Origin of the sequence: Nocardia sp. NPDC127526 (assembly GCF_042672265.1) — a bacterium.
Lineage (GTDB): Bacteria > Actinomycetota > Actinomycetes > Mycobacteriales > Mycobacteriaceae > Nocardia.
The window spans coordinates 112,772-169,032 of record NZ_JBHXVO010000005.1 but is presented as its reverse complement, the minus strand read 5'-3'; the positions used below and the strand labels follow the sequence as shown (position 1 = coordinate 169,032).

Genomic DNA, 56,261 nt, shown 5'->3' with positions numbered 1-56,261 from the left:
CCAGCGATCCGGCCGCGCAGGTGTGGGAATCCGAACCCGCCAGGGTCGCGCCGGGAATTCCGAAGCGCTGCATATGAGTCGGATGCGACACCCCATTGCCGGCCTTGGAGAACCAGATGCCGTAGCGGCGGCAGGCGGTGCGCAGGTACTCGTGGTCCTCGGCATTGCGCTCATCGGCTTGCAGCAGATTGTGGTCCACGTACTGCACGCTCACCGGGACCTGCGTCCGTTGCAGACCCAGCGCCTCCACCTCCTGCATGACCAGGGTTCCGGTGGCGTCCTGGGTGAGCGTCTGGTCGATCCGCAGCCCGATCTCCTCCCCGGCGACCATCCGGCCGGTCACGAGGTGATCACTGATCAGTTTCTGGGCGACGTTGTACCCCATGAGCGTGACTTAGCCGCGTAAAGCCAGTTCAAACACCCGGCGTCCGGGACCGCCAGGTTTCCAGCTTCGAATGCGCCTCGCGCAGCTGGCGGTAGGAATCCCGGTACACCTCGAACAATGGGTCCAGCAGCGCGGTAGTGCCGGTGTCGGGGCCGAAGACGCGGTCGATCGTCGTGGTCCCGGCGGTCGCGGTGGCGAGATCGGCATGGATTCCGGCGCCGATACTGCCCAGCAGCGCCGCGCCGAGCACGGCGCTGTAGTCGCGCGTCGCCAGCCGCTGCACGGGTCGCCCCAGCACGTCGGCGAAGATCTGCGCCCACAGTTCGCTCTTGGAGCCGCCGCCGGAAAAGGTGATCGATTCCAAGGGTTTTCCGCACGCCGACTCGACGGCCTCCAGCACCTGCCTGCCGGACATGGCGACACCCTCCAGCACGGCCCTGCCCAGATCGGCGCCGGTGGTGGCCGTACTGAGCCCGAGAAAACTCCCGCGCACCGCCGAATCCCACAGCGGCGCACGCTCACCCATGAGATGCGGCGTGAACACCACACCGGAGGCGCCCGGCGCCGCGGCTGCGGCATCGGCGAGCACCCGCGCAACCCTCGATCCGGAAGCCCGGCTCCACCACCGCAAGGCGTCACCGCCCGCTTGCGTCGGCCCGGCGTGGATGATCACACCCGCCGACGGCGGAAACGTCACGATGCCCGCCGTCGGCACCGACACCTCGGCCGCACCGGCGACGACAAGCGAAGTGCCACAAGAGATCATCCCCCGCCCCGGAACGGTGAGACCGCACGCGTACATCTCACTCAGCGCATCCATGGTGCCGACGACCGCGACGGCCGCACCGAGCCGGCTCGATGCGGAATCGGTGACCGGACCCAGCGGATCGGTGGCGTGACGCAGCGGCGGCAGTCGCTCGCCCAGTCCGTCGACGAGCTCGACCGCACCCTGGAGATAACGCTCGCCGCTCGCGTCCACGAGCCCGATCGAGGACATGCCATCGCTGGCGACCACCCCGGTGAGCAGCGCATTGATGTAGTCCTTCGGACTCAGCACCCACCGCGTCTCCCGCCAGACCTCCGGCGCGTTCCGCGCCACCCACACCACCCGCGGAATCAACCCCGAAGCATCGAAATCGTAAGAACGCCCCCAGATCTCGGCCCTGTGCTCGGCCGCGACCTCACGATTCAACTCCCGGGCGATCTCCGCACACCGCTGGTCCTGCCACGTGATCGCCGGCAGCAACGGCCGCAACCGCGCGTCGACGAACACATGCGTATTGACCTGACTGGTGACCCCGACCGCCCGCACCGTCCCCACCGCGCCATCCGCCGAGATCTCCTCGATCCCCCGCAGGCAGCCCGCCCACCACTCCCGCGGATCCTGTTCGGCCCAGCTCGGGTGCCGCCGCGTCATCTCGTGCCCGGTGGCGACGGTGCGAACCGGCTGCCCGTCCGCGCCGAACAGCGCCACCTTGACCGCTGTCGTCCCGACGTCGATACCGAGAATCGACCAGCCCGCACCACTCATCGCACCTCCCGTGAACCGGCACCGCCACGGCGAAACACCCGGAATGCCGCCGACCTTCAGCAATCCGGAACCTATCGCACCCCGGCGCCCCCGGTCGGCGGGAGTACCGGGTGTGGCGGGTGGACCGGCCGGACGCCGACGCGCGCCATCCGATCATCCGGCCGGGCAGCGCGGGTCAGATGGACAGCGCGACTGCGACTTCGACCGCATTCCGACGCGTCGCCCGCGCGCCTGCTCGTATCCTGCGGTCGTGAATTCTGCGGCGCAATGGACGATGACACTGCGGGGTGCGGTGGTGGGTGGTACGGAGTGCGGGGATTGGGAAGGGCATCCGGTGCTGGCTTTTCACGGCGCTCCGGGCTCGCATGTCGAGGCTGCCGCCTTCGCCGAGGCCGCGGCGGTGGCGGCGGGTGTGCGGCTCATCGCCATCGATCGGCCCGGTATCGGGCTGTCGGGCATGGCAACGCGCCGGCGGGTCATCGACTGGGCCGACACCGTGGCCGAGGTGGCCGATGGGTTCGGGCTGGATCGTTTCGCGGTGCTGGGCGCTTCCGGCGGCGGCCCCTATGCGATGGCTTGCGCCCGGCGCATCCCCGACCGCGTCAGCAGTGCTGTCCTGGTGAGTTCGCCCGCCCCGTTCGATGAGCGCAGCGGCGATGCGAATGTCGATGGCAGCAAACCCGCGGGCGGCCTGATGATATTGCGGCGCTTCCCATTCCTGGCCCGGCCGGTGTCGGCCCGTATGGCCGCGGTGACCCGGAAGCCGCGCGGCCTCATGGCGCTCATCGCGCGAATGTCGCCGACCGATCGCGCCCGAATCGCCGACGATGAAGAACTGCTCGGCAAGATCGCCGACAATGTCCACATGGCCTTCGCTCAGGGCAGCCGGGGCGTGGCAGCGGACATGCAGGCCCTCTTCGGCCGCCCCTGGGGCTTCGATCCCGCCGACATCACTGTGCCGGTTCACATCTGGCACGGCGACGACGACGCGAACGTTCCGGTGGCCGATGCCCGCCGGCTCGCCGACGCCCTGCCGAACCGCCGGCTCGACATCATCCCGGGCACGGGTCATCTCCTGTTCGTCGACCACGCGGCGGCGATTCTGGACTCGATTGCCGACGGCGGCCCGGAATCGGCCTCGCGCTGATCAGGTCGCGTCCAGCACGCTGGCGGGGACGCCGTAGGGGAGGAAGCGGACGCGGCGGCGTTCGTCGGTGTTGTCGCGGTGGGCGCGCAGGGCTTCGAGTTCGGTGGGGAAGACCTGGTCGACGCGGGCGGCGCCGGTGTCGTCGAGGGTGTAGATGGCCCAGACGCCGCTGCCGGTTTCGCCGGTGGTCTCGCCTTCGGATTTCGGGGGGCGGGTGCGTTCGGGCTGGATGAATTGGGAGAACAGGGAGCCGAGGGGGTTGGCGCTGGTGCGGTCGATGTATTCGCCGGCCTTGGCGATCAGGTCGCGGACCTCGATGCCCGCCTCGCGCAGGGCTCGTTCGAATTCTTCCGGATCGATCCCGAACGGGCCGTTGGTTGCCATCGCATCTGCTCCTGGGGACGAAGTCGGCGCTACTTTTTTCAGTGTCCTCGCGGAACGCCGACTTCGCCAATGGCTCCGGGCAAGGGTTCAGGACACCAGGGGTTGCTTCGCCGATTCGGTCAGCCGCACTGTGCACAGGCCGCTGCGCTCGGCCTTGACGTCCGTGACCTCGAGTTGGGTGCCCGGCAGGAGGATGAATTCCTCTTCACCGGTGAAGGCCGAGAAATTGCGGATGCTCACGGCCCGCGCCGGGTGCACTTCGAAAAGCGTTCGCTTGCCGCGGCTTCCGAGGAACGAGCGCGCCACCGCGGGTTCGGAGGTGCAGGAGGACACGCCCCACCAGGTCACGGTGCGGCCCTTCGGGTATTGACGGCGCAGGTCCAGGGAGACGCCGCGCCACAAGGGTTCACTGCGGGCGGGCAGGCCCGAGACGGCCGAGAACAGCAGCCGGAGATAGGGGAGGTACGGGGTGAGGCGCGCCCGGTCGGCCGAGCGCAGCACGGCATTGATCTCCCGGTAGAACGCGGACTCGCAGGTGTAGAGGTAGAGGGCGGCGATGGCGTCGGCGGTCAGGCTCTCCGACGCCTGATCGGCGCGGCGCTTGCCGAAGTCGTGGGACAGCGCGGCATAGCGGTCGAGACCCGACAGCAGTCTGGCGACGGGGGCGATGGCGTCGCGGAAATCCATGAGCGGTGTGTCGAAGACGCCGGTGATCTCGGGCAGGACGAGACCCTCGTCCTTGACGCTCGCGAGCCGGTCGAGATAGAGCTGGTGCAATTCCATGGTGGAGGCGATGAACGCGCCCATGCGCTCGGCGTGATCGTCGGCGGCCGCGGCGGCGGTGTTCCATCCGGTGCTCGGCAGCCAGTCGATCTCGTCGAGACCCTGGGCCGCCAGTGCCGCGTTCACGGTGCCGAAATGATCACCGTTGCAGAAGATGTCGCCCTGCGCCGCGGGATTGGCGTGATCCACGTGCCGGACGTCGACGCCGGGATACTTCTTCTGCAGTTTCAGGACAACGTTTTTCAGGTTGCGCGCGTGCGCGCCCCACCACGCGAAGACGACGCCGCGGTCGGCCTCGTCGGCATTCTGCTTGGCGCGCAGGATCTCTTCGATGATCCGCTCGGCGACCGGCCGCCAGAACGCGGTGTGCTGATCGGTGGCCAGCGCGCCGTCACCGCTGGCGGTGAGCGAGGCGTTGAGCAGCAGCACGCCCTGGGTGAGCATGGCCTGGAACCATTCCGGCGGCTGCACGGCGTCCTGCTCGCGCAGGAGTTTGCGGATATCGGCGATCGGGGTCTTCTTCGGGATGCCGTACTTCCACATCGCCGCCGCTTTGATAATGCAGCGAATGCTGATGACCCGCCCGAACTGACTGTCCTTCCAATCGTGGAAGGTGTTGTCGAACATGGCGATTCCGGTGGCGCTCTCCGGCCGCGGATACGGATTCTGGCCGAAGACGACCACCTTCCACTTGTGCGGCGGATTCGGTTTGAGCGCCTGGAAGGTCAACTCCCGGACCGGGACGACCTGCGGGCCCCGATTCGGGCCGATGAACATGGGCGCGTTCGGTTGCGCCTCGATCACCGGTTTCAGCAATGGCAGCCAGGGTTCGCCGCCGCCGTCGAACAATTCGGCCAGGGCCAGCGGGTCGTTCGTGCTCACGGCTCGGCACTATAGGGCATCGGTCTGACACGGAATCCGCTCTGCCAGAGGACATGTCGGTGGGTCGCGCTAGCGTCGGGAACGGTTGCAGGACCACATGTCGAATGGAGTTGACCATGACCGTGAACACGCCGCTGCGAGTGGTGTTGACCGATATCAACCCGAAGGTTGTCGAGGCGTGGCGGGCGGCGTTCGCCGACCATCCCGAGATCGAGATCCGCAAGGGTTCGATTCTCGACGAACAGGTCGACGCCTGGGTCACGCCGACCAACTCCCGGGGGCGCATGGACGGCGGCGTCGACGCGGTCATCAAGCGGCATCTGGGCGCGGGCATCCAGTTGCGCGTGCAGCGGGCGATCCGCGACGAGTTCGCGGGCCGGCTTCCCATCGGCAGCGCGGTGTGCGTGTCGTCGGGGGCGATCAACCCGAAGTTCCTGATCTCGACGCCCACCATGGAAGCCTCCGTCGAGAACGTCAGCGCCACCTTGAATGTGGCCTTGGCGTGCGCCGCCGGATTCCAGGCCATCCACCGGCAGAACAGGGACAAGCCCGGCAGCATTACCTCGGTGGCGCTGGTCGGCATGGGCGCGCAGACCGGCAGCGTGCCCGCCCGTGTATGCGCGAACCTGATGTGGACGGGCTACACGCTGTTCAACGACTACTCGTTCGACGACTACGACGAGCTGCGCGCCACCATCATCGCGCAACTCGACGATATCGAGAACGCGCCGGCCGACAAGCGCGTCCGCATCGCACGCCCGGCGCGGAAGCGCTGATCGCAGCCGTTTCGCGGCCGTCACCGCCGTCGCTGTCCGAATATGTCCGTGCCCGATGCGAGACTCTGGAACATGCGATGGGCGGTGGCGGAAACGGGCGACGGGGGTGCGCGGCTGTGCCCGCTCGATCAGGACGGCCGCCCCGCGGGTCCGGTGGTCCGCGAACCGTCGCTCGCCGATGCGGTGCGTGCGCGTCCCGAGGTGGAGCGCTGGGTCTGGCGCTCCACCACCGAGATCCACCGTCGCCTGCTGGCCGCCGGCGTGCGGGTCGAGCGCTGCTACGACATCGAGGCCGCGGAGGCGCTGCTGATCGGCCATGAGGAAGGCCAGTCCGGGCAGGCCCGCTCCCTGCCGGCGGCCTGGGCGCGGCTGCACAACCTGCCCGTCCCGCCCGACGCGCCCGCCCGCGCCGCCGACACCCAGCCCTCACTGTTCGAATCGGGCCCGGTGCCGCTGCCGTCCGGCACCGACGAATTCACCGCGCTGCTCGAGGTCTACGCCGATCAGGTGGCCCGCACGGCGAAAACCGAGCACCCCGAGCGCATGCGGCTGCTGCTCGCCGCCGAATCGGCGGGCATGCTGGTCGCCACGGAAATGCAGCGCGCCGGAATCCCGTGGCGCGCGGACGTGCACCGGGAGCTGCTGGACGGAATGCTGGGTGAGCGCATCGCGGGCGGGGAACCGCGCCGGATGGTGGAGCTGGCCGACGAAGTGTCACGCGCCTTCGGCGGCGGCGTGCGCGTGCGCCCGGATCTCCCCAATGACATTGTCAAAGCCTTCGCCCGCGTGGGTATCTCATTGTCATCGACGCGGAAGTGGGAACTTCAGGAGATCGACCACCCCGCGATAGCGCCCCTGCTGGCCTACAAATCCCTCTACCGCCTCTACACCGCCCACGGCTGGTCCTGGCTCGAACAGTGGGTCCACGACGGCCGCTTCCGCCCCGAATACCTACCCGGCGGGACGGTCACCGGCCGCTGGACCACCAATGGCGGTGGCGCACTGCAGATTCCGAAGGTGGTCCGCCAGGCCATCCGCGCCGATCCCGGCTGGCGGCTGGTGGTCGCCGACGCCGACCAGATGGAACCCCGCATCCTCGCGGCGATCTCGCGCGATCCGGGACTGATGGAGGTGGCCGGGCGCGGCGAGGACCTCTACGCCGACCTCGCCGCCCGCGCCTTCGGCGGCGACCGCGCCCAAGCCAAAATCGCCATGCTGGGCGCCATTTACGGCCAGACCTCCGGCGACGCCCTCACCCACATGGCCGAACTCCGCCGCCGCTACCCGGCCGCCATGGCCTACGTGGACGACGCCGCCCGCGCCGGGGAGGAAGGCCGCCTGGTCCGAACCTGGCTGGGCCGCACCTGCCCTCCGCTCTCCGCCACCGCCGACCAGTCGGACGACGACGAAAACGCCGGCGCCTACAGCAGCACCCCCAGAGCGCGCGCCCGCGGCCGCTTCACCCGCAACTTCGTCGTCCAGGGCAGCGCCGCCGACTGGGCCCTCCTGGTCCTGGCGGGCCTGCGCCACACCATGTCCCGCGCCGGCCTGCGCGGCGAACTGGTCTTCTTCCAGCACGACGAGGTCATCGTGCACTGCCCGGAGGACGAGGCCGACACCGTCGCCGCGGCGATCGCCACCGCCGCCGACAACGCGGGCCGTATCGCGTTCGGCCCCACCCCGGTGCGCTTCCCCTTCACCACGGCCGTGGTGGAGTGCTACGGAGACGCCAAGTGAGAGTGCGGACTTCAGGCCACTCGCAGTAGCCCGAGCTCGGATGTGGCGTTCGCCCGCGTCAACAGCCGGACAATGGCCTGCGCGACGTGCACCGGCTGTTCGAGGATCACCGAGTGACCGGCCCCTTCCAGCAGAACGAGATCCGAGTAGTCGATGCCCGCCGCCGTCGCGACGGAATGCGAGGGCGGGGTCATCAGATCCGCGGAACCGCACAGGACCAGCGTCGGAATCCTGGACAGGACCGGGAGCGCATCGGTGCGGTCGAAGTCGATGAGGGCGCTGAGGAAGGTCGCCATCGTCAGGATCGGTGTCGCATTGTGCATGGCGTTGAACAGGGCGACGATGCGGGGACTGACCTGGCGGTCGCCGAATTCGGCGATCCGGATGATGGGCGAGAAGACCTTGCAGGCCAGCAGTTTCGCGTGCCGCATGAGGTTGGGGGCGCGGCGGACGGCGGCCTGGAACAGCGAGACCAGCGGGTGGCGCAGCAGCCGGCCGAAGCCCGCGTCGGCGAGCCCGCTCGCGGCGGTGGCGATGAGCGCGGCGCCGACAATACGGGCGCCGATCTCGTGCGGATTCTGCTGGGCGTAGGTCAGCACGGTCATGCCGCCCATCGAATGGCCGACGAGGACGACCGGTCCGATGGGAGCCACGGCATCGAGCACCTCACGCAGGTCCTGGCCGAGCCGCTCGATGGTGTAGGTCTGCGGCGCGGCGGTGGTGGAGTCGCCGTGGCCGCGATGGTCGTAGCAGACGATCCGGGCGCCGGAATACTGCCGCAGCAGCGCGTCGCGCACATCGGACCAGGATTCGGTGCGCATGCAGTGGCCGTGCACCAGCACGACCGTGAGGTCGGCCTCGCGCGGCCCGTAGCTGCGAACGGCAAGCGCCACACCATCCTTCGTCATGACCGTGGCTCGGCGCTCGGTCGCGGTGGCGATCGTGCGGATGGTCGGCATGGCGGGCTCCGGGTTCGGTGGGCTGTGACTTCCCACTGTCCGCCGGAACGTTCGCCGATATCAGGACCCCGAGTGCTGCGATCGCTCCCTCGAGGGTGAACGAATCACCACCTGGGTGGGGGTCCCCGATCCGCACCCGCGGTCAGACCGTCTCCCAGGCGAAACCGTCCAGATCGGTGAAGGAGCCGCCGCGACCGCCGAGGACGATCCGATGCGATCCGCTGCCCTCCGGCGCGACCCCGGCATCCTTGGCCGCCGCGCGGTGCCCGTACAGCGCCAGCTTGACCGCCGAGGACGGCGCGGCGAACTCGACGTACTTACTGCCGAAGCTCTTCGCCACGGTCAGCCCGTGGTCGATATAGAACTGCTTGGTCGCCTTCACATTGCCGACGCCGAGCAGCACCACGAAATCGTCGATCTCGCGGGTGGCCGGGCCGGTGTCCTTCTTCGCCGAGGTCGCGATCTTCCAGATCGCCCCATCCGGCGCCTGGATGACGCCGCCGTAACCCCAGAAGCTCTTCTTGGCGGGCTTGAGCGTGGTCGCGCCCGCATCGAGGGCGGTGCCGATGAGGCTGTCGACGGTGCTCGGCTGGGATACGACCAGGGAGAGGATGTAGCCGCGGAAACCGGACGTGGGGGAGTCGGTGGCGCGGAAGCGCAACTTGTCGCCGAGACCGAATGCGGCGTGGTAGAAGGCCGCGGCGGCCGCGGGATCGGTCACCTCCAGGGTGACGGCGTCGATGGTGTTCTGATCAGCGGTGATGTTCATGGCAGTAACGCTATGTGCCGCCCCGCGCCTGGCGCTTCTCGATTCCTGACGGGTGATTACCGCCACGCACAATTAGATTGTGCACAACTGAATTGCTGTCTACAGTCTTGGTATGGCCGATCCGATGGCGCTCGAGCAGCAGGTGTGCTTCCCGCTCTATGAGGCGATGCGGGCCATGACCGCCGCCTATCGCCCGAAGCTGGAGGCGCTCGGCCTGACCTATCCGCAGTATCTGGTGATGCTGACGCTGTGGGAACGCGATGAGCGCACTGTCGGTGACCTGAGCACGGCGCTGGCGCTGGACTCCGGCACGCTGTCGCCGCTGCTGAAACGGCTGGCGGCGGCGGGCCTGGTCGAGCGCAGGCGCTCGGCCGCCGACGAGCGGCGGGTCGAGATCCGGCTGACCGAGCGCGGTCGCGACATGCGCGATCGGGCCTGCGATATTCCCGCGCAGATGGCCGAGGCCACCGGGCTGTCGGTGGACGAACTGGTCGCCCTGCGCGACACCCTGCGCCGCATCACGCGGGCGCTGAACCATTCCGAGGAGAGCTGAATGAAGGTCCTGTACACCGCCGAGGCGCTGGCCACCGGTGACGGCCGCAACGGCCGCACCCGCACCACCGACGGCAAGATCGACGCGCACCTGTCGACGCCGAAGGAATTGGGCGGCAATGGCGAAGGCACCAATCCCGAGCAGCTGTTCGCCGCCGGGTACGCGGCGTGCTTCCATTCCGCGCTGCGCCTGGTCGGCACCAAGGCCAAGGCCGATATGACCGATTCCGCCGTCGGCGCGAAGGTCGGCATCGGCCCCAATGACAAGGGCGGCTTTCAGCTGGCGGTGACCCTCGAGGTCTCGCTGCCGCACCTGCCGCTCGATCAGGTGCGGGCGCTGGCCGACGCGGCGCACCAGGTGTGCCCGTATTCCAATGCGGTGCACGGCAATATCGACGTCCAGGTCCTGGTCGCCGAAGACTGAGCGGAAGGAGCGGAGAATGCGTGCGGTAACCATCGAACAGTTCGGCGAGCCCAAGGACGTGCTGGTCGCGACCGAGCGGCCGATGCCCGAGCCCGGCCCGAACGAGGTGCGGATCGAGCTGATCCTCGCGCCGATCCACAATCATGATCTGGCCATTATTCGTGGCGTATACGGCTATCGCCCGCCGCTGCCCGCCATCCCCGGCACCGAGGCCGTCGGCCGCATCCACGCCGTGGGTTCGGACGTCACGGGGCTGGAAGTCGGTCAGCGCGTGACGGTTTCGGGCATTCAAGGCGCGTGGGCGGAATACTTCCTGGCCCCCGCCGCCGCGGTCATCCCGGTGCCCGACACGGTGTCCGACGCCACCGCGAGCCAGTTGCTGGCCATGCCGCTGAGTGCGCTCATGCTGCTGGAAGATCTGAATGTCGCTGCCGGCGAATGGATCACGGTCAATGCCGCCAATGGCGCGGTCGGCCGGCTGCTCAACGTGCTCGCCCGCCAGCGCGGCATCAACGTGCTCAACCTGGTCCGCAGCCCCGAGTCCCAGAAAACGTTGCAGGACTTGAGATTCACCCCGGTCTTCGACACCGAGTCCGCCGACTGGCTCGAGCAGGCCACCGCCGCCACCGCGGGCGCTCCCATCGCACGCGCCGTGGACCAGGTCGGCGGCCGCGCCGTCAATGACCTGCTCGCCCTGCTGGGCCCCCGGGGCGAACTGATCTCCTTCGGCGCCCTCTCCGGCCAGCCGCTGGTGATCGACCCGGGCAAGATGATCTTCAAACAGGCTGTGGTCAAAGGTTTCTGGGGCTCCAAGCGCGCCGAGGAGATCGGCGCCGCCGACCGTCGCCGCCTGATCACCGAACTCGTGGAGCTGGCCGCCCGCGGCGCTCTGCAACTCGAGGTCGAGACGGCCTTCCCGCTGCAAGCCGCCGCCGAAGCCGCCGCCGCCAGCGAACGTCCCGGCCGCAATGCCAAGATCGCACTGTCGGCGGCCGATCGCTGAGAGGGAACGGGCAGGGCGGCTGAGCGCCTGGTCGGAGAGTTCTCCTCGTCATTCGGGCGCGTCTCCTCGTCATTCCGGCGCGCTTTTGGCCGGAATCCACCCCGTCGTCAGAGATCCCGGCCAAAAGCACGCCGGGATGACAGGGGGGGGTGACCTCGGCCTACATGCTCAGCGCGCCAGCTGGGCGATGTCGGCGTCCTCAGCGCGCGAGCTGCGCAATGTCGGCGTCGCTGAGTACCACCATCGAGACCACGTCCCGATCCCGCACCAACTGCATGGCCCGGTACAGCGGCCGCTCCTCCGCCGCCGCGTCGCGGGCCTCGGCGCGCAGTTGCTGCACCAGTACTCCCGACACCGACAGTGCCGCCGCCAGTGGGCAGGCCGCCAGCGCGTCGGCGAGCTTGCGCAGCCCCAGAATGTGCAGTTCCCGCCCGCTCCCGGAATCGGTGTACATGGCCAGCGGCACGATGCGCGTATCCGGCCCCGCGGTCACCCGCAGCACCACCCGGCTCAACCGCGCCGGATACACCAGGATCTCCACCCCGGTCGCCGCCGCCAGATCCAGCCGCGCCTCCCCCAGCCAGGTCCGTGCTCGAATCACGGTGCCGGACAACCAGATCCGCCGCCGCTGCACCCCGATCGCATACAGCGCGGTCGGTGCGCCCAGCACAATGCCCGCCGCGAGGGCCCACGGCCAGCTCACCACCAGCGCGAGCAGCAGCCCCACACCGACCCCGACCCCGAGCGCGGCCAGGGCCAGCCGCCGCAGCGCCGGCGCGTACATCTCGGGCGCAATGAGATCGAGCCCGACCTCATCGGCGGGTTCGGGAGCATCGTGTTCAGCCACCGGAGAAACCTAGCGCGTATGCCCCGATCTCGTGGAACTAGGCGAGACAACGGTCGAACCCGACCCACCGGAATCCGCTGCGGGTGCTCAATACCGCCACACGAAATCCGGGACGAGCCCGATCACGTCGTGCAGGAAGTCGGCATAGAACTTCACTTCTTCCGGCCGCAGGACGCCCTCGCGCACCGTGATCGCCCACTGTCCTTCGAAGCGGAATCCGACGGTGTTGGCGCGGATGTCGGCCAGTAGCCATTCCATGGTGCGCGGGTTGAGCACGTCGTAGGCGAAACGCTCACTGCCGGTGTCGATTCGGAAGCGGTCGTTGAACTCCTGGCTCTCCAGTTGCAGTCCCTTGCGGCGGCGGGAGAACAACCCGCCGCCGGTCGCCCGGCTGACGCTCAGCCAGGGGCGGGGCGCGGGTAGCGCCAGGGCGACGAACTGCCAGACGTGGACAGTGGTCGAGTCGTCGTGGTTGGTGGTGTAGCGGTACTCCCCGAAGACCAGCGCCCGCCCCCGGTGGTCGCCGCGGAATACGTCGTGTCCGATCCGATGGCTGCCGGTGCCGAAGGGTGGTCGGGCCGAAAGCGCTTCGATACTGCGGTCGTCGGGCGTGTAGTGCAGGCCGTTGCGCTGTGCCCACTCGTGGCGGCGCGCTATGTCGAGCTGCCGGGCGTTGTCCCGCTGCGTGGCATTCGCCACGGCGACGGCAATCACCGCGAGGCATATGAGCGGGCAGAGCAGCCACGCGGAGAACAGATCCATGACCGTCGTCAGTGCGCGGGCGGGATGGGCTGCTGTGGATACCGGTGCGGGGCTTGCTGTGGCGCCTGGGGCGGATACGGCGGCCGGCCCTGGTGCCACACTCCCCCGATCTGCGGCACCTGGCGGGCCTGCCCGTCGGCAAGCTCGAAGTACTCGGCCGGAGCGAACGAGAACATCTCGGCGGTGAACCTCGATGGCATGGTCTGCAATCGCGTATTGTATTGCCGCACATTGCCGTTGAAGAACCGCCGCCCCGCCGCGATCCGATCCTCGGTCTCGGCGAGCTGCTGCTGCAAATGCAGGAAGTTCCGGTTCGACCGCAGCTGCGGATAGCCCTCCGCCAACCCGAACACTCCCCGCAACGCGCCGCTCAGCGCGGATTCCAGCTGCGCCTGATGCCCGCGACCGACCTCCGGCGCTTCCCGCCCCCGCATGGCCGCCGCCCGCGCATCCACCACGGCCAGCAGCGCCTGCTGCTCGAATTGCGCCGCAATGCGCACGGTTTCGACGAGATTGGGAATCAGATCATGCCGCCGCTGCAACTCCACATCGACCTGCCGCCACGACTCCTCGATCGTATGCCGCTGCCGGACAAAGGTGTTGTACGAGGAGAACACCGCGAAAAGCACGAACCCAACGACGACCAGACCGAGAACAAGCGCAACTCCCATGCCTCAGCTTGACATCGCCCGGCCAGGTCACCAACACGATTTCCGGCTAACGCCGACTGCACACCCCTTCTGGCTACTGCACACCCCGTATATGGGGTGTGCAGTAGTCATACGGAGTGTGCTGTCACGCTGATCGCGGTAGTCGGGACCGGTTGGCCCGCCGCGGGTGCTCAGTCCTGTTCGCCCGCAAGGGCGGCCGACACCTGGGCGACGGCCTCGCCGAGGGGGACCTGGCGCTGTTCGCCGGTGCGCAGGTCCTTCAACCCGATCTCGCCTTCGGCCACCTCGCGATCGCCGAGCACCAGGGCGATGCGCGCCCCGGACTTGTCGGCGGCCTTCATGGCGCCCTTCACTCCGCGGCCGCCGTAGGCGAGGTCGGTGCGGATGCCGGCGGCGCGCAGCTGTGCGGCCAGCACCACCAGGCGCTGTTTGGCGATATCGCCGAGCGGGACGCCGAAGACGTCGACGCGGGTGCCGTCGGTGGCGGACTTGCCCTCGGCTTCCAGGGCCAGCACGGTGCGGTCCACGCCGAGGCCGAAGCCGATGCCGGACAGCGGCTGGCCGCCGAGTTCGGCCATGAGCCCGTCGTAGCGGCCGCCGCCGCCGATGCCGGACTGCGCGCCCAGGCCGTCGTGCACGAATTCGAAGGTGGTCTTCGTGTAGTAGTCCAGGCCGCGGACCATGCGCGGGTTCACCACGTACGGCACGCCGAGCGCGTCGAGCAGGCCGAGCACCTGGTCGAAGTGCGCCTTGGCGGATTCGGACAGGTGGTCGATCATGAGCGGTGCGTCCGCGGTCATCTCCTTGACCTCGGGGCGCTTGTCGTCGAGCACGCGCAGCGGGTTGATCTGCGCCCGGCGGCGGGTCTCCTCGTCGAGCGGCAGCCCGAGCAGGAATTCCTGCAGCAGTTCCCGGTACTGCGGGCGGCAGGTCTCGTCGCCGAGGGAGGTGAGCTCCAGCCGGAAGTCGGTCAACCCCAGCGAACGGAATCCGGCGTCGGCGATGGCGATGACCTCGGCGTCGAGGGCCGGGTCGTCCACGCCGATGGCTTCCACGCCGACCTGCTGCAGCTGCCGGTAGCGCCCCTTCTGCGGGCGTTCGTAGCGGAAGAACGGGCCGGAGTAGTACACCTTCACCGGCAGTGAGCCGCGGTCGAGATTGTGTTCGATGACCGCGCGCATGACGCCGGCGGTGCCCTCGGGCCGCAGCGTGAAGCTCTCGCCATTGCGGTCGGCGAAGGTCCACATCTCCTTGGACACGACATCGGTGGACTCGCCCACGCCGCGGGCGAACAGGGCGGTCTCCTCGAAGACCGGCAGCTCCATCAGCCCGTATCCGGCCAGATGCGCGGAGCGAATCAGCGCGTCGCGCACGGCGACGAACTCCGCGGATGTGGGCGGCAGATAGTCGGGGACCCCCCTCGGGGCACTGAAGCTGCTGGTCTTGGTCACGCCGATAAGTTTTCCCCACGGCCGCCTCGCAAGTCCAACCGGTTATCCATGGGCCCGCGCGCGAGGCGCGTGACGGTTATATAGGAGCTGCTCAGGAAGGGATGGCACACTCTTAAGCCGGAAGCAACCGATACGGAGGGACTGGCTAGTGCCGAGCAATGAACAGCGACGCGCTGCGGCGAAACGGAAGCTGGAGCGTCAACTGGAGAACCGCGCCCAGCGCGCACGCAAGCGCAAGCAGATGACGATCGCCGCGTCGGCTCTCGGCGTCGTGGTGGTCGTCGCGGCCGGGGCCACCCTTTACTTCCTGACGCGAGGGGATGACAACGCCTCCACCTCCGCCACGGACACCAGCACTCCGGAAGCCTCGCTGTCCTCGGCCCCGCCGCCGGCCGCCAAGGCCAAGCCCGCCTCGGTCACCTGCGACTACCGCGATTCGCAGCGGCCGTCGGACAAGCAGGTCAGCAAGCCGGGCGCGGAGATGTCGACCGCCACGAACGCCAAGGCCACCATGGTGACCAGCGCCGGCGAGATCGGCCTGAACCTCAATGCCGGTGAGTCGCCGTGCACGGTGAACTCCTTCGAGTCGCTGGCCAAGCAGAATTTCTTCGACGGCACCAGCTGCCACCGCATGACCACCGGCAAGGGCCTGCAGGTGCTGCAGTGCGGTGATCCCAGCGGTACCGGCATGGGCGGCCCGGGATACGAGTTCGACAACGAATACCCGACCGATCAGTACGCGGCCGATGATCAGGCCTCGCAGTTCCCCGTCGACTACAAGCGCGGCGTGCTGGCCATGGCCAATGCCGGGCCGGGCACCAATGGCAGCCAGTTCTTCCTGGTCTACGGCGATTCGCAGCTGCCGCCGCAGTACACCATCTTCGGCACCGTCGACGAGGCCGGTCTGGCCACCCTCGACAAGATCGCCCAGGCGGGCGTGACCGGTGGCGCCTCGGACGGCAAACCGGCCACCGATGTGACCATCCAATCGGTCCAAATCAACTGACCAGCACGGTCTTTCGGGCCCGACGTCGCGATGTGGCATCCGCCGTGTCACGGTGAGGTCGGGCCCGTTCATTTTTCGGCCGGTCACCCGTCCAGGAGCCGCCGAACGTTCGGTGTAAGGCTTTCCTAACCAAAGAAAATCCGAACTTTTCCGTTCAGTGCCGGAATTGTGAGAGTTATGCTGGATCGCGACGCTCGCGTACGGCAGTTTCCGAGTTTTCGCTGGTAACCTCGTAGAACGGAGTACGAAGTGGCGTAGTACGGCCCACCGGGTGACCCCCAACGGACCCTCCCACGCCCCCACATACTCCCGGTGTCCACGTTGCAGGCGGGACATGGCTACCCGAATTACCGTTCGTGTGGCGATGTTCATGACGAAGCACCACAATCATCCATAGTGATCACTGCAGCATCGGGGAGCAGGCAATGGCCGAGGAACTCGACGACATCGGCCGCGAAACAGCGGCGATGATGAGGCAAATGTTGCAGCTCGCGACACTTGTCGCGTTGCGCACCCGGGAACGTGGCCAGAAAGAGGCGGAAGGCCGCGCGAAGGCCACCGAAGCCCGGCAGAAGCAGGCCCGGGAGCTCCAGCTCCGCGAGGCCGCGGACGCCAAGGCCAAGGACCCGCGCAATCTCGAACTCGCCAAGATGATCGAGAGGCCGCCCCTGGACAAGGGCGTATCCCTGGAGAAGGACCGGTTCGCCGCTCAGGCCGAGGCCACGCGTATGGCCGCCACCCAGGCCGCAGTGAACAAATCCCTGGTCCGATACGACTCGGTGGAGCGCCGAACCGCTCTGGCACAGCATCTTTCCCGCATGGGGATCGCGCCCGAACTGGCCGCGGTACGAATGCTGCTGGAGGTCGGGCAGGCCCAGTCGGCCGCCGAGGCCGTGCGCGCCCGGGAGCAGGAAGCCGCGGTCGCTCAGCGCCGCGCCCGCGAGGTGGAAGCCCGCGGACTGCAGCGCGTCCGTTCCTGAATCGAACGTCCTGAATCGAACGGCTTTATCGTGCGGCTCCGGGGAGCCGCACGACATCGGCTCGGTCAGCTCGGGTAATCGCCCATCGGCGCGGCCGGATTGCTGAACAGCCCCTGTTGCGGGGACTTCAACGGCAGCGGTGTGAGCATGTCCTTGTGCCCGTTGCGCACACTGCAGTACTTGAACGGCCCCTTGGGGTCGAACAGTTTGGCCATGTGCGGATCGGCGTGGTCGAGGAACCACACGCTCAGCCCGGTCTTGCCGTCCAGCCGGTAGTGCTCCCACGCCCGCCACATGGCATCCAGCCGGGCCACCGCCTCCGCGTGCTTCCACCATTCCGGGCACCACACGGTATCGCTGATGTCGGTCACCTGCCGCCGGTACACCAGGCTCAGATAGTTCTCCACGAACTCGACGACGCTCGCGTAGACCATTGGTTTCTGCTGCTGGTCACTCATGGGCGCGCCTCGCTGACGCTCGGCGCACCCACGAGTGAAGCACGCTGTGTTAATGGTTCGCTCGCACGCTCGCTCACAGCGGCTTGACCTCCTCGATTTGCCCGGCGTCGGTCGCCGGCTCCGCTTTGATCAGCGACGGCGCGCCGATCAGATCCTTGATCTCGGTCTTGCGACGCGGTGACGGATCATGGTGTGCGATGGACCTTTTCACGTCCTCCGCGTAGTCACCCTCCCACCACGGCACGGTGCGCACGAGCACGGCCGGGGTGCCGGAGGAGAACACGATGGCACGCCCGCGCGGCAGGGTGGCGAGGGCGTGCACATTGAACGTCTTGGACGAGCCCAGCGAGCGCGAATAGCTCTTGCCGCCCTTGGATTCCGAGACCGAGGAGGACACGCTGTCGTATTCGCCGATGGCCTCGGAGCGCTCCTGCAGGAACTTGGTGTCGTCCACGCCGCTGCCGAGGACCTTGATATTGGCCGCGGCCCAGAGAGCTTCCATGCCGTCGACGCCCCAGCAGCGCGCGCCCTGGGCCCAGGACTGCAGCACCGTCATGACGACGATGCCGCGCGAGCCGAAGTGGCTGTACTGCTTGGGCAGATCCTTCCAGCGCACCACATTGGCGGCCTCGTCGAGCACCGCCAGCAGCGGGATCTCCAGGCGGCCGCCGTGCGAGCGGGAGGCTTCCCGCATGGCGACGTCGATGACGGCCTCGGTGAGGGCGCTGACCAGCGGCGCGGCCGAACCGCGGCCTTCCAGCGAGAGGCAGTACAGGGTGCCGTTGTCGCGGATGAAGGCGAGTTCGTCGAACTGCTCGCCGCCGAATTCGCGGGTGATCCAGCGGTGCACATTGGACAGCTTGAGGCAGCGCACCATCTTCTTGGCGGTGCCGAAGACGCCGGAGCGGGTGCGCTCGTCCACGTTGTACTGCTGGGCCAGGCCCGAGGCCATGAAGTGGAATCGGCCGGTGCGGCGCAGCAATTCGATGGGTTCGGTGTCCTGCGGGTTGGTGACCCACTCCCAGACCTGGGTGATGGGGCGATCGTCCACCGCGGCCGCCAGGAACAGGCCGGATAGGAGGTCTTCGGCTTCCTGGTCGAAGTAGGTGTCGGTGGAGGTGGAGACGGTGCCGCCGCCGTCGTCGCCGTCGGCGAAGTGGCCGGCCAGGCGGGCGGCGCGCATCTCGCAGCCGCTGCTGCGGGCGTCCACCCAGGCGAGGGGATCCCAGAACCAGTTGCGCGCCTTGTCATCCGGGTTCTTCGGGTCGTAGGCGATGTCCTGCGGGTCGAAGATGAAGATGGGGCTGCCCTTGTGGTCGCGCACATCGCGGGTGGCGTCCACGACGTCGCGCTTGTTGGAGGTGACCAGCACCGGGCCGATGGCGGACAGGATGGCGGGGACCACGCGGGAGGTGGTCTTGCCCTGGCGCGGGCCCCAGATGTCGACGTGCAGATCCTCGTAGGAGCCGTAGAGCATGACGCGATCGGAGACCGACATGCCGATGGGCACGCCGGGCATGTCCTCGCGGCCCAGGCGCATGCCGAGCTGCTCGGCCTTGGCCCGCACGCCGGCTTCGGTGAGCGCCGCGATGGCGCCGCCATTGCCCATGTAGTCGGCCTTGTCGTCCACCGCGAGCCGGCCCACCTGGGCGCGCGCCTTCATCCGGCGGCGCAGCCAGATCCAGGCCACACCGGCGAGGATGATGGCCACCACGATGACGGTGGCGGCGGTGGGCCAGGTCAGATTGCCCTTGGCCAGATCCACGCCGATGGCAATGGGGTTGATCGGGACATCCTGCTTGGGCGAGGACAGCAGATTGCCCAGATGCAAGGCGAGCCACAGGGTTCCGAAGATCACGAAGCACGCGTAGATGATGTACAGGGTGGTATCGGGACCGGGATCGGCCGGGTCCTTCACCGGTTTCTTCGCCATCTTCAGCCTCCTGGGATGACCTGTGTGTCGTTGCCGCTCAACGGAATTCGTCCAGCAGCCAGGTGCCGCCGGCGGTGCTGCGCACGACGGTGGCGACAACCGTGGCCGGCGGTAGTGGTTCGCGCCGTCCGTCCGGATAGACGACCGTCTGCTCGATACCGATCTTGTACTGCTGCCGGTTCGGATCCGTGCCGTTGGGCGCTTTCTCCCCGGACGCGAACGTGAACGCCTCGACGTGCGCGCCGGCCTTCCCCCAATCGGCCCACTGCAGTGACGGCTTCGGCGTTTCGACGCCGGTGGGTGGTGTATCCAGTGTACGGATCAGGGTGGGACCCAGCCATTTCCGAGCCCGCTCCAGGGCCGCGCCCGGGGTCTCGGTGGCCGGATTCCAGGTGTAGATCTGCTGCAACGCCGCCACGGCGACGCCTTCGGCGGTGGTGGGATCGGGCGCCGGGGCACTTTCCAGCAAGCGGGTGGTGGACGTGGCGGCACCGCCCGGGCCGGTGCCCGAGCCGGAATCACCGCTGTCACCGCCGCATGCGGTGACCAGCAGTGCGACGCTTGCCAACAGCATCACCACCTGTGGCGTCCAGGCTAGTCGGCCGGGGTGACGCACGGGCCATACCAGCCATTTTCCCGAGTCGGCGTGTCCGAATCGGCGAAATACTCCCCGGAATGCGGTCATGTGCCCCGCTTGGATTCGCTGAGCGTCTCCACCAGGGTACGGTTCATTTCCGCGGCTGCGGCGAGTTGCTGTTGCAGCAGAGCAACTTTCCGGCGCAGGGCGATGGCGTCCATGCGTTCCAGGCCGGGGCTCTCGGCGGCGCGGACCCAGTTGCGCACCGAATTGGTGTGCACGCCGATCTGTTCGGCGACCACCCGGCAGGCTTCCGATTCCGAGCGCATTTTGGCGGTCAAGGAGATGACCTGCTCGACCGCCGCCTGTCTGACCTCCGGCGATACTCTGCGGTAGGAGCGATGCGGCATCATGCGGCACTCCCTTCGTCGCCGCCGCCGCGCGCGGTGGACTCGGTGAATTCGCTGAAACGCTGGTTGGTGTCGTGGATTCCGCTCTCCTTCTCGGAGTGCGTGAATTCCATGTGGAACGGGATGCCGGGGCGGCGGTCCTCGCCGATCTTGAGCAGGAATTTGCCGGTGCCGGGCGCCGAGGGGCGCTGCTGGCCCGGTTTGAGGGCCTCACCGGTGAGCGCCTGCGGCGCGGACCAACTGGTCACCATTTCCTCCTCGGCGGCGGTGAAGGGCACCGTGGAATCCAGACGGGAGATCTCCTCGGGCGGCAGCGCGCCGAAGATCTTGGCGCGGGCGCGTTCCAGGAAGCCGAGCGCCTTGGCGATGGCGGCCTCCGAACCGAGCGCCTGCAGATCCTTGATGGTGTGGCTGATCATGATGAGCGAGGTCGCGATGCTGCGCTGCAGACGCGTGAGCTCGTCCACGCGGTCGACCATGAAGTCGCCCAGGCCGAGCACCTGCCACAGCTCGTCCATGACCACCTGGAAGTAGCGCTGCGGGCCCAGATCGGCGTCGGCGAGCACGTGCGCGGCCTCCACCGAGGCGAAACCGTCGGCCCAGCAGGCCAGCATGACCGCGGCCTTGAGCTTCTTGTCGCCATTGGGGATGTGTGAGACGTCGATGCAGACCGCGGTGGCGGCGGTGTCGATGGGCGTGGTGGTGTGGCCGTTGAAGACCGCGCCGAAGGGGCCCTGGGTGAGCGCGCGCAGCGAGCGGCGCAGGCCCTTGATGGCGTTCTGGTATTCGTCGGGATTGTCCGCGCCCGCGTCGAGTTGCAGTTCATCGCCGCCGGCGACGATGACGGTCAGCAGATCCTCGAGGATCGGCGGCCGCTCCGGGGTGAACTCACTGCCCTCGCGGTACAGGATGCGCAGCCCCGTGGAGATCAGCGTCTCCTCGTAATCGCGCACGCGCGCACCGCGCACCAGCTCCACCAGACCGGCGACCAGGGTGACCTGCCGCGCCCGCAGCTCCTGCTTCACCTGCGTCTGCAGCACGGGCATATCGTCCAGTCGCGGCACGATGGATCCGAGCACGCCCGCCGCCAGCGGATTCAATTGCCCATGGCCGTAACCCAGGTCGATGACCTGCCCGCCGACCAGCTCCACCAGCTTGCGGTAATCCGGCTTGACGTCGGCCAGGATGAGCGGCGTAATCCCTTGCGCCACACCACCCAGCACAATCCGCCGCACCAGCGAGGACTTGCCGAAGCCATTGAGCCCCAGCACGAAAAGGCTCGGCGCCGTGATGAAACTGCCTCGCATGAACCAGTTCATCGGGTCGAAGCACACCGGCGAGCCCGTGTGCAGATGCGATCCCAACGGCGTCCCGATCAACGGCGCCCCCGCGCCCACCGACCACGGCCACAACCCGGCGACCTGTGCGGTGGTGGCCCGGTACTCCACCGGCCGCCCCACCACGTTCATCCGCCCGCCGCCCGCCCCGACATATCCGCGATCGGTCAGCTGCTGGGTGGTGCGATCGAATTCGTCGACGCTCCCGTACTCCATGCGCTCGGTCCGCGCCGCGAAATTCCGCCGCCGCAGATCATCGGTGTGCAACCGGAAGGTCGCCCACATGGCCCGCAGCCCATTCTGCTCACGCGTGATGACCTCGTACTTGGCCCGCGTCGCGTCATCGAGCAGCTTCGGCCCGGACTGCTTCTTCCTGGCCGCGTGCTTCCTGGCGGCCTGATTCTTCGCGGCCCGCTTCCGCGCCTCGGCCTTGGCGGCCTTGTCCTTCCGCCCCGCGGCCCGCTGGTCCTCGACAGCCGGCCGCTCGGTCCGCCCCGACCGAGCCGGCCGACTCTTGCGCACCGGCCGCTCCCCCGCCTCCGTCTCGAGCCGCGGCCGCTGCGCCCGCTCCGGATTGGCGGTCCGGCCTCCGAGATGCACCCGATCCGGATCGGTGGGCCGGGGACGTCCCTCACTTCGCTTGGTACGCGGCGCTTCGTGCTCGTTCGCAGCGGGCTTGCGACGCTCCTGCCCGGACGCATCGCCGGCGCGTCGCCGCTCCCCCGGCGAAGTTTCGTCGCCCCGAGCCCGCTCGCGGCGACGCCGGGATTCGCTCGCCTGCTCCAAAACCTCCGGTCCATGCGATTGTTCGTCGCCGAGTAGCTCTGCCTCTCGGAAATCACCGCTGGCCGGTGCAGTTTCGCCGCGTGCACGCCGCCAGCCCATGCGCCCCCCCTCAGCTCGTTCGGACTCGCGTCGCCGCGCACCCTCATCCGCCGGCGCACGACGCATACGCTCGCGCTCCGGGATGTCCGAGTCGCTTCGCCGCGCCGGACGCGTGGACTCCGCAGCGCTCCGCGCCGCTCCGCCCGATCGAGTCGGGTCATCCGCCCGCTCACGCCGGGGCGGGCCTTCGAGTTCTCGCTCCGGCCGGGCTGTGCCGCCGCGCTGTTCCGCTGCCGACGGCTCGGACCCACGCGCTCGCTCGCGGCGGCCTTCGTCCCCGGCCCGCCCCGGCGCTGTCGCCGCGGCGGAGCCTTCCCCGTTCAGCGAGGCACGACCGGCGCCGCGGGGGTCGTCCCGCCGGGCCACGTCCTGCCCGCGTCGTCGGTCCGCCCGCTGTTCGAGTTCACGCCGCCGCTCACCCTCGCCCGCTGCACCGCGCGCACGTTCGGGACCGGGCATGTCCGAGTCGCCGCGCTGCGCCGGATCCGCCGATTCCGCACTCCGCTGCGGTGCCCCGCCCGAGGCGGGTTCCCGCCGTGGCGGACCCTCGAGTTCACGACCCGGCGGTGTTGCCGCGGCCCGGTCCGCCGCGCCCGCCGGCGGGCGACCGGTCCCACGCTCGTCGTCCGGCCGAGCCGCATCCCACGCACGCTCGCGGTCCGGCCGGGAGCCGGATTCCGGTTCACCCTGCGACAGGTTCACCTCTCGGGACCGGCTGCCGGACGCGGACGGCTCGGCTGCTCGTTCCGACTCCGATGATGCTGCGCCACTCGGGCTTTCGGAGGGTGTGCGGGCCGCATCGCCCGCTCGGTCGCGGGCGGGCACGGCCGCTGGCGCCGCGTTCTTCGAATCCTGCACGCGCGCAGCGCCGGTCCGCCCCGGTTCGGCCGCCTCGGATGCGTCGGCTTCGGGAAGCGGGTCGCGGCGCAGCATGCGACGGTCGGGCAGGGTGCCTTTCCGCGGGCGGTGCTCGTCGCGGACCACGCGGGAGGCAGGACGGGGCTCCGGGTCGACCGGGGTGGGGTCGACCGGGGGCTCTTCGCGGCGGCTGCGGCGGGTGGGGGCGGCCGGGTCGCGTTCGCGCACAGGGGGTTCGAGGTCACGTGCCATGGATGATCACCCCGCGAGGGCTTTCGGGATCGTGGCGTGTTCCGGAAGGATCACCCCGCAGCCGAGGGAGGCGGCGAAGGCGGCTGCCTGGTAGCGGTAGCAGCGCCGGATCTTGAGACGCGCCTGGGTGGACAGGTCGCGGGTGATGGCTTCGATGCGCGGGAGGTCGCCGCGGAGGGGCTCGGTGATGGTCACCAGCGCGCCGAAGCGGGTCACACCGTGACCCCGGGCTTGTTCTTCGCGTGCCTGCTGGGTGGCGCCTACGCGCAGCGTGGCGGCGGCCGAGACGACGCCGCGTTCGCTCTGCTGCGCGACCAGAGCGTTCTTGAAGTCGTCGTCGACGATTTGGGCGGCATCGCCGGCGGAGTGGGGGCGATAGACGATGGCGATGCGTTTGCGGGGCACTTCGGGATTGGGGGCGAGGAGGCGCTGCAGCACGCGCTCGTCGACCGCGCCCTCGGGGGCGGTGTCCATCTCCCAGGTGACCGAACGGCCGCCGTCGTGAATGAAGTGGTCCCAGCGCTCCTCGTGCGAGACGGGGCCGGCGTCGGCCCAATCCAGGCCGTGGCCGCCGGGTTCGCCGGCCGCGACCTCGAGGTCGGCCTGCGAGGCCGGGTCGTAGCTGCGGCGGATGAAGGAGATGACCTCGTCGGCGGACATGGGCTGGCAGCGCACGCCGGCCTCGGCGAGGGCGGCGCAGATGCCGGGCAGGCGGCGGCCGATCTCCACTGCTTCCTCCGCCGGATTCTTGCGGCGCTCGGCGGTGGTGGCCTTGAAGGTGATGGCCACGCGCGGCAGCAATTGCACGCGCTCCTGCGGCAATTCGGTGGCCAGCTCGTACATGACCTGCTGGGCCAGATCCGGCGCCTCGGGGCGGGTGATGGCGGAAACCTCGGTGAGCAAACGGTTTCCGGTCTCGGGCACGGTGTCGATGACCGGCACCACGGCCACGATGTCGGAGGTCTGGCCCAGCGAGGCGAGGAAGTTGCCCCAGGCGGCGACCCAGCGGTCGATCACCGGCTGGTCGACGGCCTCGTGACCCTGCGGCCAGGCCCGCAGCACCACCGTGTACTGCCCGAACTGGGGTAGGTGGATCATGCCGAAGCTGTAGCCGCCGGCGTCGATGCCCTCGTAGAGCCGCGACGGGGCCATGATCCCGGGCAGCCGGGTGACGCCGCCCGGAATCCGGGAGAACCGGCCGCCGCGGTACACGTGCTCGCCCTTGCTGCGGCCGCGCAACCAATGGAACATCATCAATCCGTTCTCGTAGCCGGAGCGGCCCCCCGTCCGCCACACCAGTGGAACCATCACGATCAGGCCGATCCCGGCGACGATGAACGCCGGTTTCGGGCCCGCCACCAGCGCCGTCAGCAGACCGGTGATCACGACCGCGAAACCGACGACAGTCTCGCCCCAGCGCAGGCCGAAAAGTCCTGCGCTGCGGGGCTTCTGCCACAGGCCGTACGAGCGGCGCTCGTAGGTGTCGGTCATCGTCATCGCGGAATGGTGCTCCTGCCGAGGTCGGGTGAACGGTTGGCCCAGCGATCACCGGCGACATCGCCCATGGCGGCGTCGGCCCGGTTCAATCCGGAGGTCGCGGCCCGCACCTGGGCGACCCGGTTGGCGGCGCGCGCCGCGCCGGACGCGCCTGACGGTACTGCGCCCGAGCCGCCCGGACCGGCAGGACTCGCGGCGGCCCCGCCGCCACCGCCGCCTCCGCCGCGCGGTGGCACCGGCCGCGGACCGGCCCCGCCGCCGCCGCGTCCGCCCGCACCGCCCGGTGGGCGCGGACCACGGCCCGGTCCGACGTATCCGGCCGCGCCCGGTGCGGCCGCCGCGCGCGGCGCGATGGCCCGGGAGCCGACCGCGCCGACCGCGGCCACGCCGACGAGCGCGCCGGTGGTGGCGGTCAAACCCGAACCGCCGCTGCCGACAATGGCCACCGCCGGGGTGACCAGGCGCATGAGCGCGGGCAGCACGAAGGCCACGCTGCACAGCAGCACGATGGCGACCAGCATGCGCTGGGCCTGATCGGCGTCGGGCAGCGATCCGGTGGCGGTCAGCTCGTCCACATGCCCGGCGGTGGTGAACGCGATCATGTAGACGATGGCGGCCACGGGTTTCCAGAGCATGAAGGCAATGATCCAGCCGACCAGCTTGGGATAGGACTGTTTTCCGGTTCCGGTGCCGGAAGCGGCTGCCGCCAGCGGCAATACGCCGGCCGCGATGACCAGCAGACCCTGCCGCACAATGGCCAGCACGATCTGCGCGAGCGCGCCGAGCAGGCCCACGATGGCGATGATCAGCACCAAACCCGGTGAGAAGGCTTGCAGGCTGGAGGTTTTCACCATCAGCTCGGCGATGTTCTTGGCCTCGCCGTCGGTGGAGTCGGTGATCACCCACTCGGAGAACTTGTCCGAGGCCTGGGTGGCGGCCACGATGACCGCGCCGAGCATCCAGGAGCTGAAGATGACCCGGGCGAACATGCGGAAGGATTCGGCCGCCTCACTGACCGCGGCCCCTCTCCTGGCCTCGGCCAGTTTGGCGCCGGACAGGATCACCGACACCATCAGGAGCAATATCTGCGCTTGATAGGTGTAGTCGTTGATCTTGGTGAATAGCGCGCCGGAGTCGCTGACTCTCTCGTTGGGCACCTTCATCCAGAAGGTCAGCGCCAGGATCAGCGCCTCGCCCAGGCCGCTCATGAGCGAGTCCACCACCTTGCCGAAGGTGGAGTCCCACGCCTTGTCGCGCACGGCGTCCGCGGCCTCGCCCGGATGGGTGGCGACATTGCCCGCCTTGCACGCGGCCGAGGCCGCGTCGCCCAGGGAGATGCCGGGAATGCCGAGACCGTCGAGCGAGTCGTGTAATTCGTTGCACGCCTCGTCGAAGCCGTACTGCGCGTACGCCACCGTCGGTGATGCGATCATGACGGTGAACACGACCGCGAGGATCGTGAGAAGGCGCCTCACCATATGGTCCACCCCTCGAAGGGTCGCAGGGCCAATGTCAACTTGTCACCGGTCACCATTTCGTCCACCCCGCAAGCGAATCCACGTACTCCGTCTGCGAGGACCTGGACGTCGACGGCTTCAGCCGCCAATCGCCGGCGTCCCACACCATGATCAACCGCACCGCCGCCCACTGCACCCGGCCGTCGCGCGCCGGGCCGCGCACGGCCAGTCGCACGATGGCCATGTCGTCGGCGTAGTTCTCCACCTGGAAGGCGTCGGGCGCCACCAGATAGCGGGTGACCTTCTCCGGCTGCTGTTTCGGCAGCCGCTGCTCGGCCAGCGCCTGGTCGTAGTCGGCCACCTGCTGCGCCGAGACCCGCACCTGCCGGACGTACAGTTCCCGGTCGGCGGGCCGGGCATTGAGCCGATAGGTGATCTGGGCCGCCGCCAGGGCGGCGCCCTGCGGGGTGTGCGAATACCCCACGGCCAGACCGTTTTCCAAGCGCGCCGGACCGTCGGAGGTGGAGAACGGCACCGAGGCGCCGTACACCCGCTGCCAGCCGTGCGGTTCGGTGAGCCCGGCCGGGACGGCGGTCAGCCAATCGGTGTCGGCGGGCTTGCGCTGTTTGCTGGGATCCTGCGGCAAGGGCTGCCCGGCAGGATTGTTCGGAATGTCGACGCGGCGGCCGAACAGGTCGATCTCCGCGGCCGCGAACCCGGTCTGCCCGGTCGTCACCGAAGTGGACGGCGCCGCATCGGTCGCCGCGCTCGACGGCGCCTCGTCGCGGGTGATGTACACCACCACGCCCGCGATGATGATCAGCGCCACCACGGCCGCCGAGGCGATGACGCCGAACGAGACGCGGTCGCGCTCGGGCGACTCCTTCTCGCTCATTTCGGCGCCTCCACAGTGTCTGTGCCATTGGACAATTCAGCTATCCCGAGCCCTACGTCGGCAGGAAGGCGAGTGCGATCCCGCTGGCCGAACTCGCCATGATGGCGCCCAGCAGGCTCATCACCACCCCGTGCGTCGCGTCATTGGCGGCCATGTCGTCGCGGAAGGCGTACCAGAGCTTGCCCGCCGCGAGGATCATCCAGGCCAGGCAGAACAGCAGCACGCACCACAGCAGCCAGTCGATGAGCTGCATGATGGGCCGCAGCACGTCGGCCGGCATCTGCTTGTAGGCCAGCACGGCCAGGGTGGCGGACATTAGGTGATCACGGCATTCATGATCGTGCCGGCACTGGTCGCGATGATCCCGCCGATCATGGCTCCCGCCACCATCTTCGGCGACTCCAAACCGCCTCCCGTCCACTTCTCCCAGGCGAACTTGCCGCCCGCGTAGGTGATTCCCATGACGCCCGACAGCAGCACGAACCAAGTGAAATAACGAACCAGTCTCATCAATTTGTCCGACGCGGGCGGCGCCTCGGGGGTCGGGTTGCCGACCTGGGCGAGGATCGAGCCGTACGCGTCGTGTACGGCGAGGAGCATGCTCATTGTCTTTCCCTGTCCACTAGCAAACCGTCAATCACTATGTCGCTCAATACGGTCCGTCTGGACCGAAGATAGTTGGTCGGCTTCTCCAAATACCAAGGGGCACTGAGTGATACGGCACCCGACAACCCGCGCGCGCGGAAAATCTCTATCACACGAACGGAGTCCGCGCCGCGGGGGCTCACTGGTCCGCGTCCGGTAGGTCGGAGGGCGATGCGTCCAGGGCCTCCTGGGCGGCGGCCACGATGCCGGCGCCCAGTTCCCGGATATCAACCGTAACCTCTTCCAACGGGTCGGTTTTGCGCTTTCGCTGGGCCGGCACGGGATCGCCGGGCGACCAGATCGGCAGCTGGTCGGGTTCGACCAGGGTCCACTCCTCGTGCCACGGCACCTGCCACACCTGACCGGCGAGCGAGCCGACAACGTCGCGGTAGCGGCGGATTTCGGCGGGGATGCGGCCGGGGCGGGCGGCGACGGTCACCAGGCCGAGGACCTCACCGGGCCCGGCCAGGCCGGCGTGGTGCTGGCGCAGCAGGTCGTGGGCGCGGGTGAGACCGGCAATGGTCTCGCGGGCGACGAGCACGACGAACGGGGACTCGCGTTCGAAGCCGCCGGGCCAGCGGCGATACGAATCCGCCGCCGGCGCAAGCACATGCGCGAGGGTGCTGGCGCCCGCGCCGCCGTGCACGCCGAGCAGCCACACCAGGGGTGCGCGGCCGCCGCCGGGTACGGGGCGGTCCCAGATGGGTGCCCGGCGGGTCTCCGGCGGCGGCACCACACCGGCCGCCATGGCGTTCTCGGAGGAGGATCGGCGTTCCTTCATGGCTGCGGTCATGATGCCACTCCAGCAAGCAGGCGGCGATATGCCCGGCGTGTCTCGGCAGCGAGGTTGCTGTGCCGCACCAGCTCTCCGCGGGCGAGGTGTGGGTCATAGGGTATCTCGCGAATATCGCGCACCCAGCCGTCCAAGTGCTCCCGCAAATGATCAGCGATCCGAGAATCGCTGCCCGGCAACTGATGTGACACGACAATCGTGGTATCGCCGACAATTCCGCCGCCCTGGCCCTCGCCCTGACCGCCGAACTGATCGTCGAGCCACTCCAGGGTCACCCGCAACCGGTTGGCGGCATCGGCGCGCGCCGGGATGGCCAGCACCAGCGCGATGTCCGCGTCCTCCAGCAGCGGCCGCAGATGCCTTCCGGCAATGGGGTTTCCGCCGTCGTAGACGGGCGTGTAGCCGGCGTCGTCGAGGCCGCGCGCCACCGTCAGATAGGTCGCGCGCCGCCGCAGCGGGGCCGGATCGCGCCACAGCAGCCCGATGCCGGAGGTCGCCCGCGACAGGCATTCCTTGAGCGGCGCGGGCTCGTCGTCTCCGCGACCGTAGAGCCACGATTGCAGGCTGATCGGGCTCAGATGCTCATCGGCCCCCCGCAGCGCGAGATCGCTGCCGGCGAAGGTGGCGTCCACGGCCACGGTCTGCGCCCCGGCCGTCGCGATCTCCCCCGCGAGGCCCAGCGCGGTGGTCGTGGTGCCCGCGCCGCCGCAGCCGCCGACCACCAGAATCGGCCGCTGCGCGGGCTCGGCATCACCGGAATCCCCACGTCGCTTGCGCAATCGCACCACCGGAGCCTTGGAACGCGCGGCCCGGCCCGACGGTTCGCCCTCCTCGGGCACCTCGTCGAGCCAGCGGCTCCAGTCCTGATCCATCGTCTCAGCTCTCCTCTTATCCTGCCGGGATGCCCGCGGGAGTATGGTCGCCGATCACCACGGTGGCCGTCATCTCGTTGTACGCCGCCGGGCGGTCGCTCGGACCGGAACGGACCTCCCCATTGAGTGTGCCGATGGATTGCGAAGTGTCACTGTGCGAATTGAGCGCATACAGAGCAACTCCGCCGACGACAGCTAGCAACAGGATGGCAACAATCAGGAAGGCAATGGCGAGAGCGCGTCGGCCACCGGACCGCTCGCGCGGGGCGGACGGCGCGTCGTCCACCGCGTCCAGCAGCGCCGAGGCGCGGTCGACGGGCCGCTGTTCGTCTTCCTCGCTCTCCCAGGGGAACTCCACCACCGCGGCGCCGCGGTAGCGCAGTCGCGGTGCGCGGGAAGCGGACTCGCGATCGGTCATCCAATCCGACCAGGCCCCGCTGAAATGACTGCGGCGCAGCAGCGAATCCGGCACCGGCGGAATATCCAGCTCGGGTTCGGGATCGTCGTGGATGTAGTGCGGGTAGCGGGCGGGACCGTCGGTGTTGCCCAGGAGGTCCTCGGCGTCCACCGGCGCGGGCGCGGCGCCTTCCGCCGCGGGCTCCAGCGCGGGATACCAGCGCGAGACATTTTTGTACGACTTCAACATTCCCCCGGTCCCCGCGGCGCCAGGCACGTCGTGCTGCATGGTGGACCCTCTCGGCGGTCGGTCGTTGTCGGTTGTCGTCTGCCATGGGACGTTCCCGATCGGAAATTCTCTCGCATGTGCAGGATTCCAACGACTCGACGCGCCGGAAGGCAGACCTAAGAATCCGCGCGCGCGTGCGATAGCAGGAGAAGCGACCGCTCGTGCACACCACGCCGATGTGTCCCTCTTCCGCCGGGCGGTATGAGAATCTACATTAACTAGAACACGTTCTATGGAGGTTTGTGTGAAGACAGCTGACATCGTCGCGGTAGTGACCGGCGGCGCCTCGGGACTCGGCCTGGCCACGGTACGCGAACTGCACGCGGCGGGCGCGAAGGTCGTTGTCCTGGATCTTCCGTCGTCCGACGGCAAGGCCGTGGCCGAGGAACTCGGTGAGCGCGTGGTGTTCTCGCCCGGTGACGTCACCAGCGAAGCCGATGTGACGGCCGCCCTGGACGCCGCCGCCGGGCTCGGCACGCTGCGAATCGCGGTGAACTGCGCGGGAATCGGCAATGCGGTCAAGACGGTGGGCAAGCAGGGCGCGTTCCCCTTGGAGGCCTTCACCAAGATCATCAACGTTAACCTGATCGGAACTTTCAATGTCATCCGCCTGGCCGCCGAGCGCATCGCGGCGGCCGAGGAGGCCGACGGCGAGCGCGGCGTCATCGTGAACACCGCCTCGGTGGCGGCCTACGACGGCCAGATCGGCCAGGCCGCCTACTCCGCTTCCAAGGGCGGCATCGTGGGCCTGACCCTGCCCGTGGCCCGCGACCTGGCCTCGTACAAGATCCGCGTCATGACCATCGCGCCGGGCCTGTTCCATACGCCGCTGTTCGCGACGCTGCCGGATTCGGCCATCGCCGCGCTGGGCGCGCAGGTGCCGCACCCGGCCCGCCTGGGCGATCCCGCCGAGTACGCGGCCCTGGTCCGCCACATCGTGGAGAACCCGATGCTCAATGGCGAGACCATCCGGCTCGACGGCGCGATCCGGATGGCCCCGCGCTAGGTCTCGCGAAGATTCAGGTGCTGCGGATCGGGCCGCCGGTCACGGTCCGCAGCAATACCTTCGCCACGCCGGCGTACCCGCTCAGGGCGGCGGTCGACAGGGCGAGGGAGAGGACGGTTTTCGTGTACGGCGCGCGCAGAGGGCGGCCGGCGAAGCGGTCGGCCACCCAGTTCTCCAGCAGCGGGGCGGCGAGCAGGCCGAGGCCGATGTGCCCGCCGGTCAGGTCGCGGACGTAGTGCACCGCCGTGCCTTCGGCGCGATAGCGGTCCACCAGGCGGTCCACATTGCCGACCGAGATGATGAGGTCGTGCACGCCCTGTACCGCGAGCACCGGGAAGCGCGGCGGGTGATCGCCGGGTTGCAGATCGGTGAGCACGGTGCGGATGTGCGGCAGCGTGCGCAGGGCGGCGAGAGCGCCGCCGTCGAGGTCCTCCACCCGGGTCCCGGTGCCGCGCAGCATGATCGGGATGGTGGTGCTGGTTTCGGCGCGGTCGAGCAGGTCCAGCGACGGGTTGTCGAGATGTTCGCGCAGGCCGCGCGCGAGGTCGGGATAGGCGCGGCGCAGGCCCGCCAGGCACAGCGTGGACAGGCCGCCGAACAGGGAACCGTTGAGCCGGAAGAAGGTCGATTCCAGGTCGCCCACCGGGGAGCCGATGGCGGCGGCGATGATGTTCAGCTCGGGAGCGTAGGCGGCGGCCTCCTCCGCCGCCCACACCGTGGCCAGGCCGCCGCCCGAATAGCCTTGCAGGGCCACGCGAGTATCGGGCGGGCGGCCGAGAAAGGCCAGGGTGGCGCGTAATCCGTCGAGTACGCGATATCCGGGCTCCCGGGGTGCGCCGAAATGGCCTGCGGTGCCGACGTGATCGGGCACCGAGATGGCCCAGCCCCGGGTCAGCGCGTGCGTGATGAGCAGCAGTTCGAGCTGCGGCAGCGCGCCCAGGGCCTGCGCGCCGCGGCGAAACGCGTACGACGGCAGGCACTTCGAGGCGACGGCGTCGATGGCGCACTGATACGACACCACCGGGCGCGCCTGCCGCGGATCCGCGCCCCACGGCAGCAGCACCGTGGTGACCGCGGCCTCCGGCTTCCCGTTCAGGTCGGTGCTGCGGAACAGCACCTGCCAGGCCGAGATTCGCTGCGGTATCCGGCCCAGCAGGGCGAGTTCCACGGGCCGCGTGCGTAATATCCGGCCGGGTTTCAACCGGGTCAGCGCCCGCGGCGAGCGGTAGAACGGATCGTCCTCCGGCAGTAGCGGTTCGGCCGGCTCGAGCCGGCGCGGACCGGCGGCCTCCGCGGTGACCGGCGCGATCGCACCGGCCGGATTCGCACCCATGTCCTACCCCTTTCGAACTGCGGTTTTCAGCCGACGGCTGTCCGGGTGTTGTCCGCGCCCTCCCCCGCCACCAGGGCGAAACGCAGCTCGCTGCGACGCGCGACGGACAGTTTGCGATACACCCGGGTGAGGTGCTGTTCCACCGTGCTGGTGGTGATGTCGAGCTCGGCGGCGATCTCGCGATTGCGGCGGCCGTGCGCGGCCAGTTCGGCGACCCGGCGCTCGGCGGGGCTGAGCGCGTCCAGTCGCGCGGACGCGGGGACCGGAGCCGCGGCCGGTTCGGGCAGCGGCCGCACCCCGCGCAGGCGGCCGCGCAGCGCCTGCGCGCCCGCCCCCTCGGCCAGGCGGGCGGCCTCCCGCAGCAGCGGCCGGGCCCGGTCCACATCGCCGATGGCGCGGTAGGCATCGCCGAGATCGGTCAGCGCCGTGGCCAATTCCACCTCGTCGGCCCCCGCGCGCAGCAGCGCGACCGCTCGGCGCAGCAGCACCACCCGCCGATGTGCGTCGCTGGTGGCGGCGAGCAGCCGCAGTGCGGTGCCGCCGGTGTGATGGGCCTCCGCGCCGCCGATCAGGTCCAGGTGCGCGGTGACGAAGGTCTGCGCCTGCCACTGCTGCCCCAGCGCCAGCCAGGCGGCGGCCATCTGGGTGCGCCAGGGCACCAGCCAGGCGAAGTCCAGATTCCACTCGTGCATGAGATTGCCGCAGCGGCGAATGTGCCGCAGCGCGTCCTCCGGGTGCCCGGTGGCCAGGCAGTGCTCCCCGTAGGCGCTCAGATACGGCAGCGCGAAACGGGATTCGAACAGGGCGCGCGGCACCGGGCGGCGCAGTTGCGCGGCCGCCTCGGCGTGCTTGCCCTGTGCGGTGCAGGCGCGCACCAAGACGGCGATGGGGCGGCCCACCCACACGCCCAGGTGTTCGGCGGGCACCAGATTCAGGGCGAGCGTGGCGTATTCGGCCGCGCCGGTGAGATCGCCCTTGCGCAGCAGGGTCTCCGCGCGGGCGGCGGCGAAGATGGACTGCCAGGTCGGCGCGGACCGCGCGGCCGCCTCGGCCAGCAGTGCGGCGCACCAGGCGTCGGCGGTGTCGAGCCGGTCGGAGTGGATCAGGCAGTCCACGGCGGCGACCAGGACCTCGACGGTGTCGAGGGTCAGGCGGTGGCCGGCCAGAATGCGCTGGGCCGCGGCGGCGATCTCGGCCGGCGGCTGCTGGGTCCACAGGGCGATGAGCAGCTCGCTGGCCTGGCGATGCGGCGAGTTCTTCTCCGCCGCAGCGTATCCGCGCACCCGGGGACGGCCGGTCATGAGCCGGGGATGGCCGGGCACCTGCGTCGGATGGGTGTATCGCAGCCAGGCGCACAGGAAATCGAGGCGCGCGTCGGCGGCGTCGCCCGCCCCGCGACCCCGATCGATGAGGTTGAGCGCGTGATCGGCGTGCAGGGTGTAGCCGTGCCACAGCATGTGCAGCACGGTCGCGGGCAGGTCCGGGCCGGGCACCCGGCCGGTGCGCAGCGCCGCCTTGAGCCGGCCGAAATTGCGGGTGCGGTCGGAGGGGTTGATGCGCCACTCCACCGTCACCAGCCGCACCGCGATCCCGGCCCGGTCGTCGGCGCGGCGGCTGGCCCGGTACGCCAGTTCCAGGCACTGCTCGGTGCGGTCGAGTTCGTCCACGCCCATGGCCTCCCCGGCGGCCGTGAGCAGCACCCGCGCCGCCCACGAGCCGCGGGCGTCCCCGGCGGCGACCAGGTGCCGGGCCACGACGGTGGCGGGAAACTCGGTGCGATGCAAGAGTTCCGCGGCCCGGCCGTGCAGGTCGCGAGCCTGTTCCTCGGACAGATCCGCCAGCAGGCGGGCGGCGATCGCGGGATGCGCACAGCGCTCCCCCGCGACCACCCCCAGCTCCGCCAGCTCCCCCAATACCCGCTCGATGTCCTCGAGCTCCGTGCCGAGGAGCGCCGCCGCCAGGCTCGCGGTGGCGGCCGGGCCCAGCACCGCCACCGCACGCGCGATGCGTAGTCGCCGCACATCGTCGCCGTGGAGCAATTCGGCGAGCGTCTCCTCGTCCTCCTCCGGTCGCCGTGGCCGCACGCCCGGGAGCGGGCGCGAACCACCGACGATCGCCATATGTTTCCGGTCCCCCCTGCTGACCGACCGCTGCATTCCATTCCCTTCATCGTGTACCGATGAGCCCGACTGAGGGATGGCACGGCGAGCTGAGGTGCGCTGGAGCGGCATCATTGCAGCGGTGGACGCTCGCGGGCGTCCGATTCAGCCGGGACACAACGTCTCCGGCAAACCGCCGGCGCGCCCCACTGCCCGCTGACGGCGGTCTACCGGATGAATATCATTCCGCGCCAGTATATTTCGAATCGGCTCCGACGGCAGTCCCAGCGAGCTCACGCGGCTGGGAGCGGTAGGCGATACAGGCCGCGGAGGTCTCGTCGACCGCCAGGATGACCACCACCTGGGCATTGCCGAGCAGGCCGAGATCGGCCGCGCCGACATAGGCGTGCACCGGGGCCGCGCTGTAGGGATCACCGGCGGCGGGGTTCACCCCCGCGACCGCCGCCGAGGGCACGCCCAGCCGGTAGGCCAGCCGCTCCCGGAAGCCGGGCACCGGGGCGGGCGCCAGCAACACCGCGGCGCCGGTGGCGAAATCATTGCGGTCCAGGCCCTCGTCGACGAGGCAGTCCGTGACCACCTGGACCGCGGCCTCGAGCGGATCGGCCGTGCCGGGGCCGAGCGACAGGGCCGCGCGTCCCTCCAGGCCCGCCGCGTCCAGATCCGCCCACGCGGTGGGCACCGCGTCCGGGGCGGCGCTGGTGTGCAGGCGGCCGAAGCCGCCGACCTCCGCCGAGGTGCGCAGCACCAGGGCCGCGCCGCTCGGGGTGTACGGGAAGTCCTCGCGGTCGCGCTGCAGCGACGGATGGGTGTCTCCGGCCAGCACCACCGCGTATTCCAGATCGCCGGCGGCGATGAAGCAGTCCACCGCCATGAGCGCGTGCACGACGCCGTTGGCGCCGTTCATCAGGTCGAAGGAGAACGCGGGCACATCGCCGGAGGAGTATTCCAGGCCCACCTCGAGCCGCTTCTGCAGGAGCGCCGCGACGGCGGGCTCGGCGATATTGCTGTCCCGGAAGACACCCGCGTTCACCACCAGGCCGACCTTGTCGGGCGACACTCCGGCCTGTTCCAGGGCTGTGCGCCCGGCGCGGGCGGCCAGCTCGAAGTAGCTGGCGGTATCGGCGTCGGTGCAGACCGCCGCGGAGACGATTTCGGTTGCCATACGGTCATGCCTCCAGTCGGGAAATGGTCGCGGCCAGGTGCCCCGAGACGACACCGGACGCCTCGGGAATCAGCAATACCTTGGAGCCCTTGGGGATTCGATCCTTGGCCAGGCTCTCGTGCAGGACCAGGAAGTGCGAGGTCGAGGCGGTATTGCCGAATTCGGCGTAGACGTCGAGCAGCTGCGGCATCGGGGTGTCGAAATGCCGTTCGGTGAGCTGGGCGATGTAGTCGATGGCCGGACCGCTGAACTGGTGATGGACCCAGTAGTCGAACTTCTCGCTCTCCCAGGCCAGTCCGCGTTCCTTCATGAAATCCGCCATGCGGCTGATGCCCTGCAGATAACGGGATTCACTGGCCAGCGCCCGGTTGTCGGTGTACATGGCGATGCCGGTGGTCTTCTCACTCGGCATGCCGATGCAGTGTTCCGCGCCGGCGGAGGTGGTCATGAGCTCGATGTAGTGGATCTCGTCATTGTCGTCACCACGATTGTCGATCACGACCGCGACGGCGGCGTCGCCCACGGTGAGCGCCGCGAATTGGGGATCGTAGGGCTGGCTGATCTCCCGCGTGGCCGTCTCGGCGATGGGCGTGATCTGCTCGCCGCTGACCACCAGGCCATTGCGCACCACGCCGGCCTTGATCATGCGGTCCAGCAGCAGGCAGCCGGTGATCATGCCGGCGCAGGCATTGGACAGGTCGAAGTGCTTGGCCTTGGTCGCGCCGATCCTATTGGCCAGCATGGTGGCGAAAGACGGTGCGTAGGTGTGGGTTCCCGGCCCGTTGAAACGGGTGATGGAGACCGAGATGACCACGTCGAGATCCGCGGCGTCGTAGTCGGAATGCTCGAGGCAATCGCCGATGGCCTGCAGGGCGAGTGCGAACGAGGATTCGTATTCTTCCGGATCGGAATTATAAACGTGCCGGTTCTTGATTCCGGTGATCCGCTCCAGGTCCAGTGCCCTTGGCACGGAAAGGCTGGCGATCACATCCTCGGTGGAGCGCACGGTGCTGGGTGTGTACGCACCGATCGATTCGAAGCGTGTACGCATGGCCCCCTCTTCTCTGGCTTGTTTCGCGTTCGTCGAATTCTGGGGCGGCGAGCGGCAATCGGAATTCCCGAGGCCCATCCCACCGTTATCCAGAGGCCTCGATGCCGATTCGGATGCTACCGGTACTCACTGGTAACACCCCGGCTCACGAGCCACACGAATCACCCTGGGAACACCCGTATTTCAGTGCTTGCCAAGCCGAACACGCAGGTGGAGAGTGGTCTACGGAATCTTTGCAGGGGTATCCGTATAGGGGTGTTGTAGGGGTTACGCAAGAACTCGTGTCGGTACCCGCAGACACACCAAAGCTATCCTGACACAATCCAACGATATTGTGCGACAACACATTCCCAACTCTCTCGCGGTGGCGGAGCCGGAAGGGGTGCGGTACCCTCACCCCAACTGCTCATCGCATTCATCGACATTTCAGGGGGCAGTGTGTCGCATTCCGTATCCATCATTTCCGCACCCGCGATAGCGATTGCTATTCGAATTCGCGTGCGCTCGAAATTCTCCGAGGTGATGCAGTGACCACCACCACGACCTACTGGCGTGCACTCGACCGGTTCCGCGATATCGTCGCCGAACATCCCGATCGGGAAGCGGTGATCTATCCGAAGGGGCGGACCAGCGCCGGGCTGCCGGAATACACGCAGATCACCTACGCCGAGCTGGATGCTTGGTCGGACGCCATCGCGGAGAACTTCACCGCGGCCGGCGTCACCCGGGGTATGCGGACGATCGTGCTGGTGCGGCCGGGGCCGGAGTTGTACGCGGTGCTCTACGGATTGTTCAAGATCGGGTCGGTGCCGGTGGTGATCGATCCGGGCATGGGGTTGTTCAAGATGCTGCGCTGCCTGCAGGCCGCGCAGGCCGAGGCGTTCGTGGGCGTACCGGAGGCGCAGGCGGTGCGGATCGTGTTCCGCGCCTACTTCCGCAAGGTGAAGGTGGCCGTGACCGTCGGCCGATGCTATTGGCGGGGGCCGACTTTGGACAGCTGGGGGCGCAAACCCGCTGCGCCGCTGCCGGACCGGGAGCCCGCGCCGGATGATGATCCGCTGCTCATCGCCTACACCACCGGCAGCACCGGGCCGGCGAAGGCCGTGGTGCTCACGCACGGCAATCTCAGCGCCATGATCGGGCAGGTGGACGCGGCGCGCGATCATGTCGCGCCGGGCACCTCGCTCATCACCGCGCCGGTGGCGGGCATTCTGGAGCTGCTGCTCGGATCGCGGTGCGTGCTACCGCCGTTGATCCCGTCCAAGGTGGGCGCCACCGATCCGGTGCACGTGGTGGACGCGGTGCAGCGGTACGGGGTGCGCACCATGTTCGCCTCGCCGGCGGTGCTGATTCCGCTGCTCACCCATGTGGAGGAGACCGGCGCGAAGCTGTCCACGCTGAACAGCATCTACTCCGGCGGGGCGCCGGTGCCCGACACCGTCATCGCGCGGCTGCGCAAGGTGCTGCCCGAGGAGGCGCGGGTGTACTCCGGGTACGGGGCCACCGAGGCGCTGCCCATGGCGACCATCGAATCCCGGGAGCTGCTGGGCGATCTCGTCGAGCAGGCACGGCGCGGCAAGGGCGTGTGCGTGGGCAAGCCCGCCCTCGATGTGCGGGCGCGGATCATCGCCATCACCGATGACGCGCTGCCCACCTGGGCCGATGTCGAGGCGCGGTCGGCGGATCTGGCGAAATCGCGCGGGATCGGCGAACTGGTGGTGGCCGGGCCGAATGTGAGCACCCGCTACTTCTGGCCGGAGAAGGCGAACCTGGTCGGCAAGATCGTGGACGGGACCACGGTGTGGCATCGCACCGGCGATCTGGCCTGGCTCGACGAGCAGGGGCGAATCCGCTTCTGCGGGCGCAAGAGTCAGCGGCTGGACACCGCGGACGGGCCCATGTTCACGGTGCAGGTGGAGCAGATCTTCAATACCGTGCCGGGCGTGGCGCGGACCGCGCTGGTCGGCATCGGGGAGCGGGGCGCGCAGCGGCCGGTGCTGTGCGTGGAACTCGCGGCGGGCGCGGATCAGGAGGCCGTCGAGGCCAAGCTGCGGCGGCGGCGCGAGGAGTTCGAGATCGCCGCGCCGGTGAGCGAATTCCTCTTCCATCCCAAGTTCCCCGTCGATATCCGGCACAACGCCAAGATCGGGCGGGAGAAGCTCACGGTCTGGGCGACCAAACAGCTCAATGCGAAGGAGAAGTGATGAGAATTCTTATCTCGCGATCGATTTCGCTGTTCGATCGGGTGCTGGTCACGGCCGGGCTGATCGTGGGGGCGCGGCTGCTGCTCGTCATGGCCGTGGACGAGCTGGCGAGCCGGCGGGCCCTGGAAGCCGGCACGCGGGCCAAGGCGCTCACCGCCGGGCCGACCGGTGAACTGCAGGAGGTGCCGTGAAGGCATTGGTGACGGGCGCGTCGGGGTTCCTGGGCGGCGCGCTGGCGCGGCGGCTGGTGCGCGACGGTGAGTACGAGGTCGCTATTCTGGCGCGGCCCACCAGTAATCTGCGCGATCTGGAATCGGTGATCGACAAGATCGAGATCATTACCGGCGATCTCGCCGACACCGATTCCCTGGAACGGGCCGTGGCGGGCGTGGATGTGGTGTTCCACAGCGCCGCGCGGGTGGACGAGCGCGGCACCCGCGAGGTGTTCTGGGCGGAGAACGTCGCCGCCACCTCGCGGCTGGTGACCGCGGCGCAGGCCGCGGGGGCCTCGCGATTCGTCTTCATCTCCAGTCCGAGCGCCCTGATGGATCGCGACGGGGGCGATCAGGTCGATATCGACGAGTCGGTGCCGTATCCGGCGCGGTACCTCAACTACTACTGCGAGACCAAGGCGGCGGCCGAACGGCTGGTGCTGAAGGCGAATACCGACGGTTTCACCACCTGTGCGCTGCGGCCGCGCGCCATCTGGGGTGCGGGCGATCGCTCCGGGCCCATCGTGCGGCTGCTGGATCGCGCGAAGGCGGGCACGCTGCCGGATCTGTCCGGCGGCAAGGACGTCTACGCCTCGCTGTGTCACGTGGAGAATATTGTCGAGGCCTGCGTCAAGGCCGCTGCCGGCGACAATGTCGGCGGCAAACCGTATTTCATCGCCGATGCCGAGCGGACCAACGTCTGGCCGTTCCTCACCCAGGTCGCGATCGAGCTCGGCTATCAGCCACCGCGCCGCAAGCTCGACCCGCGCGCGGTGAGCGCCGTGGTGTGCGTGATCGAAAACCTCAGGCGGATACCGTATCTGGCCACCCGCTGGACTCCCCCGCTGTCGCGGTATTCGGTGGCGGTCATGACCCGGACCGGGACCTACGACACCGGCGCGGCCACCCGGGATTTCGGATACCGACCGGTCGTAGATCGCGATTCGGGCATGGCTCAATTGCAATCGTGGATCCGGACAGGAGAATCTAACGCGCAAATAACACGCTGACCAGCAAACGGGCGCTGCCGGGCCAAAACTTGTGTTACGCACGGTACCGGCTAGCATGGACTGCATTACCGCTCACCGGGTATGTCTACTGAGACAGCGCGATGAGCGGAGGCGCAGTGCCGCACCGCTACTCAATGAGGAGAGCGCCCGATGCCGGTGTTCGATTTCCACGGCGTATCCGTCGCATACGACCACGCCGGATCGGGTGATCCGATCTTGTTCCTGCACAATATCGGCGGGGACCGCCGGATCTGGTCCAACCAGGTGCAGGCCCTCACCCCCACCAACTCCGTCTACGCCCTGGACCTCTTCGGCTACGGCGAATCCGACACCCCCGCCGGCGGCTACACCGTCGACAACTACGTCCGCCTGGTCTCCGACTTCATCGAAGCCAAGGACCTGCGCAACGTCACCCTCGTCGGCAACTGCTTCGGCAGCGCCCTGTCGCTGCTCTACGCGCGCCGGACCTCGCAGCGGGTCCGCTCCCTCGTCCTGTGCAGCCCCCTGACGGCCGCCACCCTGCGCCCCACACCGACCGGTTGGACTGCCCGCACCGCCTCCCGCCTCCCCCTCGACACCCTGACCGGCGCCATCAGCGTCCCCGGCCTGGCCGCCGGCTGGGTCGTCCGCGAACAACTCGGCCCCCGCGGCCGCGGTATGGACCAGGAAACCTTCGCCGCCCTCCGCCGCCGCTGGTCCGAACCCCGCCGCCTGCTCCCCCCGGCCGCCATCGCCCGCGACCTCCCGAAACTGTCCGTCCTCGACGACTTCCGCCCCGCGGCCGGCTTCCCGCCCATCACCACCATCTGGGGCGCCAAGAACCGCATCCTCTCGGCCAAGGCCGGCGCCCACCTCAACGAAACCCTCTGCCCCGCCCGCGCCATCCGCCTCCCCGACTGCGGTCACCTGGTCATGATGGAAGATCCCGACACCGTCACCTCAGCCATCCGCTCCGCCGCCCGCACCGCCCTGGCCAGCTGATTCCTCCCCGTCTCACCCTGCGTCCCCCGGACGCAGGGTGAGACCGGCCAGCACGACCGCGATGTCGCGACGGCTGCGCACCCGGATGAATTCGATGTGCCGATAACCCGGTTCCCGCTCCGCCCGCAGATACCGCTCACGGTTCCTGGCGTGGGTCGTCCACGCCCACACGATCACGGACTGCTCGGGATCGAGCGAGAACATGTCCCGCAACCGTTCCCGATTGCCGTTCCACAATTCGCGCCCGGTGACCCAGCGCCCAACGGTCCGAGTGACGATCTGCCACATGACCAGAGGCCGCGGCAGATCCAGCCAGATCACCGTATCCGCGCGCTGCCACACGAGATCCCCGAGCTTCCCGTGATAGTTGCCGTCCACCACCCAGGCGTCCTGAGCAATCCGCTCGGCCACCGCAGCCCGGAACTCCTTCTCGGCCATGGGCGTCCACCCGGCCTGATGATGTATGGCATCGAGCTCGACATACGGAATCCCCAACCGCCGCGAAATCTCCCGCGCCAGTGAGGTCTTCCCCGCCCCCGAAGTCCCCACCACCGAAACCCGCCGCACCCCGACCATCTCCCCATCCTCTCACCCGGCCGAGCGGGCAATGGTGCAGCTCGGAGTCACACAGCGATCAGCCGAGCTAGCACGCACGGGGCACGCACGCACCGACGGGCTATTCGCCGATGTAGTCGACCATTGCGGCGAACACCTGGCGCATCGTCGCCTGGCTCACCATTCCGACGGATTCGGTGAACCAGGCCATTGGAATGACCTGCGGCCAGTAGGTCAGGACGGCGCCGCCCGGTACCGGGTCGAGATCGCCGAGAGGAACGATCAGGCTGAATGCGGATGGTGGGAGGTCGGCATCGATCCGTTCGCGCACCGGCAGCACCAGAGCGGTCTGCATGGAGCGATTCGCGCCGTCGTTGGAGATCACCAGCGCCCGGTCACCCGACAGCGCCGACGCCTTTTCGCGGCCGCTCACGCCCGGCAGGTAGGAACGAATCTCCCCGCGTCGCACCGCCATCAGCGGATCTGCCCGAGCGCCTCGCTCTGCAGCTCGAGATCAGCTACAGCTTCTGCTTCGACATCGACATCGTGGCGCCGTTCCCAATCGGTCACCGCGCGCCCCGCCAGATACATCAGTTCGTGCCGCGCAGCCCGCTCGAGAAACGTGCTGATGCTCTCTCCCTCGGCGTTCGCCACTGCCCGCACCCGCGCAAGGACGTGAGCGTCGATGGTGACCGACGTATTGGACTTCATACCAGAAACCCTACCCGCCATCCTGTGGCACTGTCGGGTGTTTCTGCTCCGGGCAGCGGTCCGCGGTCAGCCGGTACGTGGTCAGCCGAAGTGGCAGACGTAGTGGACGGGCTCGAGGACCTCGATCTGGAACGAGCAGTTGGCGGGGACGGAGAAGGACTCGCCGCCCTTGTAAGTGACCGTTTCGGTCGTGCCGGCGAGGGTGACCTTGCATTCGCCTTCGAGGAGTTCCATGATCTCGGGGGCGCCGGTGTTGAACGTCAGGGTCGCGGGGAGGATGACGCCTACGGACTTGGCGGTGCCGTCGGCCAGTTCGATGTTGTGGCTGACGCACTTGCCGTCGAAGTAGACGTTGGCCTTCTTGGTGACGGTGACGTTCTCGAACTTCATGCTTCCAGGAAACCTCTCGGGTCGCGGTTTAGACCGCCCCCGGAGGTCGGTCTCGAACCCGCTGATCGTACTCGGAGGCTTCGAAGGCGCCATCGCCAAGTGGCGGAAGCTGTCATAACCCTGGCGGCGAGTATCACGGACAGCGGGTGGACGCCGGGCGTACAGTCGGGGTCTGTTCGATGGCCGTCGCACCTGAGGATTGCCGATGAGGGTTCTGAATCGACTGTGCGCCAAGCGGATCAGCGTGATCGTTGTGGCGGTGGCGCTGGGGATCGGGCCGGCGGGGCCGGGGGCGGCGGATCCGGTGGTCGAGGAGCCGGTGGTGGCGGATACGCCGACGGTGGGCACGCAGGTGGATCCGGTGTATGTGGTGCAGAACCTGCTCATGCTGTTGCAGGGGTACGGGCGGGATTGGAATGATCCGGCATTGGTGCAGTTCTGGGCGCAGCATTTCGGGAGTTTGCCGGGGCGGGCGGGGCAGAGTTTGGCGGCGATGCTGGATCCGGGGCAGTACCAGGGGGAAGAGGGGCAGCAGCGGCTGCGGGATACCGTGCAGAAGCTGATCGACAGCACGGTGCATTTCCTGCCGAATCTGGCGGGGGCGCAGCTCGCGCCGGGGGATCCGCGGTATGTGCCGGATTGGAACGGGAACGGGGTGTTCGGGGAGGTTGCGGACAATTCCTTGGATGGTGATGCGCTGGATGTGGATTCGGTGGGGAACGTGGGGGCGGTGGCGCGGTTCCGGTATCCGTGTGTGGAGCCGGGGGATGTGGTGCTGTACGAAACACGGGACGGCGCTTGCGTTTCCGGGGATGCGGCGGGAGCGGAGTTCAGGTTCGGCGAGGCGCGCAAGATTCAGATCGTGAATGCGCGGGGGTTGCGGCTGGCGGCGACGATCATGCTGCCGGAGGAGGCCCTGGGCCCGGAGCCGGGGCGCACCTTCCCGATGACGGTGTTCAGCGATGGGGCGATCGCCTTGCAGTCCACCTATTACGCGTGGTCGATGCAGGCCGTGCGGCGCGGGTACATCGCGCTCACCTATGACGAAGCGGGACAGGGCGCCAGCGACGGCACCGCCTTGGACCTCGTCATTCCGTACAACACCCCGCACTGCTTCGCATCCGGTCCGTGCCGCGATATCGAGGATGTCATGCGCTGGGTGGCGGGCGAGGACATTCTGCCCGCACCCGATACGCAGACCCTGCTGGGCGACACCTCTAGCCTGGTGAATTTCTGGAATACCATGCACATTCCGCGCCTCGGCCAGCGATACGACCCGGCTTACGCTCCAGCGGGCGACAATTCACCCAACCCCATCGAAGACCTGGTCGATACCACCAGGATCGGGGTGTGGGGCCAGTCCATGGGATCCATCGCCACCAGCCACTACCTCTGGTCGGTCGGGCAGGGGAAGGGCATGGACGGCCGCCCGGTGCCGAAACCCGCCGCGGCGGTGCTGCTGTCCGGATTCGAGCCGTCGCTCGCGGATGTGCCGACGCAGATCCAGACTTCCGACAATGACATCCCGGGCCTCACCAGCGGCGGTATCTTCCCGGTCAACGACTTCGACTTCTTCGGCGCGCACATCGGTTTCGACCCCACCGACGGCGCCCTCGGCGGCAAGTCCTGGTACGACTGGATCCGCCGCAACCGCACCGGCACCGCGCCGCTGCAGTTCCTGACCCTGGAGGGCGGCAGCCACTACGACACCGTCGGCGTCGGCATGCTCTTCCCTCGCACCCTGGAATCCTGGCGCACCTCGATCAACTATGCCGTCGACTGGTTCGACTGCAATATCGAGAAAGACGGCGACGCCTGCGCGCGCGTCGTCACCCCCGATCCGGCCATGTCCAAGGCCGTCGCGGTCGAGGTCTCCCCGCAGGGTCCGTCCGGCCCGAGCTACTGCGTGACCGTTCCCACCCAGCAGATTCTGCTCACCTTGCTGCTCGGCCCGCTGAAGACCTTCCTGAGCGGAATCTACGGCGAGCCCGCACCGCAACCCTGCGTCGCGGGCCGCCCGATTCCCTTGTACCCGTGAGGATTCCGCCGGTCAGGCCGCCGAGGTCACCCGGTACACGTCGTAGACGCCCTCCACATTGCGCACCACGTTCAGCAGGTGGCCCAGGTGCTTGGGATCGCCCATCTCGAAGGTGAACTTCGAAATGGCCACGCGGTCACCGGAAGTCGTCACCGCCGCCGAGAGGATATTGACCTTCTCGTCGGCGAGGACCTTGGTGACATCGGACAGCAAACGGGTCCGATCGAGCGCCTCGATCTGAATGGCGACCAGGAACACCGAGGACGGCGACGGGGCCCATTTGACCTCGATGATCCGTTCCGGTTCCGCCCGCAGCGAATCCGCGTTGGTGCAGTCGGTGCGGTGCACGCTGACCGCGCCGCCGCGGGTCACGAAGCCCATGATCTCGTCGCCGGGCACCGGGGTGCAGCACTTGGCCAGCTTGGACACCGTGCCGGGCGCGCCCGGAATCTCCACGCCCGCATCGCCGGTGAGCCGCTGCCGCGACGGCACCGTGGACGGGGTGGAGCGTTCGGCGAGCTCGTTCTCGACATCGCTGACGCCGCCGAGCTGCGCCATGAGCCGCTGCACCACGTGATGCGCCGACACCTGGTTCTCGCCCACCGCGGCGTACAGCGCCGAGATATCGGTGTAGTGCAGTTCGTGGGCCAGCGCCGTCATGGCGTCCACGCTCATCAACCGCTGCAGCGGCAGGCCCGAGCGCCGGACCTCCTTGGAGATCTGGTCCTTACCGGCCTCGAGGGCCTCCTCGCGGCGTTCCTTGGCGAACCATTGCCGGATCTTGGCCTTGGCGCGCGGGGACACCACGAAGTTCTGCCAGTCGCGGCTGGGTCCGGCGTTCTGCGCCTTGGAGGTGAAGATCTCGACGACCTCACCGTTCTCCAGCTGTCGTTCCAGCGCGACCAGGCGCCCGTTGACGCGGGCGCCGATGCAACGGTGGCCGACCTCGGTGTGCACGGCATAGGCGAAGTCCACCGGGGTGGACTTCTGCGGCAGCGTGATCACATCGCCCTTGGGGGTGAACACGAATATCTCGGGCGATTTCAGGTCGAAACGCAGCGACTCCAGGAACTCCGCCGGGTCCGCCGCCTCGCGCTGCCAGTCGAGGAGCTGACGCATCCACGCCATATCGTCGACTTCGGTGGAGTCGTTGGAGTGCTTGCCGCGGGTCTCCTTGTACCGCCAGTGCGCGGCAATGCCGAACTCCGCGGTGCGGTGCATGTCCTGGGTGCGGATCTGCACCTCGAGGGGCTTGCCGTCGGGGCCGACGACCGTGGTGTGCAGCGACTGGTACACGCCGTAGCGGGGCTGGGCGATGTAGTCCTTGAACCGCCCGGCCATGGGCTGCCACAGCGAATGCACCACGCCGACCGCGGCGTAGCAGTCGCGCACCTCGTCGCAGAGGATGCGGATGCCGACCAGGTCGTGGATGTCGTCGAAGTCCTTACCCTTGACGATCATCTTCTGGTAGATGGACCAGTAGTGCTTGGGCCGCCCCTCCACGATCGCCTGGATGCGGCTCGCCTGCAGGGTGTTGACGATCTCGGCGCGCACCCGCGCCAGATAGGTGTCGCGCGAGGGCGCGCGGTCGGCGACCAGGCGCACGATCTCGTCGTACTTCTTGGGATGCAGGATCGCGAACGCGAGATCCTCCAGCTCCCATTTGACGGTCGCCATGCCCAGCCGGTGCGCCAGCGGCGCGATCACCTCGAGGGTTTCGCGCGCCTTCTTGGCCTGCTTCTCCGGCGGCAGGAACCGCATGGTCCGCATATTGTGCAGCCGGTCGGCGACCTTGATCACCAGCACGCGCGGGTCACGCGCCATGGCGATGATCATCTTGCGGATGGTCTCGGCCTCTGCGGCCGCGCCCAGATTGACCTTGTCCAGCTTGGTCACGCCGTCGACGAGGTGCGCGACCTCCTGGCCGAACTCGTTGGTCAGGTCCTCGAGCGCGTACCCGGTGTCCTCGACGGTGTCGTGCAGCAGCGCCGCCACCAGCGTGGTGGTGTCCATGCCGAGCTCGGCGAGGATATTCGCCACCGCCAGCGGATGGGTGATGTACGGGTCGCCGGACTTCCGGAACTGGTGCTGGTGCTTCTCGTCGGCGACATCGAAAGCCCGTTGCAGCAGAGCCAGATTCGCCTTCGGATACAACTCCCGGTGCACGGTGGCCAAGGGCTCGAGCACCGGCTTCACGGCCGCGATCCCACGCTGGCCGGTCATCCGCCGCGCCAACCGCGCGCGCACCCGGCGCGAGGCGGATGTGGGCACGGCGGTAGGGGCATTACGCGGCGGCGTACCACCGGGCTGCGGGGCGGCGGACTCGCCGTTTCCCGATTGCCCGGCATTCGCCTTTTCCAGGTTCTGCGTCATGCCACCACCTCTCCGGCCTCGATCGGGTTACCCTATCGGACCGTTCAACCTCCCAGACCACCCACTTTAGTCCGAGATCCGTTTCGAGAACGGGACGCGGATCCGCCCCGGTCGGGCGCGGGTCGGGGATTGAACGATACTCGCTACCGCAGGCTCTTCGAGGCCGCATTGCGTCCGGATTGCTCCGGGTGCGCGTTCGCACCCGCGAACCGGTCTTCGCACCCCTACCGGCCGGTTCGCACAGCGGTGCGGGAACCCCTATTAATAGGAGTCCCCGCACCCGCGCGCCTCACCCGACCGGGATGTCGGTGAGCCCGTCCGCGGACAGGTCGACCCGGCGGGTGACCCCGATATCGGCGAGGAACCGGGGATCGTGGCTGACCACGATGAGCGCCCCCTGGAAGCTCGCCAGCGCCTCGGTGAGATGCCGCAGGCTCGGCAGATCCAGGTTGTTGGTCGGCTCGTCCAGCAACAGCAGCTTCGGCGCCGGATCGGCCAGCAGCAGCATGGCCAGCGCCGCCCGCAGGCGTTCCCCGCCCGACAGTGCGCCGGCCGCCACATCGGCGTCCCCGCCGCGGAACAGGAAGCGGGCCAATCGGGCCCGGATCTGTTCCGGCAGCGCGTGCGGCGCGGTGGCCGCCACATTCTCGAACACCGACTTGTCCTCGTCGAAGACGTCCAGCCGCTGCGGCAGCATGCGGAAGGGCGCCTTCGGCGATTCGGCGCAGATGCGATGCAGGAGCGTGGTTTTCCCGGCGCCGTTGCGGCCGGTGAGGGCGATCCGCTCCGGTCCGCTGACCTTCAGGCTCACCACCGGACCGTTGGCCAGCACCACCCGCTTCAGATCGATCACGTCCTGCCCCGGATACAACCGGGTGCCGGGCAGATCGACCCGGATCTCCCGATCGTCGCGCAGCTTCTCCCGCGCCTCGGTCAGGACATCCTTGGCATCGTCGAGCTTTCCGATGTGGTTGTTGCGCAGTTTGCCCGCCGACACCTGCGCCTGCCGTTTGCGTTCGGCCATCACGATTTTGGGTTCACGCTTCTGGTCCCACATCTTCTGCCCGTACCGCAGCCGCCGGTCGAGCTTGATCCGCGCCTCGACCAATTCGCGCGCCTGCTTCTTGACGTCGCTGCGCGCATCCCGGACGGCCGCTCGCGCGGCCTCCTGCTCGGCCCCGATGATCCGCTCGTAGGTGCTGAAATTGCCGCCGAACAACCGGATTTCGCCCTGCCGCAGCTCGGCGATGGCATCGACCCGCTCCAGCAGCTCCCGGTCGTGACTGACCGTGAGCACCGTCCCGGAGAACTGCCCCACCACGTCGTAGAGCCGTTCCCGCGCAACCTGATCCAGGTTGTTGGTGGGTTCGTCCAGCAGCAGCACGTCCGGCTCGCGCAGCAGTTCGGCAACCAGGCCGAGCAGCACCGTCTCGCCACCGGAGAGCGTCTCCAGCCGGCGATCCAGCTGCCCGACATCGCCTGCGACGTAATGCAATCCGAGCCGCCCGAGCAGGGCCACCGCGCGCTCCTCGATATCCCAGGCGGCGCCCACGATATCGAAGTCGCTCTCGGCGCAGTCCCCGGATTCGATGCGGTGCAACGCCTTCCGGATCCCGGCGATGCCGAGCACCTCGTCCACCCGCTGCCCGGCCGAGAGCCCGAGATCCTGGCGCAGATACCCCAGCCGCCCGGGCACCGTCACCGATCCGCGCAGCGGGCGCAGTTCGCCGGTGATCAGCCGGAAGAGCGTGGACTTACCGGCGCCATTGCTGCCGACGAGACCGAGATGGCCCGACCGCAGGACGGCGTCGAGCCCGTCGAAGACAGGGGTGCCGTCCGGCCACGCGAAGGTGAGATCGGAAATGGAAACAACAGGAAATGACATGCGGACTCCTACCGGTAAACGCGAAAGAATGCGGCGCGCGATGCGGGCCACTCGGCGGTTTACCTCAGGAAATCAACGCATTGTCTCCGATCAACGGGGAAGTGAACGACATTCACGGTAGCGAACGTGAACGCGACTCTGCAAGTGCGAATCTCGTGTGAGGGCAGTCACGCTCTGCCCGCGCCCCCGAGCGGGCTCGCCGCCGGGGATGCGGCGAGCCGCCCGGGCTAACGGGCTTCGATCGTCACTGCGGGACTTGCCAGCAGCCCAGCGGGGGACCCGGCGGGTAGGTCATGGTGTAGCCCACGGCCGCGCCGATGGCCGCCCCGATCAGAGCGCCCGGCAGCGCGCTGCCGGTGCCGCCGATGACGCCGCCGACCAGCGCGCCGATCAAGGCGTTGCACTGCCGCGTGATCAATTCCTGTTCGGCGGCGTCGACCGGGTCGGCGCCCGGCGGGGCGGTGTTCTCCTGAATGGCGACTCCGGACGGATCGGTCACAGGAAGTCCGTCCGAATCCGCGCCCGCGACGCCGACGGTCAGAAATACGGCGCCGATTGCGAGCACGGCGGTTGCTGTAAATCGTTTGATTCTCATCGCTCCTTCTTCCGTGCTGGTCGGAGCGGCTGTCGCAAACTGATTCCGGCAGCCGGATAGCATTTTCATGCGTATCAAAGCCGGGGGCGATTCATGCCATTTCGAGAAATTCTTAATAGCTCGGGGATTAGGCTGTGACCAGCCGTATCACTGGCCGATACGGCGGGCTTTCATGCCATTGAGCAGCGGCACCTCGGCGACCTTGCCATTGGGTTCGGCATGCAGCATGCGGCCGTTGCCGAGGTAGACGCCGACGGTCGCCGGGCCACGGTCGCCGAAATTGCCGAACACGAGGTCACCGGCCTGGGCTTTGAGCAGCGGGACCTCCACGCCGCGCTCCCATTGCTGTTCGGCGGTGGTGGGCAGGGTGATGGTGCCGCCGCTGGCGGCGAAGACCGCGGCGGCGGTGAATCCGGCCTCGTCGAAGCCGCCATTGCTGGGCCCCTGCGGGCCGCCGCCGCCGAAGACGTAGGGGGTGCCGCGCCAGTCGTTGGCGGCCTCGACGACCTGCGGTCCGAGGTCCTCGTCGGCATCGGGAATGAACCGTCCGCCGCTGCCCATACTGCGGAAAGCCGCTTCTGCCGCAAGGATTCTCGCGACATAGGGGCGGGTCTCGCTGAAGTGGGCGGCGTACTGGTTGGGCATGCCGCCCGAGGCCAGCACCGCGCCCTCGCCGGCGTTGTAGGCGGCCACGGTGAGCTCGGTGAGATCGCCGGTGACCTTGCCCTCCTCGAGCCAGCCCTGCACGGTGGCGGCAATGGTGCACATGTACCGGCCCTGGCCGATGATGGCATCCCCGTCGTCCCAGACGCTGGCGACGCCATTGCCGTCGGCGTCGATGACATAGGGCTGGCCGTCGGGGGCCAGCGAGGCCGCCGTGCCGGGCAGGAACTGGGCCAGGCCCTGCGCGCCGGCCGGGGAGGTCAGGCCGCGGCGGAAACCGGATTCGGCCTGGCCCTGGGCGGCCAGCAGCGAGGAGGAGATCTGCGGGCACAGCGATCCGGCGCGGCGGTACCAGACCTCGAGTTCGGGCGGCACCTTGCCGGAGGCGAGATTGCCGCCGGCGGTGCCGAATCCGTTGTCGCAGTAGGGCGTACTCGGCACGGGCAGGCTGGAACCGCCCAGCCAGGCAATGGGATCCACCTGGGAGCCGCCGGTCAGGCGCCCGCCGGGGACGACCTCGAAATGCAGGTGCGGGCCGGAGGATTCGCCGTCATTGCCGACATTGGCGATGTGCTGGCCCATGGTGACCACATCGCCGACCCGCACGAAGATCTCCGAGGCGTACATGTGCCCGTAGACCGTCGAGTAGCGGCGCGCGCTCTCGTCGAGCGAGTCGATGACGACCCAGTTGCCGAAACCCGACGCCGCGCCGGAGGCGACCACCAGACCGTCGGAGGCGGCGTAGATCGGGGTGCCGGAGGCGGCCGCCATATCGATGCCGAGGTGCCCGCCGCCGCGCGAGCCGAACACATCGGAAATGGTGAAAGTGCCTTCCGCCATGGGGTATTGGCGACGCCCCAGGCTGTTGAGCAGGCCCGCCTCGTTCACCGCGGCATTCTGCGCGGCCAGCGAGACGCTCGGCGGCGCGACGACGGTGGAGGTGGCGGCGGCCGCCTTGATGGTCACCTGCACGCGGTCCTGGTGGTTGCGCGCCGCATCGCCGCGATCCTCGAGGGGCCGCCACTGGATGCCGGCGGCCGCGTCGGGAGTCCAGCTGCGCTGCTTCCAGATCACGTAGTCGACCCCGAACGCGGCGGCGTTCTCCTGGAGGAAGGCCACGATCTGATCGCCCTTGGCCTGATCGTCGCCGACAATGAACTCGACGGCGCGCCCCGCCCGATGATCCGGGTAGTCGTCATCGGGAATGACCCCGCGCATATCCATCATTCCGAAGCGGGCGACCACGCAGCGCAGCGTGCGCAACGCGCCGTCCTGCAAGCCCTCTTCGGCCGGCGATCCGGTGGCCGGGCAGGTGGGTTCGGTGCGCGCGGTGGTGGCCGACGGAATCAGCGGCGTGCCGGGCGCGCAGCCCTCTTCGGTGGCGGGCAGGATGATGACCAGCACGAGGGTCACCAGGGCCAGGGCGGTGCCGAATACCGCGCCGACGAGGACCTTGGGCCTCACGCCCGGACGCTCACGACCGCCGCGGTTATCACCCGGACATCATGCCATGTCTCGCGCCGACGATGAGGTTGCCCGACACGCGCTTTCACCTCCCCCGCGTGTCGCTCGAACGCGCCCGTCGCACCGTTTATTCGGTGACATTCAACGGGCATCCTGGGCATATGCCGTATGTCGCCCGCAACGAGGCCACCGCCGCCCGCATCATCGGGATGGTCGGTGCCGTGTTCGCCCTGATCGAGGGCCTGTACATCTTGATGCTGGTGCTGGATGCCGATCAGACCAATCGGTTCTTCCAGTTCATCAAGTCGCTCGCCGAGCCGCTCGCGCTGTTCTTCCCGGGATTGTTCAAGACCGGCAACGCGGATCTCGACGTCATTCTCAATTACGGTCTGGCGGCGATCTTCTGGCTGATCGTCAGTGGCTTCATCGCCCGGGCCATAGCCAGATAGCGAGCACCGTGCCCGCTACAGGTCGGCGGCGCGCAGATCGAACGCGGTGAGCGCCGCGGCGAACAAGGGCGTGTGCTCGGAGCGGCCGGGATCGTATCCGGTGAGGGCGGCGATGCGGTTCAGGCGGTAGTTCAGCGTATTCCGGTGCACCACCAGCGACTCCGCGGCGGCCACCCGATTCTGGTCGTGGGCCAGGAAGGCGCGCAGCGCGTCCATCAGATGCGGGTGTTCGGCCAGCGGGGCGAGCAGGCCCAGCAGCCAGGCGCTGGCCGGGCCGGGGCGGGCGAACTGATATTGCAGGGCGAGATCGGACATGCGGTAGACGCCGGTCGGGCGGCCCAGGCCCAGCGCCAGGCGGGCGATCTCTCCGGCCTCCTCCGCGCGGGCGGGCACCTCGGAAGCCGCTGCGGCGGTGGCCATTCCGGCAATGACCCGGACTCCGGCCGCCGCGGCGATGCGGCTCACCGCCGCTTCCAGGCGAGCGGGCGATTCGTTCGACGGCACCAGCACCCAGCCGCCGGCGCGGTCCAGCAGGGTCAGCGCCTGCGGGGACAGGGCGTCGATCTCCCCGTGGATGACCCGCATGGCCGGGCGCACGCCGTCGGCGGTGGCCGCGGCATCGGCGGTGCGCAGGGCCAGCACGTGCTGGCCGCCGAGCGGGATACCGAAGCGCTCGGCCAGCAATTCCACCGGTTTGCCCTGCAACAGCGCCTGTGCGAGCGTGCGTTTGGCCTCGCGCTGTTCCCAGTGCAGGTCCTGGCGTTCGCGCAGATACGATCCGGCGACGCCGGGAATGACCGCGCCCAGATACTCGAGTAGCCGCGGCACCGCCGCGAGCAGTTCCTCCCGCCGCCCCTCGCTCTGCGCGGTGGCGGACAGGAAGTTCCAGGCCGCCAGCGCGCCCCGGTGATACACCGACAGCACCGCATCGAGCGGAATGCCTTCGCGCGCACGGCGAACCGCGACATCGATCATATCGTCGAGATCCCCGGCGCGCGGTGCGCGGCCCTCGGTCAGCAGGCGCAGGAACAGCCGCAGATTGTCCTCGGCGCGGTGCACCAGATCCTGTTCGACGATCTCGTGCGGCAGTTGCTCGTAGTCCGGGACGCTGCGCACGACCTCGGCCATGACCGCGCGAGCGACCTCGGGCAGGTTGGCGACGACGAAGTCGGCGAAGGGCAGATCCGGATCCCCCGATGCGGTGTTCACCTTCGACATTGTTGCGGTGAACCAACGAGCCCGCAGCGCAACGACAGAGAACTGGATAATTCCGGCGATCGACTCCCGAAATCCTGTCATTCGAACAAAAGCCGCGCCACAACCCTGATTCCGCGCACAGAGACCGCGACCACCCTCGTCTGAGACGGTTGATGCCCACATCGCCGTGCACGAGAAAGAGATTCGATGACATCACGCAGATGGGGCCGGTTGCTCGCGACCGGTGTCGCCCTGGGCCTGCTGCTGGCGGCGGTTCCGGTGACCGCCGGGGCCGAGCCGGCTCGGGAGGTCGCGATCGAGCCGCCGCCGGCGGTCACGCTGCCACCGGAATTCGACGAGTTCTACGCGCCCGAGGCCGGGCCGGTCGCCGCGGCGCAGCCCGGTGAGATCCTGCGGGCGCGGCGGATCATGCCCGCGTTCTTCGGGTTCGTGCACCTGAATGTGGATGCCTGGCAGCTGCTCTACCGGACCACCAATAGCTTCGGCGAGGCCATCGCGACGGTCACCACCGTGCTGGTGCCCAAGGCGCCGCCGCCGGAGGGCGGGCGCAAGCTGCTGTCATATCAGATCGCCGAGGACAGCGCCGCGCAGTACTGCGCGCCCTCATATGTGATCCAGTCCGGCGCAATCCCTTTCGACTACGTCAATGCCGCCGAGGTGCTCATTCCCATCGCGGCCGGGGTCGGCGAGGGCTGGACGGTGGCGCTGCCCGACTACGAGGGCCCGAAATCCTCCTACGGCACCTCCAAACTGAATGCGCAGACCACCCTCGACGGCATCCGCGCGGTCGAGAACTTCGCGCCCGCGCAACTGTCCGGGCCGGATACCCCGACCGCGCTGTGGGGGTACTCCGGCGGCACCGTGCCCTCCTCCTTCGCCGCGGAGATCGCCCAGACCTACGCGCCGGAGCTGAATATCGTCGGCATCGCCGCGGGCGGGGTCGCGGCGGCCGATTTCGCGACCGCCTTGCGGCACAACAACAGAGGGGTCTACACCGGCCTGGTCATGGGGGTGTTCGCGGGCATCTCCAACGAGTACCCCGAGGTGCGGGAGATGTTGCGCAACAGCATCGTCGATCCGGTCACCCAGGTGCTGCTGGCGTCGAAGCACCTGCTGTGCCATCCCATGGGGACCGCGCTGGTGCCGTTCTACGACTATCTCGGCGCGTTCCAGGGTGATCCGTTCCAGCATCCGGCCGTGCAGCGATTCCTGGCGGAGAACTCGCTCGGGCAGGCCACACCGGATATGCCGATCTACATCTATCACGCGCAGTTCGACGAGATCCTGCCCAATGCGGGCGTGGACCGGCTCGTCGAGAAATACTGCGCCGAGGGCGCGCCCAGCGTCATCTATGAGCGGGAACTCGTGGGCGAGCACATTTCCGGGGTTGCCGCGCAGCTGCCAGGAGCGATCGCATTCCTGCGGGATCGGCTCAATGGCGTGCCCGCGGTGCAGGGCTGTGCGATCAGCAGTCCCACGTTCGTGATGGCGGAGCCGCGATTCTGGCAGACGGCGGCCGACGTGCTGCCGACCGCGCTGGCGGCGTTGCTGGGGCAGGCCATCGGAACCGGCCGCTGACCCGGCCGTTTCGATCGGTGCGCAGCGGGCATCACCCGGATATGCCCTACATGTACCGAACCCGTGAGGGCGCCGGGGCCCGCATTATTGCGGGCGTCGGTGCCCTATTCGCCCTCATCGAGGCGATTTACATTCTCATGCTCGTTTTCGAGGCGGACCAGGCGAACCGGTTCTTCCAAGGCATCAGATCCTTGGCCGAACCGCTCGCACTGTTCTTCCCCGGACTGTTCCACACCGGTGACGACAAACTCGACATTGTCGTGAATTACGGTCTGGCCGCGGTGTTCTGGCTGGTGGTCGCCGGATTCATCGCCCGGCTGCTGGACTGACCGGCGACCGCCGGGTCAGTCCAGCTTGACGATCGATGTCAGCGGGTAATCGCCCTGCCGGTCCCGGCCGCCCAGGAAACTCAGCTCCAGCACCACGGCGGCCGCCACCACCTCCGCGCCGGCCGCCTTGAACAGCTCCGCCGCCGCGGCCAGGGTGCCGCCGGTGGCTAGCACGTCATCGAGCAGCAGCACCCGCCGGCCCGCCAGGTCGATGCCGTCGCCCGGGATTTCCAGTGCCGCCGAACCGTATTCGAGGGTGTACTCGCGCGAGATGACCGGCGGCGGCAGCTTGCCGGCCTTGCGCACCGCGAGGACGCCGGTGCCCAGAACC

At 68.6% G+C, this 56,261-nt stretch carries 54 protein-coding genes (2 of these 54 running past the window's edge); 17 read left to right on the top strand and 37 right to left on the bottom strand.

Features of this window, described 5'->3' with window-relative positions; all coding sequences use genetic code 11:
- Both ACFVIV_RS11840 and ACFVIV_RS11835 read right to left on the bottom strand, forming a co-directional pair.
- Positions 1-385: the beginning of an aconitate hydratase gene (locus ACFVIV_RS11840; RefSeq protein WP_379195260.1), read on the bottom strand. 1,568 nt of this gene lie to the left of the window's left edge; the window shows 385 of its 1,953 coding nt (coding positions 1-385); it begins with the start codon at positions 383-385; its stop codon lies beyond the left edge, outside the window.
- 28 nt (positions 386-413) lie between these two features.
- Complete coding sequence (locus tag ACFVIV_RS11835; protein WP_379195258.1) at positions 414-1,916, bottom strand: FGGY-family carbohydrate kinase; 1,503 nt, start codon at positions 1,914-1,916, stop codon at positions 414-416.
- Positions 1,917-2,166: 250 nt separating this feature from the next.
- On the opposite strand from ACFVIV_RS11835, the gene ACFVIV_RS11830 reads away from it, so the two are divergent.
- Entirely contained in the window at positions 2,167-3,063 is an 897-nt protein-coding gene (locus tag ACFVIV_RS11830; RefSeq protein WP_379195256.1) for an alpha/beta fold hydrolase, read from the top strand.
- On the opposite strand, the gene ACFVIV_RS11825 is transcribed toward ACFVIV_RS11830, so the two are convergent.
- Positions 3,064-3,447 (bottom strand): hypothetical protein, encoded by a 384-nt coding sequence (locus tag ACFVIV_RS11825; protein WP_379195254.1) that lies wholly within the window; start codon positions 3,445-3,447, stop codon positions 3,064-3,066.
- Between the two features lie 87 nt (positions 3,448-3,534).
- On the bottom strand, positions 3,535-5,112 hold the full coding sequence (locus ACFVIV_RS11820; RefSeq protein ID WP_379195252.1) for an ADP-ribosyltransferase domain-containing protein: 1,578 nt from the start codon (positions 5,110-5,112) through the stop codon (positions 3,535-3,537).
- 116 nt (positions 5,113-5,228) lie between these two features.
- Between ACFVIV_RS11820 and ACFVIV_RS11815 the strand changes: the two genes are divergently transcribed.
- Positions 5,229-5,888 carry a macro domain-containing protein gene (locus tag ACFVIV_RS11815; protein ID WP_379195250.1) on the top strand — a complete coding sequence of 220 codons (660 nt, stop codon included), beginning with the start codon at positions 5,229-5,231 and terminating at the stop codon, positions 5,886-5,888.
- 72 nt (positions 5,889-5,960) lie between these two features.
- The gene (locus ACFVIV_RS11810) at positions 5,961-7,625 is read left to right on the top strand and encodes a bifunctional 3'-5' exonuclease/DNA polymerase (protein ID WP_379195248.1); all 1,665 of its coding nucleotides are present in this window, start codon (positions 5,961-5,963) and stop codon (positions 7,623-7,625) included.
- A gap of 11 nt (positions 7,626-7,636) precedes the next feature.
- Here the strand turns inward: ACFVIV_RS11810 and ACFVIV_RS11805 are convergent, their stop codons facing one another.
- Positions 7,637-8,584, bottom strand: a complete 948-nt coding sequence (locus ACFVIV_RS11805) for an alpha/beta fold hydrolase (RefSeq protein ID WP_379195246.1) — start codon at positions 8,582-8,584, stop codon at positions 7,637-7,639.
- 142 nt (positions 8,585-8,726) lie between these two features.
- A complete protein-coding gene (locus tag ACFVIV_RS11800; RefSeq protein ID WP_379195244.1) occupies positions 8,727-9,353 on the bottom strand; it encodes a glyoxalase in 627 nt (208 codons plus the stop codon).
- A 112-nt stretch (positions 9,354-9,465) separates the two neighbouring features.
- Here ACFVIV_RS11800 and ACFVIV_RS11795 point away from each other — a divergent pair, with 112 nt between their 5' ends.
- Genes ACFVIV_RS11795 through ACFVIV_RS11785 form a run of 3 tightly spaced genes read left to right on the top strand, consistent with a single transcriptional unit; the run spans position 9,466 to position 11,332 of the window.
- Positions 9,466-9,906 carry a MarR family winged helix-turn-helix transcriptional regulator gene (locus ACFVIV_RS11795; protein WP_379195242.1) on the top strand — a complete coding sequence of 147 codons (441 nt, stop codon included), beginning with the start codon at positions 9,466-9,468 and terminating at the stop codon, positions 9,904-9,906.
- Positions 9,907-10,329, top strand: a complete 423-nt coding sequence (locus tag ACFVIV_RS11790; RefSeq protein WP_379195240.1) for an organic hydroperoxide resistance protein — start codon at positions 9,907-9,909, stop codon at positions 10,327-10,329.
- A 16-nt stretch (positions 10,330-10,345) separates the two neighbouring features.
- Entirely contained in the window at positions 10,346-11,332 is a 987-nt protein-coding gene (locus ACFVIV_RS11785) for a zinc-binding dehydrogenase (RefSeq protein WP_379195238.1), read from the top strand.
- A gap of 199 nt (positions 11,333-11,531) precedes the next feature.
- Here ACFVIV_RS11785 and ACFVIV_RS11780 read toward each other — a convergent pair whose 3' ends face one another.
- From ACFVIV_RS11780 to hisS, 4 genes are all read right to left on the bottom strand, one after another.
- Positions 11,532-12,179 carry a hypothetical protein gene (locus ACFVIV_RS11780; protein ID WP_379195236.1) on the bottom strand — a complete coding sequence of 216 codons (648 nt, stop codon included), beginning with the start codon at positions 12,177-12,179 and terminating at the stop codon, positions 11,532-11,534.
- Between the two features lie 87 nt (positions 12,180-12,266).
- Positions 12,267-12,941, bottom strand: a complete 675-nt coding sequence (locus ACFVIV_RS11775; protein ID WP_379195234.1) for a hypothetical protein — start codon at positions 12,939-12,941, stop codon at positions 12,267-12,269.
- An 8-nt stretch (positions 12,942-12,949) separates the two neighbouring features.
- The gene (locus tag ACFVIV_RS11770) at positions 12,950-13,612 is read right to left on the bottom strand and encodes a LemA family protein (RefSeq protein WP_379195232.1); all 663 of its coding nucleotides are present in this window, start codon (positions 13,610-13,612) and stop codon (positions 12,950-12,952) included.
- A 170-nt stretch (positions 13,613-13,782) separates the two neighbouring features.
- The gene (gene hisS, locus ACFVIV_RS11765) at positions 13,783-15,063 is read right to left on the bottom strand and encodes a histidine--tRNA ligase (protein ID WP_379195230.1); all 1,281 of its coding nucleotides are present in this window, start codon (positions 15,061-15,063) and stop codon (positions 13,783-13,785) included.
- A 148-nt stretch (positions 15,064-15,211) separates the two neighbouring features.
- Between hisS and ACFVIV_RS11760 the strand changes: the two genes are divergently transcribed.
- Together ACFVIV_RS11760 and ACFVIV_RS11755 are read left to right on the top strand one after the other, a co-directional pair.
- Complete coding sequence (locus ACFVIV_RS11760; RefSeq protein WP_379195228.1) at positions 15,212-16,069, top strand: peptidylprolyl isomerase; 858 nt, start codon at positions 15,212-15,214, stop codon at positions 16,067-16,069.
- Positions 16,070-16,494: 425 nt separating this feature from the next.
- Positions 16,495-17,049, top strand: coding sequence for a hypothetical protein (locus ACFVIV_RS11755; RefSeq protein ID WP_379195226.1), 555 nt, complete (start codon positions 16,495-16,497; stop codon positions 17,047-17,049).
- Between the two features lie 65 nt (positions 17,050-17,114).
- Here the strand turns inward: ACFVIV_RS11755 and ACFVIV_RS11750 are convergent, their stop codons facing one another.
- The 13 genes from ACFVIV_RS11750 to ACFVIV_RS11690 form a co-directional block, all read right to left on the bottom strand.
- The gene (locus ACFVIV_RS11750) at positions 17,115-17,507 is read right to left on the bottom strand and encodes a DUF4913 domain-containing protein (RefSeq protein ID WP_379195224.1); all 393 of its coding nucleotides are present in this window, start codon (positions 17,505-17,507) and stop codon (positions 17,115-17,117) included.
- A gap of 73 nt (positions 17,508-17,580) precedes the next feature.
- Positions 17,581-19,440: a type IV secretory system conjugative DNA transfer family protein gene (locus ACFVIV_RS11745; protein ID WP_379195222.1), complete on the bottom strand. Its 1,860-nt coding sequence runs from the start codon at positions 19,438-19,440 to the stop codon at positions 17,581-17,583.
- Positions 19,441-19,477: 37 nt separating this feature from the next.
- The gene (locus ACFVIV_RS11740; RefSeq protein WP_379195220.1) at positions 19,478-20,014 is read right to left on the bottom strand and encodes a hypothetical protein; all 537 of its coding nucleotides are present in this window, start codon (positions 20,012-20,014) and stop codon (positions 19,478-19,480) included.
- A 107-nt stretch (positions 20,015-20,121) separates the two neighbouring features.
- A complete protein-coding gene (locus tag ACFVIV_RS11735) occupies positions 20,122-20,430 on the bottom strand; it encodes a transposase (RefSeq protein WP_379195218.1) in 309 nt (102 codons plus the stop codon).
- Positions 20,427-22,049, bottom strand: a complete 1,623-nt coding sequence (locus tag ACFVIV_RS11730; protein ID WP_379195636.1) for a hypothetical protein — start codon at positions 22,047-22,049, stop codon at positions 20,427-20,429. The genes ACFVIV_RS11735 and ACFVIV_RS11730 overlap by 4 nt, the downstream gene beginning before the upstream one ends.
- 1,716 nt (positions 22,050-23,765) lie before the next feature.
- Positions 23,766-25,256, bottom strand: coding sequence for an SCO6880 family protein (locus ACFVIV_RS11725; protein WP_379195216.1), 1,491 nt, complete (start codon positions 25,254-25,256; stop codon positions 23,766-23,768).
- A complete protein-coding gene (locus ACFVIV_RS11720) occupies positions 25,253-26,734 on the bottom strand; it encodes a hypothetical protein (protein WP_379195214.1) in 1,482 nt (493 codons plus the stop codon). The genes ACFVIV_RS11725 and ACFVIV_RS11720 overlap by 4 nt, the downstream gene beginning before the upstream one ends.
- Before the next feature lie 49 nt (positions 26,735-26,783).
- Positions 26,784-27,608, bottom strand: coding sequence for a hypothetical protein (locus ACFVIV_RS11715; protein WP_379195212.1), 825 nt, complete (start codon positions 27,606-27,608; stop codon positions 26,784-26,786).
- 52 nt (positions 27,609-27,660) lie between these two features.
- Complete coding sequence (locus ACFVIV_RS11710; protein WP_379195210.1) at positions 27,661-27,924, bottom strand: hypothetical protein; 264 nt, start codon at positions 27,922-27,924, stop codon at positions 27,661-27,663.
- Positions 27,924-28,214, bottom strand: a complete 291-nt coding sequence (locus ACFVIV_RS11705; RefSeq protein ID WP_379195208.1) for a hypothetical protein — start codon at positions 28,212-28,214, stop codon at positions 27,924-27,926. The genes ACFVIV_RS11710 and ACFVIV_RS11705 overlap by 1 nt, the downstream gene beginning before the upstream one ends.
- A 178-nt stretch (positions 28,215-28,392) precedes the next feature.
- Positions 28,393-29,046, bottom strand: a complete 654-nt coding sequence (locus ACFVIV_RS11700; protein WP_379195206.1) for a hypothetical protein — start codon at positions 29,044-29,046, stop codon at positions 28,393-28,395.
- Entirely contained in the window at positions 29,043-29,918 is an 876-nt protein-coding gene (locus ACFVIV_RS11695; RefSeq protein ID WP_379195204.1) for a MinD/ParA family protein, read from the bottom strand. The genes ACFVIV_RS11700 and ACFVIV_RS11695 overlap by 4 nt, the downstream gene beginning before the upstream one ends.
- A 16-nt stretch (positions 29,919-29,934) precedes the next feature.
- Positions 29,935-30,564, bottom strand: a complete 630-nt coding sequence (locus ACFVIV_RS11690) for a hypothetical protein (protein WP_379195202.1) — start codon at positions 30,562-30,564, stop codon at positions 29,935-29,937.
- 283 nt (positions 30,565-30,847) lie between these two features.
- Here ACFVIV_RS11690 and ACFVIV_RS11685 point away from each other — a divergent pair, with 283 nt between their 5' ends.
- A complete protein-coding gene (locus ACFVIV_RS11685) occupies positions 30,848-31,609 on the top strand; it encodes a 3-hydroxyacyl-CoA dehydrogenase (protein ID WP_379195200.1) in 762 nt (253 codons plus the stop codon).
- Between the two features lie 13 nt (positions 31,610-31,622).
- On the opposite strand, the gene ACFVIV_RS11680 is transcribed toward ACFVIV_RS11685, so the two are convergent.
- The 4 genes from ACFVIV_RS11680 to ACFVIV_RS11665 form a co-directional block, all read right to left on the bottom strand.
- The gene (locus tag ACFVIV_RS11680; protein WP_379195198.1) at positions 31,623-32,942 is read right to left on the bottom strand and encodes a lipase family protein; all 1,320 of its coding nucleotides are present in this window, start codon (positions 32,940-32,942) and stop codon (positions 31,623-31,625) included.
- A gap of 26 nt (positions 32,943-32,968) precedes the next feature.
- Positions 32,969-35,062: a LuxR C-terminal-related transcriptional regulator gene (locus ACFVIV_RS11675; protein ID WP_379195196.1), complete on the bottom strand. Its 2,094-nt coding sequence runs from the start codon at positions 35,060-35,062 to the stop codon at positions 32,969-32,971.
- 220 nt (positions 35,063-35,282) lie between these two features.
- A complete protein-coding gene (locus ACFVIV_RS11670) occupies positions 35,283-36,224 on the bottom strand; it encodes a hypothetical protein (protein ID WP_379195194.1) in 942 nt (313 codons plus the stop codon).
- A 4-nt stretch (positions 36,225-36,228) separates the two neighbouring features.
- Entirely contained in the window at positions 36,229-37,275 is a 1,047-nt protein-coding gene (locus tag ACFVIV_RS11665) for a 3-oxoacyl-ACP synthase III family protein (RefSeq protein ID WP_379195192.1), read from the bottom strand.
- A 527-nt stretch (positions 37,276-37,802) separates the two neighbouring features.
- On the opposite strand from ACFVIV_RS11665, the gene ACFVIV_RS11660 reads away from it, so the two are divergent.
- From ACFVIV_RS11660 to ACFVIV_RS11645, 4 genes are all read left to right on the top strand, one after another.
- The gene (locus ACFVIV_RS11660; protein ID WP_379195190.1) at positions 37,803-39,479 is read left to right on the top strand and encodes a fatty acid CoA ligase family protein; all 1,677 of its coding nucleotides are present in this window, start codon (positions 37,803-37,805) and stop codon (positions 39,477-39,479) included.
- Positions 39,479-39,670, top strand: coding sequence for a hypothetical protein (locus ACFVIV_RS11655; RefSeq protein WP_379195188.1), 192 nt, complete (start codon positions 39,479-39,481; stop codon positions 39,668-39,670). Before ACFVIV_RS11660 ends, ACFVIV_RS11655 begins: the two co-directional genes overlap by 1 nt.
- Complete coding sequence (locus ACFVIV_RS11650) at positions 39,667-40,701, top strand: NAD-dependent epimerase/dehydratase family protein (RefSeq protein ID WP_379195186.1); 1,035 nt, start codon at positions 39,667-39,669, stop codon at positions 40,699-40,701. The genes ACFVIV_RS11655 and ACFVIV_RS11650 overlap by 4 nt, the downstream gene beginning before the upstream one ends.
- Positions 40,702-40,851: 150 nt before the next feature.
- The gene (locus ACFVIV_RS11645; protein WP_379195184.1) at positions 40,852-41,682 is read left to right on the top strand and encodes an alpha/beta fold hydrolase; all 831 of its coding nucleotides are present in this window, start codon (positions 40,852-40,854) and stop codon (positions 41,680-41,682) included.
- Positions 41,683-41,694: 12 nt separating this feature from the next.
- Here the strand turns inward: ACFVIV_RS11645 and ACFVIV_RS11640 are convergent, their stop codons facing one another.
- The 4 genes from ACFVIV_RS11640 to ACFVIV_RS11625 all read right to left on the bottom strand — a co-directional run bounded on the left by ACFVIV_RS11640 (position 41,695) and on the right by ACFVIV_RS11625 (position 43,338).
- Positions 41,695-42,258 (bottom strand): AAA family ATPase, encoded by a 564-nt coding sequence (locus ACFVIV_RS11640; RefSeq protein ID WP_379195182.1) that lies wholly within the window; start codon positions 42,256-42,258, stop codon positions 41,695-41,697.
- Positions 42,259-42,358: 100 nt separating this feature from the next.
- Positions 42,359-42,712, bottom strand: coding sequence for a hypothetical protein (locus tag ACFVIV_RS11635; RefSeq protein ID WP_379195180.1), 354 nt, complete (start codon positions 42,710-42,712; stop codon positions 42,359-42,361).
- The gene (locus ACFVIV_RS11630; protein ID WP_379195178.1) at positions 42,712-42,948 is read right to left on the bottom strand and encodes a ribbon-helix-helix protein, CopG family; all 237 of its coding nucleotides are present in this window, start codon (positions 42,946-42,948) and stop codon (positions 42,712-42,714) included. The genes ACFVIV_RS11635 and ACFVIV_RS11630 overlap by 1 nt, the downstream gene beginning before the upstream one ends.
- Positions 42,949-43,029: 81 nt before the next feature.
- Positions 43,030-43,338, bottom strand: coding sequence for a pyrimidine/purine nucleoside phosphorylase (locus tag ACFVIV_RS11625; protein ID WP_379195176.1), 309 nt, complete (start codon positions 43,336-43,338; stop codon positions 43,030-43,032).
- A 205-nt stretch (positions 43,339-43,543) separates the two neighbouring features.
- Here ACFVIV_RS11625 and ACFVIV_RS11620 point away from each other — a divergent pair, with 205 nt between their 5' ends.
- Positions 43,544-45,376, top strand: coding sequence for a hypothetical protein (locus tag ACFVIV_RS11620; protein ID WP_379195174.1), 1,833 nt, complete (start codon positions 43,544-43,546; stop codon positions 45,374-45,376).
- 12 nt (positions 45,377-45,388) lie between these two features.
- Here the strand turns inward: ACFVIV_RS11620 and ACFVIV_RS11615 are convergent, their stop codons facing one another.
- From ACFVIV_RS11615 to ACFVIV_RS11600, 4 genes are all read right to left on the bottom strand, one after another.
- The gene (locus ACFVIV_RS11615) at positions 45,389-47,749 is read right to left on the bottom strand and encodes a RelA/SpoT family protein (RefSeq protein WP_379195172.1); all 2,361 of its coding nucleotides are present in this window, start codon (positions 47,747-47,749) and stop codon (positions 45,389-45,391) included.
- 289 nt (positions 47,750-48,038) lie between these two features.
- Entirely contained in the window at positions 48,039-49,634 is a 1,596-nt protein-coding gene (locus tag ACFVIV_RS11610; RefSeq protein ID WP_379195171.1) for an ABC-F family ATP-binding cassette domain-containing protein, read from the bottom strand.
- 244 nt (positions 49,635-49,878) lie between these two features.
- The gene (locus ACFVIV_RS11605; RefSeq protein WP_379195169.1) at positions 49,879-50,229 is read right to left on the bottom strand and encodes a hypothetical protein; all 351 of its coding nucleotides are present in this window, start codon (positions 50,227-50,229) and stop codon (positions 49,879-49,881) included.
- A 147-nt stretch (positions 50,230-50,376) separates the two neighbouring features.
- Positions 50,377-52,356: a peptidoglycan DD-metalloendopeptidase family protein gene (locus ACFVIV_RS11600; protein ID WP_379195168.1), complete on the bottom strand. Its 1,980-nt coding sequence runs from the start codon at positions 52,354-52,356 to the stop codon at positions 50,377-50,379.
- A gap of 98 nt (positions 52,357-52,454) precedes the next feature.
- Between ACFVIV_RS11600 and ACFVIV_RS11595 the strand changes: the two genes are divergently transcribed.
- Positions 52,455-52,805, top strand: a complete 351-nt coding sequence (locus tag ACFVIV_RS11595) for a hypothetical protein (RefSeq protein WP_379195166.1) — start codon at positions 52,455-52,457, stop codon at positions 52,803-52,805.
- A gap of 15 nt (positions 52,806-52,820) precedes the next feature.
- Here ACFVIV_RS11595 and ACFVIV_RS11590 read toward each other — a convergent pair whose 3' ends face one another.
- Complete coding sequence (locus tag ACFVIV_RS11590) at positions 52,821-54,014, bottom strand: PucR family transcriptional regulator (RefSeq protein ID WP_379195164.1); 1,194 nt, start codon at positions 54,012-54,014, stop codon at positions 52,821-52,823.
- Positions 54,015-54,209: 195 nt separating this feature from the next.
- Here ACFVIV_RS11590 and ACFVIV_RS11585 point away from each other — a divergent pair, with 195 nt between their 5' ends.
- Entirely contained in the window at positions 54,210-55,601 is a 1,392-nt protein-coding gene (locus tag ACFVIV_RS11585; protein ID WP_379195162.1) for a lipase family protein, read from the top strand.
- 50 nt (positions 55,602-55,651) lie between these two features.
- A complete protein-coding gene (locus ACFVIV_RS11580) occupies positions 55,652-55,930 on the top strand; it encodes a hypothetical protein (protein ID WP_379195160.1) in 279 nt (92 codons plus the stop codon).
- Positions 55,931-55,945: 15 nt separating this feature from the next.
- On the opposite strand, the gene ACFVIV_RS11575 is transcribed toward ACFVIV_RS11580, so the two are convergent.
- Positions 55,946-56,261 carry the 3' portion of an adenine phosphoribosyltransferase gene (locus ACFVIV_RS11575; RefSeq protein WP_379195158.1) on the bottom strand. 260 nt of this gene lie beyond the right edge of the window, so only the last 316 of its 576 coding nucleotides appear in the window; its start codon lies beyond the right edge, outside the window — the gene reads right to left on this strand; its stop codon occupies positions 55,946-55,948.

Coding starts and splice junctions, on each gene's coding strand:
- ACFVIV_RS11700 (WP_379195206.1), bottom strand. CDS start 29,046: ATGACCGCAGCCATGAAGGAACGCCGATCCTCCTCCGAGAACGCCATG.
- ACFVIV_RS11605 (WP_379195169.1), bottom strand. CDS start 50,229: ATGAGAATCAAACGATTTACAGCAACCGCCGTGCTCGCAATCGGCGCC.
- ACFVIV_RS11615 (WP_379195172.1), bottom strand. CDS start 47,749: ATGACGCAGAACCTGGAAAAGGCGAATGCCGGGCAATCGGGAAACGGC.
- ACFVIV_RS11740 (WP_379195220.1), bottom strand. CDS start 20,014: ATGCTGTTGGCAAGCGTCGCACTGCTGGTCACCGCATGCGGCGGTGAC.
- ACFVIV_RS11710 (WP_379195210.1), bottom strand. CDS start 27,924: ATGTCCGCCACCCTGGCCGTGCTGGCCTACAAGCAGATGCCGGCCGAC.
- ACFVIV_RS11750 (WP_379195224.1), bottom strand. CDS start 17,507: ATGAGTGACCAGCAGCAGAAACCAATGGTCTACGCGAGCGTCGTCGAG.
- ACFVIV_RS11790 (WP_379195240.1), top strand. CDS start 9,907: ATGAAGGTCCTGTACACCGCCGAGGCGCTGGCCACCGGTGACGGCCGC.
- ACFVIV_RS11620 (WP_379195174.1), top strand. CDS start 43,544: ATGAGGGTTCTGAATCGACTGTGCGCCAAGCGGATCAGCGTGATCGTT.
- ACFVIV_RS11775 (WP_379195234.1), bottom strand. CDS start 12,941: ATGGATCTGTTCTCCGCGTGGCTGCTCTGCCCGCTCATATGCCTCGCG.
- ACFVIV_RS11705 (WP_379195208.1), bottom strand. CDS start 28,214: ATGAGCATGCTCCTCGCCGTACACGACGCGTACGGCTCGATCCTCGCC.
- ACFVIV_RS11735 (WP_379195218.1), bottom strand. CDS start 20,430: ATGATGCCGCATCGCTCCTACCGCAGAGTATCGCCGGAGGTCAGACAG.
- ACFVIV_RS11785 (WP_379195238.1), top strand. CDS start 10,346: ATGCGTGCGGTAACCATCGAACAGTTCGGCGAGCCCAAGGACGTGCTG.
- ACFVIV_RS11835 (WP_379195258.1), bottom strand. CDS start 1,916: ATGAGTGGTGCGGGCTGGTCGATTCTCGGTATCGACGTCGGGACGACA.
- ACFVIV_RS11715 (WP_379195212.1), bottom strand. CDS start 27,608: ATGAGCGAGAAGGAGTCGCCCGAGCGCGACCGCGTCTCGTTCGGCGTC.
- ACFVIV_RS11690 (WP_379195202.1), bottom strand. CDS start 30,564: ATGTTGAAGTCGTACAAAAATGTCTCGCGCTGGTATCCCGCGCTGGAG.
- ACFVIV_RS11585 (WP_379195162.1), top strand. CDS start 54,210: ATGACATCACGCAGATGGGGCCGGTTGCTCGCGACCGGTGTCGCCCTG.
- ACFVIV_RS11625 (WP_379195176.1), bottom strand. CDS start 43,338: ATGAAGTTCGAGAACGTCACCGTCACCAAGAAGGCCAACGTCTACTTC.
- ACFVIV_RS11630 (WP_379195178.1), bottom strand. CDS start 42,948: ATGAAGTCCAATACGTCGGTCACCATCGACGCTCACGTCCTTGCGCGG.
- ACFVIV_RS11815 (WP_379195250.1), top strand. CDS start 5,229: ATGACCGTGAACACGCCGCTGCGAGTGGTGTTGACCGATATCAACCCG.
- ACFVIV_RS11720 (WP_379195214.1), bottom strand. CDS start 26,734: ATGGTGAGGCGCCTTCTCACGATCCTCGCGGTCGTGTTCACCGTCATG.
- ACFVIV_RS11680 (WP_379195198.1), bottom strand. CDS start 32,942: ATGGGTGCGAATCCGGCCGGTGCGATCGCGCCGGTCACCGCGGAGGCC.
- ACFVIV_RS11755 (WP_379195226.1), top strand. CDS start 16,495: ATGGCCGAGGAACTCGACGACATCGGCCGCGAAACAGCGGCGATGATG.
- ACFVIV_RS11640 (WP_379195182.1), bottom strand. CDS start 42,258: ATGGTCGGGGTGCGGCGGGTTTCGGTGGTGGGGACTTCGGGGGCGGGG.
- ACFVIV_RS11800 (WP_379195244.1), bottom strand. CDS start 9,353: ATGAACATCACCGCTGATCAGAACACCATCGACGCCGTCACCCTGGAG.
- ACFVIV_RS11730 (WP_379195636.1), bottom strand. CDS start 22,049: ATGTGGGCGACCTTCCGGTTGCACACCGATGATCTGCGGCGGCGGAAT.
- ACFVIV_RS11725 (WP_379195216.1), bottom strand. CDS start 25,256: ATGACGATGACCGACACCTACGAGCGCCGCTCGTACGGCCTGTGGCAG.
- ACFVIV_RS11645 (WP_379195184.1), top strand. CDS start 40,852: ATGCCGGTGTTCGATTTCCACGGCGTATCCGTCGCATACGACCACGCC.
- ACFVIV_RS11695 (WP_379195204.1), bottom strand. CDS start 29,918: ATGGATCAGGACTGGAGCCGCTGGCTCGACGAGGTGCCCGAGGAGGGC.
- ACFVIV_RS11635 (WP_379195180.1), bottom strand. CDS start 42,712: ATGGCGGTGCGACGCGGGGAGATTCGTTCCTACCTGCCGGGCGTGAGC.
- ACFVIV_RS11580 (WP_379195160.1), top strand. CDS start 55,652: ATGTACCGAACCCGTGAGGGCGCCGGGGCCCGCATTATTGCGGGCGTC.
- ACFVIV_RS11655 (WP_379195188.1), top strand. CDS start 39,479: ATGAGAATTCTTATCTCGCGATCGATTTCGCTGTTCGATCGGGTGCTG.
- ACFVIV_RS11675 (WP_379195196.1), bottom strand. CDS start 35,062: ATGGCGATCGTCGGTGGTTCGCGCCCGCTCCCGGGCGTGCGGCCACGG.
- ACFVIV_RS11805 (WP_379195246.1), bottom strand. CDS start 8,584: ATGCCGACCATCCGCACGATCGCCACCGCGACCGAGCGCCGAGCCACG.
- ACFVIV_RS11795 (WP_379195242.1), top strand. CDS start 9,466: ATGGCCGATCCGATGGCGCTCGAGCAGCAGGTGTGCTTCCCGCTCTAT.
- ACFVIV_RS11670 (WP_379195194.1), bottom strand. CDS start 36,224: ATGGCAACCGAAATCGTCTCCGCGGCGGTCTGCACCGACGCCGATACC.
- ACFVIV_RS11770 (WP_379195232.1), bottom strand. CDS start 13,612: ATGGGAGTTGCGCTTGTTCTCGGTCTGGTCGTCGTTGGGTTCGTGCTT.
- ACFVIV_RS11610 (WP_379195171.1), bottom strand. CDS start 49,634: ATGTCATTTCCTGTTGTTTCCATTTCCGATCTCACCTTCGCGTGGCCG.
- ACFVIV_RS11825 (WP_379195254.1), bottom strand. CDS start 3,447: ATGGCAACCAACGGCCCGTTCGGGATCGATCCGGAAGAATTCGAACGA.
- ACFVIV_RS11665 (WP_379195192.1), bottom strand. CDS start 37,275: ATGCGTACACGCTTCGAATCGATCGGTGCGTACACACCCAGCACCGTG.
- ACFVIV_RS11745 (WP_379195222.1), bottom strand. CDS start 19,440: ATGGCGAAGAAACCGGTGAAGGACCCGGCCGATCCCGGTCCCGATACC.
- ACFVIV_RS11810 (WP_379195248.1), top strand. CDS start 5,961: ATGCGATGGGCGGTGGCGGAAACGGGCGACGGGGGTGCGCGGCTGTGC.